55 protein-coding genes and 2 pseudogenes (1 of these 57 only partly in view) are annotated in these 55,118 nt (G+C 64.3%); 37 read left to right on the top strand and 20 right to left on the bottom strand.

Features of this window, described 5'->3' with window-relative positions:
• From ABIA45_RS01530 to ABIA45_RS01500, 7 genes and pseudogenes are all read left to right on the top strand, one after another.
• A pseudogene (locus ABIA45_RS01530) lies at window positions 1-718 on the top strand (gamma-glutamyl-gamma-aminobutyrate hydrolase family protein); its annotated part reaches 200 nt to the left of the window's first position; the annotation flags it as partial.
• A gap of 104 nt (window positions 719-822) precedes the next feature.
• Window positions 823-2,010, top strand: coding sequence for a carboxylate-amine ligase (locus tag ABIA45_RS01525; protein WP_157283884.1), 1,188 nt, complete (start codon window positions 823-825; stop codon window positions 2,008-2,010).
• A 79-nt stretch (window positions 2,011-2,089) separates the two neighbouring features.
• On the top strand, window positions 2,090-2,296 hold the full coding sequence (locus ABIA45_RS01520; protein WP_036007833.1) for a hypothetical protein: 207 nt from the start codon (window positions 2,090-2,092) through the stop codon (window positions 2,294-2,296).
• Between the two features lie 104 nt (window positions 2,297-2,400).
• A complete protein-coding gene (locus ABIA45_RS01515) occupies window positions 2,401-2,967 on the top strand; it encodes a ferritin-like domain-containing protein (RefSeq protein WP_271544171.1) in 567 nt (188 codons plus the stop codon).
• A gap of 163 nt (window positions 2,968-3,130) precedes the next feature.
• On the top strand, window positions 3,131-3,514 hold the full coding sequence (locus tag ABIA45_RS01510) for an Hsp20/alpha crystallin family protein (protein WP_024342525.1): 384 nt from the start codon (window positions 3,131-3,133) through the stop codon (window positions 3,512-3,514).
• A gap of 8 nt (window positions 3,515-3,522) precedes the next feature.
• Window positions 3,523-5,911: pseudogene (gene lon / locus ABIA45_RS01505) on the top strand (endopeptidase La).
• Complete coding sequence (locus ABIA45_RS01500; protein ID WP_271544168.1) at window positions 5,908-6,063, top strand: hypothetical protein; 156 nt, start codon at window positions 5,908-5,910, stop codon at window positions 6,061-6,063. The pseudogene lon and the gene ABIA45_RS01500 overlap by 4 nt, the downstream one beginning before the upstream one ends.
• Before the next feature lie 70 nt (window positions 6,064-6,133).
• Here ABIA45_RS01500 and ABIA45_RS01495 read toward each other — a convergent pair whose 3' ends face one another.
• The 4 genes from ABIA45_RS01495 to ABIA45_RS01480 form a co-directional block, all read right to left on the bottom strand.
• The gene (locus ABIA45_RS01495) at window positions 6,134-6,436 is read right to left on the bottom strand and encodes an HU family DNA-binding protein (protein ID WP_018320691.1); all 303 of its coding nucleotides are present in this window, start codon (window positions 6,434-6,436) and stop codon (window positions 6,134-6,136) included.
• Window positions 6,437-6,927: 491 nt separating this feature from the next.
• Window positions 6,928-8,160, bottom strand: a complete 1,233-nt coding sequence (locus ABIA45_RS01490; protein WP_271544166.1) for an acetyl-CoA C-acetyltransferase — start codon at window positions 8,158-8,160, stop codon at window positions 6,928-6,930.
• A 252-nt stretch (window positions 8,161-8,412) separates the two neighbouring features.
• Entirely contained in the window at window positions 8,413-9,873 is a 1,461-nt protein-coding gene (locus ABIA45_RS01485; RefSeq protein WP_271544164.1) for a GH1 family beta-glucosidase, read from the bottom strand.
• A gap of 75 nt (window positions 9,874-9,948) precedes the next feature.
• On the bottom strand, window positions 9,949-10,902 hold the full coding sequence (locus ABIA45_RS01480; protein WP_404650927.1) for a LysR family transcriptional regulator: 954 nt from the start codon (window positions 10,900-10,902) through the stop codon (window positions 9,949-9,951).
• A 79-nt stretch (window positions 10,903-10,981) separates the two neighbouring features.
• Here ABIA45_RS01480 and ABIA45_RS01475 point away from each other — a divergent pair, with 79 nt between their 5' ends.
• Window positions 10,982-11,557, top strand: a complete 576-nt coding sequence (locus tag ABIA45_RS01475; protein ID WP_271544160.1) for a DUF4440 domain-containing protein — start codon at window positions 10,982-10,984, stop codon at window positions 11,555-11,557.
• Window positions 11,558-11,632: 75 nt separating this feature from the next.
• On the opposite strand, the gene ABIA45_RS01470 is transcribed toward ABIA45_RS01475, so the two are convergent.
• Together ABIA45_RS01470 and ABIA45_RS01465 are read right to left on the bottom strand one after the other, a co-directional pair.
• The gene (locus tag ABIA45_RS01470; protein WP_271544158.1) at window positions 11,633-12,037 is read right to left on the bottom strand and encodes a hypothetical protein; all 405 of its coding nucleotides are present in this window, start codon (window positions 12,035-12,037) and stop codon (window positions 11,633-11,635) included.
• Window positions 12,038-12,098: 61 nt separating this feature from the next.
• Window positions 12,099-12,266 carry a hypothetical protein gene (locus ABIA45_RS01465; RefSeq protein ID WP_271544156.1) on the bottom strand — a complete coding sequence of 56 codons (168 nt, stop codon included), beginning with the start codon at window positions 12,264-12,266 and terminating at the stop codon, window positions 12,099-12,101.
• 384 nt (window positions 12,267-12,650) lie between these two features.
• On the opposite strand from ABIA45_RS01465, the gene ABIA45_RS01460 reads away from it, so the two are divergent.
• The 3 genes from ABIA45_RS01460 to ABIA45_RS01450 are packed head-to-tail and all read left to right on the top strand — an operon-like array spanning window position 12,651 to window position 16,178.
• The gene (locus ABIA45_RS01460) at window positions 12,651-13,604 is read left to right on the top strand and encodes a sugar-binding protein (RefSeq protein WP_404650926.1); all 954 of its coding nucleotides are present in this window, start codon (window positions 12,651-12,653) and stop codon (window positions 13,602-13,604) included.
• A 34-nt stretch (window positions 13,605-13,638) separates the two neighbouring features.
• Window positions 13,639-15,156, top strand: a complete 1,518-nt coding sequence (locus tag ABIA45_RS01455; RefSeq protein WP_271544152.1) for a sugar ABC transporter ATP-binding protein — start codon at window positions 13,639-13,641, stop codon at window positions 15,154-15,156.
• Entirely contained in the window at window positions 15,153-16,178 is a 1,026-nt protein-coding gene (locus ABIA45_RS01450; protein WP_271544150.1) for an ABC transporter permease, read from the top strand. The genes ABIA45_RS01455 and ABIA45_RS01450 overlap by 4 nt, the downstream gene beginning before the upstream one ends.
• Window positions 16,179-16,182: 4 nt before the next feature.
• Here the strand turns inward: ABIA45_RS01450 and ABIA45_RS01445 are convergent, their stop codons facing one another.
• The gene (locus ABIA45_RS01445) at window positions 16,183-18,654 is read right to left on the bottom strand and encodes a TonB-dependent receptor (protein ID WP_271544148.1); all 2,472 of its coding nucleotides are present in this window, start codon (window positions 18,652-18,654) and stop codon (window positions 16,183-16,185) included.
• Window positions 18,655-18,818: 164 nt separating this feature from the next.
• Complete coding sequence (locus ABIA45_RS01440; protein WP_271544146.1) at window positions 18,819-20,171, bottom strand: histidine kinase; 1,353 nt, start codon at window positions 20,169-20,171, stop codon at window positions 18,819-18,821.
• 204 nt (window positions 20,172-20,375) lie between these two features.
• Between ABIA45_RS01440 and ABIA45_RS01435 the strand changes: the two genes are divergently transcribed.
• Window positions 20,376-20,996 carry a response regulator transcription factor gene (locus tag ABIA45_RS01435; RefSeq protein ID WP_036007891.1) on the top strand — a complete coding sequence of 207 codons (621 nt, stop codon included), beginning with the start codon at window positions 20,376-20,378 and terminating at the stop codon, window positions 20,994-20,996.
• A 69-nt stretch (window positions 20,997-21,065) separates the two neighbouring features.
• Window positions 21,066-21,911, top strand: a complete 846-nt coding sequence (gene fghA / locus ABIA45_RS01430) for an S-formylglutathione hydrolase (protein WP_271544144.1) — start codon at window positions 21,066-21,068, stop codon at window positions 21,909-21,911.
• Window positions 21,912-22,081: 170 nt separating this feature from the next.
• Here the strand turns inward: fghA and ABIA45_RS01425 are convergent, their stop codons facing one another.
• Complete coding sequence (locus ABIA45_RS01425; protein ID WP_404650925.1) at window positions 22,082-22,654, bottom strand: DUF3280 domain-containing protein; 573 nt, start codon at window positions 22,652-22,654, stop codon at window positions 22,082-22,084.
• A 60-nt stretch (window positions 22,655-22,714) separates the two neighbouring features.
• On the opposite strand from ABIA45_RS01425, the gene ABIA45_RS01420 reads away from it, so the two are divergent.
• The 6 genes from ABIA45_RS01420 to ABIA45_RS01395 all read left to right on the top strand — a co-directional run bounded on the left by ABIA45_RS01420 (window position 22,715) and on the right by ABIA45_RS01395 (window position 27,763).
• Complete coding sequence (locus ABIA45_RS01420) at window positions 22,715-23,896, top strand: ABC transporter substrate-binding protein (RefSeq protein WP_271544142.1); 1,182 nt, start codon at window positions 22,715-22,717, stop codon at window positions 23,894-23,896.
• Window positions 23,897-24,102: 206 nt separating this feature from the next.
• Entirely contained in the window at window positions 24,103-25,062 is a 960-nt protein-coding gene (locus ABIA45_RS01415; protein ID WP_271544309.1) for a YVTN family beta-propeller repeat protein, read from the top strand.
• Window positions 25,059-25,865 (top strand): ABC transporter ATP-binding protein, encoded by an 807-nt coding sequence (locus tag ABIA45_RS01410; protein WP_271544140.1) that lies wholly within the window; start codon window positions 25,059-25,061, stop codon window positions 25,863-25,865. Before ABIA45_RS01415 ends, ABIA45_RS01410 begins: the two co-directional genes overlap by 4 nt.
• Complete coding sequence (locus ABIA45_RS01405; RefSeq protein WP_157283922.1) at window positions 25,862-26,710, top strand: ABC transporter permease; 849 nt, start codon at window positions 25,862-25,864, stop codon at window positions 26,708-26,710. Before ABIA45_RS01410 ends, ABIA45_RS01405 begins: the two co-directional genes overlap by 4 nt.
• Window positions 26,707-27,321 (top strand): hypothetical protein, encoded by a 615-nt coding sequence (locus ABIA45_RS01400; RefSeq protein WP_271544138.1) that lies wholly within the window; start codon window positions 26,707-26,709, stop codon window positions 27,319-27,321. Before ABIA45_RS01405 ends, ABIA45_RS01400 begins: the two co-directional genes overlap by 4 nt.
• A gap of 136 nt (window positions 27,322-27,457) precedes the next feature.
• Window positions 27,458-27,763, top strand: a complete 306-nt coding sequence (locus ABIA45_RS01395; protein ID WP_157283926.1) for a copper-binding protein — start codon at window positions 27,458-27,460, stop codon at window positions 27,761-27,763.
• A 59-nt stretch (window positions 27,764-27,822) separates the two neighbouring features.
• Here the strand turns inward: ABIA45_RS01395 and ABIA45_RS01390 are convergent, their stop codons facing one another.
• Entirely contained in the window at window positions 27,823-28,380 is a 558-nt protein-coding gene (locus ABIA45_RS01390) for a PQQ-dependent catabolism-associated CXXCW motif protein (RefSeq protein ID WP_271544134.1), read from the bottom strand.
• Window positions 28,377-29,261 carry a substrate-binding domain-containing protein gene (locus ABIA45_RS01385; protein ID WP_198399754.1) on the bottom strand — a complete coding sequence of 295 codons (885 nt, stop codon included), beginning with the start codon at window positions 29,259-29,261 and terminating at the stop codon, window positions 28,377-28,379. The genes ABIA45_RS01390 and ABIA45_RS01385 overlap by 4 nt, the downstream gene beginning before the upstream one ends.
• A gap of 126 nt (window positions 29,262-29,387) precedes the next feature.
• Here ABIA45_RS01385 and ABIA45_RS01380 point away from each other — a divergent pair, with 126 nt between their 5' ends.
• Window positions 29,388-30,311 (top strand): quinoprotein relay system zinc metallohydrolase 2, encoded by a 924-nt coding sequence (locus tag ABIA45_RS01380; protein ID WP_271544132.1) that lies wholly within the window; start codon window positions 29,388-29,390, stop codon window positions 30,309-30,311.
• A 54-nt stretch (window positions 30,312-30,365) separates the two neighbouring features.
• Window positions 30,366-31,184, top strand: a complete 819-nt coding sequence (locus tag ABIA45_RS01375; RefSeq protein ID WP_271544130.1) for a quinoprotein dehydrogenase-associated SoxYZ-like carrier — start codon at window positions 30,366-30,368, stop codon at window positions 31,182-31,184.
• 169 nt (window positions 31,185-31,353) lie between these two features.
• Here the strand turns inward: ABIA45_RS01375 and ABIA45_RS01370 are convergent, their stop codons facing one another.
• A complete protein-coding gene (locus tag ABIA45_RS01370) occupies window positions 31,354-31,713 on the bottom strand; it encodes a hypothetical protein (RefSeq protein WP_036007918.1) in 360 nt (119 codons plus the stop codon).
• Between the two features lie 87 nt (window positions 31,714-31,800).
• On the opposite strand from ABIA45_RS01370, the gene ABIA45_RS01365 reads away from it, so the two are divergent.
• From ABIA45_RS01365 to ABIA45_RS01345, 5 genes are read left to right on the top strand one after another with little or no spacing between them, the layout of a single operon-like run.
• Window positions 31,801-32,775, top strand: coding sequence for an ABC transporter substrate-binding protein (locus tag ABIA45_RS01365; RefSeq protein ID WP_271544307.1), 975 nt, complete (start codon window positions 31,801-31,803; stop codon window positions 32,773-32,775).
• A gap of 1 nt (window position 32,776) precedes the next feature.
• The gene (locus tag ABIA45_RS01360; RefSeq protein WP_172785569.1) at window positions 32,777-33,514 is read left to right on the top strand and encodes an ABC transporter permease; all 738 of its coding nucleotides are present in this window, start codon (window positions 32,777-32,779) and stop codon (window positions 33,512-33,514) included.
• Entirely contained in the window at window positions 33,504-34,232 is a 729-nt protein-coding gene (locus ABIA45_RS01355) for an ABC transporter ATP-binding protein (RefSeq protein WP_271544126.1), read from the top strand. Before ABIA45_RS01360 ends, ABIA45_RS01355 begins: the two co-directional genes overlap by 11 nt.
• Window positions 34,233-34,279: 47 nt before the next feature.
• Complete coding sequence (locus ABIA45_RS01350; RefSeq protein WP_271544124.1) at window positions 34,280-35,089, top strand: pentapeptide repeat-containing protein; 810 nt, start codon at window positions 34,280-34,282, stop codon at window positions 35,087-35,089.
• A 25-nt stretch (window positions 35,090-35,114) separates the two neighbouring features.
• Window positions 35,115-35,462 carry a hypothetical protein gene (locus ABIA45_RS01345; protein WP_271544122.1) on the top strand — a complete coding sequence of 116 codons (348 nt, stop codon included), beginning with the start codon at window positions 35,115-35,117 and terminating at the stop codon, window positions 35,460-35,462.
• A gap of 22 nt (window positions 35,463-35,484) precedes the next feature.
• On the opposite strand, the gene ABIA45_RS01340 is transcribed toward ABIA45_RS01345, so the two are convergent.
• From ABIA45_RS01340 to ABIA45_RS01320, 5 genes are all read right to left on the bottom strand, one after another.
• On the bottom strand, window positions 35,485-35,694 hold the full coding sequence (locus ABIA45_RS01340; RefSeq protein WP_036007926.1) for a hypothetical protein: 210 nt from the start codon (window positions 35,692-35,694) through the stop codon (window positions 35,485-35,487).
• A 218-nt stretch (window positions 35,695-35,912) separates the two neighbouring features.
• Window positions 35,913-36,782, bottom strand: coding sequence for a hypothetical protein (locus tag ABIA45_RS01335; RefSeq protein WP_271544119.1), 870 nt, complete (start codon window positions 36,780-36,782; stop codon window positions 35,913-35,915).
• 228 nt (window positions 36,783-37,010) lie between these two features.
• Window positions 37,011-37,091: a pyrroloquinoline quinone precursor peptide PqqA gene (gene pqqA / locus ABIA45_RS01330; RefSeq protein ID WP_008562446.1), complete on the bottom strand. Its 81-nt coding sequence runs from the start codon at window positions 37,089-37,091 to the stop codon at window positions 37,011-37,013.
• 218 nt (window positions 37,092-37,309) lie between these two features.
• Window positions 37,310-37,639: a hypothetical protein gene (locus ABIA45_RS01325; RefSeq protein ID WP_271544118.1), complete on the bottom strand. Its 330-nt coding sequence runs from the start codon at window positions 37,637-37,639 to the stop codon at window positions 37,310-37,312.
• 142 nt (window positions 37,640-37,781) lie between these two features.
• Window positions 37,782-38,174, bottom strand: coding sequence for a calcium-binding protein (locus ABIA45_RS01320; protein ID WP_404650924.1), 393 nt, complete (start codon window positions 38,172-38,174; stop codon window positions 37,782-37,784).
• A gap of 317 nt (window positions 38,175-38,491) precedes the next feature.
• On the opposite strand from ABIA45_RS01320, the gene ABIA45_RS01315 reads away from it, so the two are divergent.
• From ABIA45_RS01315 to ABIA45_RS01300, 4 genes are all read left to right on the top strand, one after another.
• Entirely contained in the window at window positions 38,492-40,156 is a 1,665-nt protein-coding gene (locus tag ABIA45_RS01315) for a methanol/ethanol family PQQ-dependent dehydrogenase (RefSeq protein ID WP_404650923.1), read from the top strand.
• A gap of 12 nt (window positions 40,157-40,168) precedes the next feature.
• Window positions 40,169-40,522, top strand: coding sequence for a cytochrome c (locus ABIA45_RS01310; protein ID WP_157283950.1), 354 nt, complete (start codon window positions 40,169-40,171; stop codon window positions 40,520-40,522).
• Window positions 40,519-41,448: a substrate-binding periplasmic protein gene (locus tag ABIA45_RS01305; protein ID WP_404650922.1), complete on the top strand. Its 930-nt coding sequence runs from the start codon at window positions 40,519-40,521 to the stop codon at window positions 41,446-41,448. The genes ABIA45_RS01310 and ABIA45_RS01305 overlap by 4 nt, the downstream gene beginning before the upstream one ends.
• Before the next feature lie 331 nt (window positions 41,449-41,779).
• Window positions 41,780-42,769 (top strand): tripartite tricarboxylate transporter substrate binding protein, encoded by a 990-nt coding sequence (locus ABIA45_RS01300; protein ID WP_271544111.1) that lies wholly within the window; start codon window positions 41,780-41,782, stop codon window positions 42,767-42,769.
• A 59-nt stretch (window positions 42,770-42,828) separates the two neighbouring features.
• Here the strand turns inward: ABIA45_RS01300 and ABIA45_RS01295 are convergent, their stop codons facing one another.
• Window positions 42,829-43,797, bottom strand: coding sequence for a helix-turn-helix domain-containing protein (locus tag ABIA45_RS01295; RefSeq protein WP_025037738.1), 969 nt, complete (start codon window positions 43,795-43,797; stop codon window positions 42,829-42,831).
• A gap of 513 nt (window positions 43,798-44,310) precedes the next feature.
• On the opposite strand from ABIA45_RS01295, the gene xoxF5 reads away from it, so the two are divergent.
• From xoxF5 to ABIA45_RS01260, 7 genes are all read left to right on the top strand, one after another.
• The gene (xoxF5, locus tag ABIA45_RS01290; RefSeq protein ID WP_404539253.1) at window positions 44,311-46,116 is read left to right on the top strand and encodes a lanthanide-dependent methanol dehydrogenase XoxF5; all 1,806 of its coding nucleotides are present in this window, start codon (window positions 44,311-44,313) and stop codon (window positions 46,114-46,116) included.
• 116 nt (window positions 46,117-46,232) lie between these two features.
• A complete protein-coding gene (locus tag ABIA45_RS01285; RefSeq protein WP_157284197.1) occupies window positions 46,233-46,724 on the top strand; it encodes a c-type cytochrome, methanol metabolism-related in 492 nt (163 codons plus the stop codon).
• 60 nt (window positions 46,725-46,784) lie between these two features.
• Window positions 46,785-47,894 (top strand): S-(hydroxymethyl)glutathione dehydrogenase/class III alcohol dehydrogenase, encoded by a 1,110-nt coding sequence (locus ABIA45_RS01280; protein WP_027574628.1) that lies wholly within the window; start codon window positions 46,785-46,787, stop codon window positions 47,892-47,894.
• Window positions 47,895-47,925: 31 nt separating this feature from the next.
• Entirely contained in the window at window positions 47,926-48,489 is a 564-nt protein-coding gene (gene gfa, locus ABIA45_RS01275; protein WP_036042003.1) for an S-(hydroxymethyl)glutathione synthase, read from the top strand.
• 648 nt (window positions 48,490-49,137) lie between these two features.
• Window positions 49,138-49,590, top strand: a complete 453-nt coding sequence (locus tag ABIA45_RS01270) for a (2Fe-2S)-binding protein (RefSeq protein ID WP_404650921.1) — start codon at window positions 49,138-49,140, stop codon at window positions 49,588-49,590.
• A gap of 1 nt (window position 49,591) precedes the next feature.
• Window positions 49,592-51,904: a molybdopterin cofactor-binding domain-containing protein gene (locus ABIA45_RS01265; protein ID WP_404650920.1), complete on the top strand. Its 2,313-nt coding sequence runs from the start codon at window positions 49,592-49,594 to the stop codon at window positions 51,902-51,904.
• Between the two features lie 72 nt (window positions 51,905-51,976).
• On the top strand, window positions 51,977-52,234 hold the full coding sequence (locus tag ABIA45_RS01260) for a hypothetical protein (RefSeq protein ID WP_404650919.1): 258 nt from the start codon (window positions 51,977-51,979) through the stop codon (window positions 52,232-52,234).
• Between the two features lie 209 nt (window positions 52,235-52,443).
• Here ABIA45_RS01260 and ABIA45_RS01255 read toward each other — a convergent pair whose 3' ends face one another.
• Both ABIA45_RS01255 and ABIA45_RS01250 read right to left on the bottom strand, forming a co-directional pair.
• Window positions 52,444-54,168 carry a methanol/ethanol family PQQ-dependent dehydrogenase gene (locus ABIA45_RS01255; protein WP_404650918.1) on the bottom strand — a complete coding sequence of 575 codons (1,725 nt, stop codon included), beginning with the start codon at window positions 54,166-54,168 and terminating at the stop codon, window positions 52,444-52,446.
• Between the two features lie 129 nt (window positions 54,169-54,297).
• Window positions 54,298-54,951 carry a ubiquinol-cytochrome c reductase iron-sulfur subunit gene (locus tag ABIA45_RS01250; RefSeq protein WP_404650917.1) on the bottom strand — a complete coding sequence of 218 codons (654 nt, stop codon included), beginning with the start codon at window positions 54,949-54,951 and terminating at the stop codon, window positions 54,298-54,300.
• Window positions 54,952-55,118: the final 167 nt, after the last annotated feature.

The raw sequence follows: 55,118 nt of genomic DNA, 5'->3' as shown, positions 1-55,118 counted from the left end.
GGATGCCGTGGCGTACGGCCTTCAGCAGTGGCGGCGTAGCGCCTCGCGCGGGCAGTGGCAGGGGCGCAGCGGCGCACCGCAGATCGGCATTCTCTCCGATTCCCTGGTCGCGCGCGGCGAACAACTCGCCGCGGTTTCGATGGTCTGCGTCAATGCGATCGGCCTTGTCGCCGGCGCCGTGCCGCGGATTCTGCCCGCGGCGCCGGAAGCCGACATCGATGCCTATCTGGACGGGCTCGACGGCCTCTTCGTCGGCGGCGGACAGACCAACGTCCATCCGTCCCGCTATGGACAAACAGTCGACGAGAAGCGTGACGGCCCGTTCGACGAATTCCGCGACGAGGTCGCGCTGCGCCTGATCCCGCGGGCGCTGGCGCGGGGCATCCCCGCTCTGTTCATCTGCCGCGGCTTCCAGGAGCTGAACGTCGCTTTGGGCGGCACGCTTTCGAAGGAGCCCGACGATTTGCCTGAGGAACAACGCCATGGCACGCCCGACGCGGACAACGAGGATGCCCGCTATCGGCTGCGGCAGAAGGTGGGCTTGCGCAAGGGTGGCGTCCTGCAGCAGATCTGCGGCGCGGATTCGATTCTCGTGAATTCGCTGCACAGCTTCCTGATCGCCGATCTCGCACCGGGCCTCGTCGCGGAGGCCGTCGCCGACGACGGCTCGATCGAGGCCGTCAGCGTCGAGGGCGCCAGCGATTTTGCGCTCGGCACGCTTTTTCATCCCGATTATTGGGCGAGCTCCGACCACGCCTCGGCGCGCATTCTGTCAGCCTTCGGGGACGCGGTTCGCCGCCACGCCAGGGCGCAGCATAGGCTATGCACCGCTACCGCTTCGGCATCGAGGAGGAATACTTCTTGGTCAACCGCCAGTCCGCGGCGCCGCGATCCGAGCTGCCCAAGGCCTACATGGCCGCGGCGCAGAAGCGCCTTGGCGAGCGGCTGACCACCGAGATCCTGCAATCCCAGATCGAGGTGGCGACCCCGCCGCTGACGTCTTCGGTCGATGCGCTGGCCGAGCTCGCGCGTTATCGCGCGGTGCTCACCGAGGTCGGCAAGGACCACGGCGTCGGCATCATCGCGGCCGGCACACACCCGCTGGCGCAGCCGCAGCAGCAGCGCATGACGCGCAAGCGCCGCTACAGCAAGGTCATCAGCGAGCTCGGAATGGTCGGCCTCGGCAACCCGATCAGCGGACTGCACGTCCATGTCGAGGTGCCCGAGCCCGATTTGCGCGTCGAGATCATGCACCGCCTGGTGCCGTTCCTGCCGCTGCTGCTGGCGCTCTCGACCTCCTCGCCGTTCTGGTGCGGCTACCCGACGGGATTGCTGGGCTACCGCAATGCCGCCAACGATGCCCTGCCCCGGACCGGCTTTCCCGAGATGTTTCGGAACCTGTCCGAATACGAGACCTACGTGAAGACCTTGGTCGATGCCGGCATCATCCCCAACGCCACCTATGTCTGGTGGGCGTTGCGGCCCTCGTTGCAGCATCCGACGCTCGAGCTGCGCATCACCGATTGCTGCACGGCGATTGCGGATTCGGTGGCGATCGCGGCGCTGTTCCGCGCGCTGGTCCGCCACGCCGTCCACCATCCCGAGCTGAACGCCACCTATTCGGCCGTGCACCGCGCGCTGGTCGAGGAGAATCGCTGGCGCGCCCAGCGCTACGGAACCGACGGCACCTATATCGACCTGGTCTCGTTCGAGCCGGTCTCATTCAGAAGCTGGCTCGATGCAGTGATCGCCATGGTGGCACCCCACGTCGATCATCTCGGCATCGAAGACGACATCCAGCATCTGAAGTCGATCCCCAAGCGCGGCACATCGGCCCACCTTCAGCTCGAATATTTTCGCGGCTTGCGCAAGTTCGGCCACTCGCCGCGGGAAGCAATCAGCGACGTGACGAAATGGCTGCGGACTTCCACCGAAGCCGGAGACTTCACCGCCCGGGGCGGCGAGCCGAAAGCGCAAGCGGTGCGGCAACCGCTGACCGACCTGGTCTGACGCCGCGGCCGCATGGAACGAGGTTTCGACCGCCGACTTAGCTCAGCGTGATAGCAATGGACAATCGTGGAGACCAATCATGAGCGACAGCGGCATTAGCATGCTCCTGGGCCACGCCTCGGCCCAGATGCTTTGGCTCTGGTTCATCGGCGCGTTCGTGCTCGGCGGGGCGCTCGTTTACGGCGTGATGAAGGCGGGCAACTTGCGCCGCAGCGAGCGGGCGCAGCTCGATCGCAACACCGAGGCACGGCAGCGCCAGGAAGATCCCTACAAGCGCCCGACCTGAGCCTTCGCCGGTTGCAGTTTGGAACTTTCGTTCATGGAGCGGCTTTGATCGCCTGAGGATTGAGGAGGGCGAGGCCTTCCCGTGTTACCTCATGAGGAGGACGTATGGCTAAACGAGCGAAGAAACGCACGACAAAGAAGACCGCGGCGCGCCGGCCGCGTCAGGCGCCGAAGATGCTCAGCGACCTGTTTCTGGAGACGCTGAAGGACATCTATTTCGCCGAGAACAAGATCATCAAGACCCTGCCCAAGATGGCCAAGGCCGCGAATTCCAAGGAGCTTACGGCCGCCTTCAACAAGCATTTGCGTGAGACCCAGGGCCAGGTCAAACGGCTCGACCAGATCTTCAAGATGCTGGGCAAGCCTGCACGCGGCAAGCCGTGCGAGGCCATCAACGGCATTGCCGATGAAGGCGCCGAGATCATGAAGGAGTTCAAGGGCGCGCCGGCGCTCGATGCCGGACTGCTCGCGGCGGCGCAGTCGGTCGAGCATTACGAGATCTCCCGCTACGGCACGCTGCGCACCTGGGCCGAGGAGCTCGGCATGCAGGACGCCGCAAGGCTGCTCCAGGAGACGCTGGACGAGGAAGAGGCGACCGATCGCACGCTGACCGAGCTCGCCACCTCCGTGATCAACCTCGAAGCGGAACAAGAGTACCGCGCCGCAGCCTGACCCGCCCTGCCAATGAACGGAACGTCGCGGCCATGCCGCGGCGTTCGCTTGCCTTGATCGCACGGCGGCGCATAACACGTCAGCGCCACTGCACTGGATTTCCGCACTGGATTTCCCGGGAACTCGCCCCATATGCAGGCTTTCCCACCCCAGAGCCCGCATCATGCAACCCAAAAATCCCCTCGACTGGATGCTGTCCGAAGCCCTGGACTCGCTGACCCGTGCCGATCGGCTGCGTCAGCAGTTCGGCCGCCAGGAAGCCTGCTGGGAGCCGCCGATCGACGTGCTCGAGACCGAGCGTGAGCTCCTGATCCTGGTCGCGCTTCCCGGCGTCAATCCGGACAATGTCGAGACCGTCATCCATGACGGCGTGCTCGTCATCTCGGGTCAGCGCACCCTCCCGCCGGAGCTTCGCAACGCCCGCATCCATCGGCTCGAGCTGCCGCAAGGGCGTTTTGAGCGCCGCATTGCATTGCCCCTGGGCCGCTACGCCATCAGCCGCTTCGTGATGGACGGCTGCGTCGCACTGCGCCTCGCGAAATCCTGAGGTCGATCATGGCCACCGAACAGATGAACAACGAACAAAGCAATAACGACGTGAAGATCCCCGACGACGCGCTGATCATCGTCCCCGTGCGCGAGATGGTGCTGTTTCCCGGCGCGATCGCGCCGATCACGATCGGCCGGGCGAAGTCCATTGCCGCCGCACAGCAGGCGCTGCGCGAGCAGCGGCCGATCGGCATCGTTCTGCAGCGCAGCCCCGAGACCAATGACCCCGGGCCGGACGACCTCTACAGGGTCGCGACCATCGCGAACATCGTGCGCTACATCACCGCGCCCGACGGCACCCATCACATCGTCTGCCAGGGCGTGCGGCGCGCGCGCATCCTCGACTTCCTACCGGGGACGCCGTTCCCGGCCGCGCGTTTCCAGCAGATCCCCGAGCCGGCCACGACCTCGCCCGAGATCGAGGCCCGCGCGCTGAATCTGCAGCGCCAGGCCATCGAGGCGATCGAGCTGCTGCCGCAGGCGCCGCCCGAGCTCGCCGCGATGTTCCAGGGCACCAGCGCGCCCGGCGCGCTGGCGGATCTGGCAACCTCGTTCATGGATATCAAGCCGCAGGACAAGCAGGAGGTGCTGGAGACCATCGACCTCGCTCTTCGCGTGGAGAAAGTGTCGAAGCACCTAGCCGAGCGGCTGGAGGTGCTGCGCATCTCCAACGAAATCGGCCAGAAGACCAAGGCCTCCTTCGACGAGCGGCAGCGCGAGGCGATCCTGCGCGAGCAGATGGCGACGATCCAGCGCCAGCTCGGCGAAGGCGACGGCAAGCAGGCCGAGGTCACCGAGCTGACGGCTGCGATCGCCAAGGCCAACATGCCGCCGGAGGCGGAAGCGCATGCCAAGAAGGAGCTGCGCCGCTACGAGCGCATGCCGGAGGCTGCCGGCGAGGCCGGCATGGTCCGCACCTATCTGGACTGGCTGATCGAGCTGCCCCTGGGCGCTGCCCGCGGAGAAGCCGATCGACATCAAGGAGGCGCGAGCCATCCTGGATGCCGACCATTTCGGCCTGGAGAAGATCAAGAGCCGGATCATCGAATATCTGGCGGTGCGCAAGCTCGCCCCGCAGGGCAAGGCGCCGATCCTGTGCTTCGTCGGCCCGCCCGGCGTCGGCAAGACCTCGCTTGGCCAATCCATCGCGCGCGCGATGGATCGCCCCTTCGTGCGTGTCAGCTTGGGCGGCGTGCATGACGAGGCCGAGATCCGCGGTCACCGCCGCACCTATATCGGCGCGTTGCCCGGCAACATCATCCAGGGCATCAAGAAGGCGGGCGCGAGGAACTGCGTCATGATGCTGGACGAGATCGACAAGATGGGCCGCGGCGTGCAGGGCGATCCGTCGGCGGCCATGCTGGAGGTGCTCGACCCCGAGCAGAACGGGACGTTCCGGGACAATTACCTCGGCGTGCCCTTCGATCTGTCGCGCGTCGTATTCATCGCGACCGCCAACATGCTCGACCAGATCCCGGGTCCGCTGCTGGACCGCATGGAGCTGATCAGCCTCGCCGGCTACACCGAGGACGAGAAGCTGGAGATCGCGCGGCGCTATCTGGTGCGGCGGCAGCTGGAGGCCAACGGCCTCTCGGCCGAGCAGGCCGAGATCGAGCCGGAAGCCTTGAAGCTGATCGTCAAGGGCTACACCCGTGAGGCCGGCGTGCGTAACCTCGAGCGCGAGATCGGCAAGGTGTTTCGCCATGCCGCGGTGCAGGTCGCCGAAGGCACGGCCGCGAAGGTCACGGTGACGGCAAAGGACATCGCCACCGTGCTCGGCCAGCCGCGCTTCGAGGGCGAGATCGCACTGCGCACCAGCGTTCCGGGCGTTGCCACCGGCCTCGCCTGGACGCCGGTCGGCGGTGACATCCTGTTCATCGAAGCCACGCGCGTGCCCGGCAAGGGCGGGCTGATCCTGACCGGCCAGCTCGGCGACGTCATGCGCGAGAGCGTGCAGGCTGCGCTGACGCTGGTGAAGAGCCGGGCCTCTCAGCTCGGCATCGATCCGCAAGCGTTCGAGAAGAGCGACATCCACGTTCACGTTCCCGCGGGCGCAACCCCGAAGGACGGGCCGAGCGCGGGCGTTGCGATGTTCACGGCGCTGACCTCCCTGCTCACCAACCGCACGGTGAGGAGTGACACCGCGATGACCGGCGAGATCTCGCTGCGCGGCCTGGTGCTGCCGGTCGGCGGCATCAAGGAGAAGGTGGTGGCTGCGGCTGCTGCCGGCCTGAAGCGGGTGATGCTGCCGGCGCGTAACAAGCGGGATTACGACGACATCCCGAAGAGCGCGCGGGACACCCTCGAATTCATCTGGCTGGAGCGCGTCGACGAAGCCATCGCCGCGGCGCTCGAGCCGGCTGAAGCCAAGGAAGCGGGCGGAGTGAGGCGATGAAGAAACTGCTGGAAAGAGCGAAGCGATCGCGGAAGACGCAGCGGCTGCGCCAGTTGCTGGATCGCGCGATCGACCGGATTCGCGATGAGCTCGCAGGACCCGAGCCGCGGCTTCAGCCTGTTACGGTCCGGGTGAAGCGCCGCAAGGGTTGAGCCCTCCGTCTCAGGCCCTCGCGGCAACCCCAGACAAAAGGCCCCCTCGTTCGAGGGGGCCTTTGCGTTGTTAGCCCACGGCGTCCTTGGCGGCCTTGACCGGGCGGGCGCGGACGATCTTCCGGGCCGGCTTGGCCTTGAACATCATCTCTTCACCCGTGAACGGGTTGGTGCCCTTGCGCGCCTTGGTCGCGGGCTTCTTGATGACCACGAACTTGGCGAAGCCCGGCACCAGGAACAGGCCGTTCTTCTTGAGCTCCTTGTGGCCGACGTCGGTCAGCGTCTCCATGACGTTCTTGACGTCACGCTTGGAAAGCTCGGTGGCGGTCGCAATCTTTTCGATCAATTGCGATTTGGACATCTGGGTCGGCATCGTGTCTCCTCTGATTCGTTGCCGGTTGCATATTAGACCAACCGTTGAAGGCCTATAGCCTTCTGCACAGTTTTGTCGCGAAATTACGGGCTTTTCTGGCCTGCTGTGACAAAAAACCCTGCTTTTTAGCTACTTCCGGAGCGGAGGAAGCCTCGGGCAGCGGCTTTTGCCTTGTTTCAAAGGCCCGCACGACATCTTGCTAGAACTGATTCGCCGCCTTCGACAAGCGACGACCGGCCCCTTTGTGAAAGGAGGCGCGTGTTTCACCCTGAAAAATAAGGATTGGATCGCGCAGCAGCCGCATTTGCAGATCCTCTCCCTCTCCCCGTTCTTACGGGGGCGCGACGAGCTTTGCTCGCGCTGGGAGGGTCGGGGTGAGGGGCCGCTTCAGCAAAGACGGTGAGAGTTCAGTGCTCGGAGAGTCCCCCTCACCCGGATTGCATCTTCGATGCAATCCGACCTCTCCCCGCAAGCGGGGCGAGGTAAACAAGCTAAACGCGCTCGATGATGATGGCCGGCGCCATGCCGCCGGCGGCGCACATGGTGACGAGACCGCGCTTGAGATCGCGCCGTTCGAGCTCGTCGAGCACGGTGCCGATCAGGATCGAGCCGGTGGCGCCGATGGGATGGCCGAGCGCGATCGAACCGCCGTTGACGTTGACCTTGGCCCGGTCGAGCTTGAGGTCGCGGATATATTTTTCCGCCACCACGGCGAAGGCCTCGTTGATCTCGAACAGGTCGATGTCGTCGATTGTGAGGCCCGCCTTGGCCAGCACCTTGCGCGTTGCCGGCACCGGTGCGTTCAGCATGAGGGTCGGCGAGTCCCCCATGTTGGCCATCGCGACCACGCGGGCCCGGGCTTTAAGGCCATGGGCCTTGGCGTAAGCGGGCGAGGCCAGCAGGATCGCGGCAGCGCCGTCGACGACGCCGGAGGAGTTGCCGGCGTGATGCACGAAGTCGATCTTCAGATCAGGGTACTTTTGCAGGATCAGGCCGCGATAGGTCGTGCCCTTGTCGTCGAGCGCGTAGTCCGCGACGGCGGGAAATGCCGGATTCAGGCTGCTGAGGCCTTCCATCGTGGTCTGCGGCCGCGGGTATTCTTCATGATCCAGCGCCAGACTGCCGTCCTCGTGGTGAACAGGCACGAGGCTCTTCTTGAAGTGGCCGTTCGCGATCGCGTGCGCGGCGCGCTTCTGGCTCTCCAGCCCGAGCGCGTCGACGTCGCTTCGGGTGATGCCCTCCAGCGTCGCGATCGCATCGGCGCAGACGCCCTGATGCGACTGCGGATGCCGTGCCCGCAGACGCAGATTGCCGCTATCCATCATCATCGGACCGCCGCCGCGGCGTCCCTCCATCGACATCATCTCGCAGCCGCCGGCAATGACGAGATCTTCGACACCGGCCATGATGGAGCTTGCCGCCATGTTGACGCTGGTGATGCCGCTTCCGCAAAAACGATCCAGCGTCACTGCGCTGGCACGCACGTCGTAGCCGGCATCGAGCGCCGACATGCGGCCGAGATCGCCGCTTTGCGTTGCCACCTGCGCGCTGCAGCCCCAGACGATGTCGTCGACATCGGCGGTGTCGATGCCGGTGCGGTCAGCGAGCGCGCGCAGCACGGTCGCCCCGAGCTGCTGCGGATGAATGCCCGACAGGGCTCCCTTGCCGGCCTTGCCGATGCCCCGCGGCGTGCGGCAGGCATCAATGATCAGCGCGTCAGGCATTGGCGTCGTCCTCTTGTTTATGCGTGTGTGAGCGTTGTGAATCAGAGGGACTGGCGAGTCAATGCGCGCTGCCTTCTTCCCGCGTGCGGGGAGAGGCCGGATTTTACGCGCAGCGGAAAATCCGGGTGAGGGGGAGCTTCCGCAAACTCAGTAGCAGATGGACTCGCGGAGAGCCCCCTCACCCGGAATTTGCTGTCGCAAATTCTGGCCTCTCCCCGCAGGCGGGGAGAGGCGAAAACACCGAGCCAGCCGCTACGCCCCCGCCGCGTTCTTCGCGATCACGTTGCGGTAGAAGCTGGCGCTGAGCTTTGCCGTGCGGACCTGGGTGTCGAAATTGACGTGGTACAGCCCGAAACGCTTGTTGAGGCCATACACCCACTCGAAATTGTCCATCAGACTCCAGAGGAAATAGCCGCGCACCGGCACGCTTTCGTCGGTGGCGCGCTGGAGCTGGGCGAGATAGTTGCGCAGATACATGATGCGATCGGTGTCGTAGATCTTGCCGTCGGGCGACACCACATCGTCGCCGGAGGTGCCGTTCTCGCTGATATAGATCGCGTCCGTCTTCCAGATCTTCGCCGCCAGCTTCGGCACCCAGTAGATCGTCTCGGGCCCGACGCGCAGCCAGTCCGAATTCATGTGCGGGAACGATTTCGGGATCGGCAGCGGCTTGAAGCCCGCGCCCTGGTCGGAGGCCACGATGTAGTTCTGCGGCGCGTAGATGTTGAGACCGAGAAAATCGACCGGCGAAGAGATGATCTTGAGCTCCGCATCGGTGTATTTCGGCGCGTTGGATCCGGCGTATTTGAGGAAGGCGTCGGTATAGCGGCCCGTCATGATGACGTTGAGATAGCCGGCATTCATCTCGCGCAGCGCGATCTCCGCGGCGCGCACGTTTTCCGGCGTGTCGAACGCAGGCGCGCAGGCATCGATGTTCTCCGCCGGCCCCACCCTGGTGCCGCGGCGGCCATGGGCGCGCACCGCCTGCACTGCGAGCCCGTGCGCCAGCGCGCTGTTGTGCCTGATCTGGTTGACATCGGCTTGCGGCAGCTTCAAGCCCGGCGCGTCGATGCCGACCCCGTAACCGAAATAGACGAAGCGCCCGCTCTCGTTCAACGTGAATACGTTCCTGACGCGGTCGGTGAGGTGCTTTGCGACATAGGCCGCGTAGTCGCCGAAGATCTTGCAGGTCTCGGTCGAACGCCAGCCGCCGAACCGGTCCTCGAGCGATTGGGGCAGATCCCAATGATAAAGGGTCAGCCACGGCTCGATGCCGTTCTTCAGGAGCTCGTCGACGAGACGATTGTAGAAGTCGAGCCCCTTCGGATTGGGCTTGCCGTCGCCCTCCGGAAACAGCCGTGGCCAGGCCACCGAGAAGCGATAGGCCTTGCAGCCGAGTTCCTTGATGAGGGCGATGTCCTCCTTGTAGCGGTGATAGTGCTCGTTGGCGCGGTCGCCGGTGGTGCCGTCCTCGATCTTGCCGGGGATGCGGACGAACTTGTCCCAGATCGAGGCCCCTCGCCCGTCCTCCTCGACCGCGCCCTCGACCTGATAGGACGACGTCGCCGTGCCCCAGAGAAAGCCGGCCGGAAAACCGCCTGCATTGCGCGGCGGCCGCGCCGGCTTGGCTTCGAGGACAAGGGGACTCGCAATCCCGGTTGCGGACAATCCCGCCAGCTTGGCAAACCGGCGGCGCGAGACCCCCTCCGTCATTGATGCTGCTCCACTTCTTTTCGTTTCGGGCCGGCACAATGAACAGTTCCGGGCGATTTGAGAAGCGGGTGGATTCTAGCGTCGACTTGCTCCGATTGAACCGACCAAGACCTGCATCAGCCACTCAATGCCGGCGTCTCTCATCGCCGCCTTGGTTGCGATGGCCCGGATCGTGTCCGGTTTGCGCGCGAAAGGCAGCTCGACGAACACCAAGCCGAAACGGCGCGCGTGGTGCTCCACCAATCGGCGCGGCAAGGCTGCGATCAGGTCAGACCCGGAAAGCTGGGCAAGCGCCATCATGAAATTCGGGACCGTTAACGCGATGCGGCGTTGGAGGCCGCGCTTAGCCAACATGTCGTCGACGAAACCGCGCGGTTCACCACTGAGAGAGACCAGCAAATGTTGCGATTGCGCGAAGGCCGCATGGGTTGGCGCTTTTGACAAGCGATGTCCCTTGCGCATGGCCAGCACAAACTCCTCCTCATAGAGGCTGCGCGCTTCGAACCGCGGTGATACCGAAGGCAGCGGCAACATTGCGACGTCCAGCTCGCGTCTTTCCAGCATGTCGAGGCATTGCTGCCAAGGCTCTCCGGTCGCGCCGTCGCGCGGCGCGGGCATCAGGTGGATCAACCCGATGTCAATGTGCGGCGCGGCAGCTGCGATCGACCGCAACAGCGGACCGGTAGCCGAGACCAGCACCGCATCGGGTGCGCCAATGGTGAACCTGCGGCTGCTCTTTTCGGGGTCGAACGGCGTAGCCGAGCCGAACAGCTGTTCGACGCGCGCGATGATCTCAGCCACCGGCTCCCCTAGCTCCAAGGCCCGTGCCGTTGGAACGACGCCCTTCAGGGTCCGCAGAAACAGCGGATCGTTCAGCAGAAGCCGGAGCCGGCCGAGCGCATGGCTGACCGCCGACGGTGTCAGGCTCAACCGAGCGGCTGCGCGCGCCACATGGCGCTCCTCCAAAACCACACGGAAGAGCACGAGGAGATTGAGGTCGATCCTGGATAAATCAATTTGGTTCAGCATGTTGCTGAAATCATATCGCTGGATTCATTGGGATCAAGGCTTCATGCATGGGGCTCGTCGTTCGATCAGGAGCTGAGAAATGACCAACAAACCGTCCGGGCTGAACAGGTGGCCATGCGAGCAGGAAAAGATATCGCGGCGCTCGATGATGGCCGCTACCGCAGCAATTCCCCTATCCGGTCAGCTTTCGGCCGATGCGGCCGCTGGAAGCGACGCGATAGCGGGCCTCGTCGAACGCGCCCGCGAGAAGAATGCCGCCTTCATGCGTGGCGATGTGGACCGCTGGTCCCAGCTTGTCCGCATCGCGCCCGATTTCACGCTGATGCAGCCCTTTGGCGGGCCTACAAGTCGGGGATTCGACGCTAGTCCCCAGCGTCTGGCTGCCCTCTCCCGATACTTCAGGGAAGGCGAAACCGAACTTGAGGTTTTGCAAACCTATGCATCCGACGCGCTCGTCGCTCTCGTCATGGTCGAGCGCCAGCGCGCCGAGGTGGGCGGGTTGCCGGCTCAAGACTGGTCGCTGCGCGTGACCGAAGTCTACCGCAAGGACGGCACGGATTGGCAACTCGTGCACCGCCATGCGGATCCGCTGGTCCGAAGCATCACCTTGCAACAGGCGGCGATACTCGCCCGGGGATGGCCGGAGGAAAAATGACGAAGCGCCGCAGATGAGCTGGATTCGGAGCCGGCCGGCGGCCAGTCGAGACGACGTGCGATTTCGTCGCGATGATCAGCGCGAGCGCTTCAATTTCGGCAGCTTGTCGGGGTTGAATGCCGGCATCTGCCCTGGTGGTTCAGGTGCGGGCGGCTGTTGTTCCGTGAGGATGAGCGTTCCGTGGAGGATCATGCCCGGCGCCTGAGGTGCCGTCGCGGTGTAGGTCGCGATCTTGCCAGGGCAGCTTCCCTCGATCGTCAACGTCAACTCATCATCGTTGCCGAACACGGTGGCGCGTCCGTCGGTGTGACGCTTCGTCAATACGGTTGCGGTGAAGTGATCTCCATCGATCTGGCAGGTGCCGTGATAGGTCATCAGGCTGTCACGGCCCCAGATCTGGCCGTCTGCGACATGGACGATCCCGGTACCCTGGTCGATCGGCGTCTTGTACCACGCCGCGTAGGTGCCGTCCTTCAGCATGGGAGCAGCCTCCCCTAGTATTCCCACGGCGACAATTGCCATCATTAGCGCCAACAAACGGTTAATGACCGGGCCCGTGCCAATCCGGTCTTTGCTTGCGCAGCTCGGCCTCGAGCTCCTCGATGATGCTGTGAAGCAGACACGCTGCTAGCGGATCGGTCACCTCGCGCTCCAGATGCCGGTACCGCGCAATCTGGAATTCCTGCTCTCTCAACTGGCGCTCTGTCATCAGACTTGCCCTCCGGCGAACCGACGCGGACACGGCCGGAGAGTTTCGTTACAATTTTCAGATCATTTGCGATGGTTTCCAGTCGGTTAAAGCCGCGGCCGGGTTGCGGATTGCCCGAAAAGGCTGCCGCGGCACCGGCTGCACCAGCCTGAGCGCGGCGGTTGACGTCCAGACCATTGCTTCCAATTGCGTGCGCGGCGGGCTTCTGCTAGCTTGAGGTACGTGCCTCATTTCACCTCGCCGGCCGGGTCGGTGACCCGCCTCTGCCGCAACGATGCGGGTAGCGGCTGATTGCCGTGCCGCTGGGGGTGAGGCATGCGCCCAATCCGGGCTCAAGCAGAGTTGGCCATCAAAAAGGGCCGACCGCCTTAGGGGAGGAATGATATGCAGCGTCTCTTGCTTGCAGGTGTGTCTGTTGCCTTCGCGGTTGCAGCGGGTGTCGGCCCGGCCGATGCGGCGGACAAGAAGGTTCTGGCCTTCGTCGTCAATGGCGCGTCCGACTTCTGGAAGATCGCCGAGGCCGGGATGAAGAAGGCGCAGGGCGAACTGCCCAACTACGAGCTCCAGTTCAAATATCCGGAACAGGCTGCGGCCGCCGTGCAGCAGCGCGTGATGGACGACCTCGTCGCCGCCGGTGCCGCCGGCATCATGGTCAGCGCGGTCGATCCGAAGAACCAGACCGAGCATCTCAACAAGGTTGCGTTCCAGACCGTGCTGTTCACCACCGACAGCGACGCGCCGAAATCCAAGCGCGTGGCCTATATCGGCTCCTCCAACACCGACCTCGGCAAAGAGGCAGGAAAGCTGATGGTCAAGGCGCTGCCGAACGGCGGCAAATGCGTCGGCTTCGTCGGCCTGCCCGGCGCCGACAACGCACGCGAGCGCATCGAAGGCGTCAAGGAGACGCTCAAAGGCTCGAAGGTCGAGCTCGTCGACGTTCGCGGCGACGAGATCGACCAGACCCGCGCCAAGCGCAACGTCGAGGACATCCTCGCCGCCATGCCCGATGTAAGCTGCCTCGTCGGCTTCTACTCCTACAACACGCCGCGGATCTACGAGGTGCTCAAGGAGGCCGGCAAGCTCGGCAAGATCAAGATCATCGGCTTCGACGAGGATCCGATCACGCTCGGCGGCGTCAAGGAAGGCAGCATCGTCGGCACGGTGGTGCAGCAGCCGTTCGAATGGGGCTATCAGGGCATGAAGCTGATGGCGAACTACATCGGCGGCAACAAGGGCGGCATTCCGGCCAACGGCATCATCATCGTGCCCGGCAAGGTCATCGAAAAGGTCAATGTCGACGAGTTCATGGCCTCGATGAAGCAGATGCTGAAGAAATAGGAGAGATCCGCGCTGCCCGCCCGCGCAGCCTGCCATGCCAGAACCGTTTCTCGAACTGGTCGACATCAGCAAGAGCTATCCAGGCGTGGTCGCCCTCGACCACGTCGGTCTCCAGGTGTCGCCCGGCGAGGTCGTTGCGCTGATCGGCGAGAACGGCGCCGGCAAGTCGACGCTGATGCGCGTGCTCGGCGGGGTCGTGGAGCCCAGCGGCGGCTTCATTCGTGTCGACGGCGCCGCGCGATCTTCGCTCACCGTGGCAGATGCGATCAAGGCGGGCATCGCCTTCGTCCATCAGGAACTGAACCTGTTCGACAATCTCGATGTCGCCGGCAACGTCTTCATCGGCCGCGAGCCCGTGCACGGCGGACCCTTGCGCCTGATCGACCGCAAACGGATGTATGCCGATGTCGCGCCGCTGCTGGAGCGGCTGGGCTGCGATTTCGCGGCCGATGCGCCGCTCGCCGAACTGTCGCTGGCGCAGCGCCAGCTGGTCGAGATCATGAAGGCGCTTTCGCTCGACGCTCGTCTCGTCATCATGGACGAGCCGACCTCGAGCCTGACGCTCGCCGAGACGGACCGCCTGATGCGCACCGTGGCCGGCCTGAAAGCCCACGGCGTCAGCATCATCTTCATCACGCATCGGCTCAACGAGGTGATGCAGTGCGCCGACCGCGCGGTCGTGCTGCGCGACGGTCGCGTTGTCGGCGCGCTGACGCGTGCGGAGCTCTCTCCGGCGGCGATGATCCGCTTGATGATCGGCCGCGACCTGAAATCGCTCTACGTTCCGCCGGCCGCGCCGCCCGGCGACAGCGTGCTGGAGATCGTCGATGCCGTCACCGACACCTATCCCGGCCGCGCCGTGAGCCTGTCGGTCCGCCGCGGCGAGATCCTCGGACTTGCCGGTCTCGTCGGGTCCGGCCGCACCGAGCTCGCCCGCGCCGTCTTCGGCATCGACCCACTGCGTGGCGGCACGATACGGCTCGACGGCGAGCCGATCCGCATCGCAAGCCCGCGTGCCGCCATCGAGCAAGGCATCTATCTCGTTCCGGAGGACCGCAAGGGCGCCGGCCTGTTGCTCGACGTCTCGATCACCGAAAACATCTCGCTGCCGGATCTGGCGTCCTATATGCGCTTCTGGCTGGTGGATACCGAGCGCGAGAACGAGAACGCGGTGCGTCAGCGGGAGCGCCTCAAGATCCGCGCGCCGGACGTCAAGACCGCCGTCGGCTCGCTGTCGGGAGGCAATCAGCAGAAGGTCGTGCTCGCCAAATGGCTGTCGATGCGGCCGAAGGTCCTGATCGTCGACGAGCCGACGCGCGGAGTCGACGTCGGAGCCAAGCAGGAAATCTACGGCATGCTGCGCCGCCTGACCGATGCCGGGGTGGCGATCCTGATGATCTCCAGCGACATGGAGGAGGTGATCGGGGTCAGCGACCGGCTCGCGGTGATGCATGAAGGCGCGATCTCGGGCTTCCTTGATCGCAGCCAGTTCAGTGAGCACAATGTGCTGCAGCTTGCCGTTGGCCACACAATCACGGCGGAGGGACCTTGAGCAAGAAAGACCTGAGCCTTCTCGTTCTGATTCTGGTGGTCGGGACCGTTGTCGCCCTGATCAATCCGAGATTCCTGTACGTCGGCAATCTCTCGAACACCGCCAACCAGATCGGGTTGTTCGGCATCTTCTCCATCGCCGAAGCCTTCATCATCATCATCGGCGGGATCGAGCTGTCGGTGGGTTCGGTGATCGCACTGCTCGGCGTCCTGTTCATCGACCTGATCGTCAATCACGACGTCAACTGGGTCGTAGCCCTCGCGATGATCGTCGCGGCCGGGCTCGTGATCGGCCTCATTCATGGCACGCTGGTGACCAGGATGCGGATCCAGGCTTTCGTGGTCACGCTGTGCGGCCTCCTGATCTACCGCGGCGCGGCGCGCTATTACACCGAGGACGCGACGGCGGGCTTCGGCTTCGGCGCGAGCTTTCCGATGCTGGAATGGCTGGCCGCCGGCCGCACCAACGTGCTCGGGTTCCCGCTGCCGCACAGCGTGGTTGCGCTCGCCGTGGTGGCGGTGATCGCCTGGGTGGTGCTTCACCGCTCGGTGTTCGGCCGTTATCTCTTTGCCGTCGGCAAGAACGAGGAAGCGGCACGCTATTCCGGCATTCGCACCAACCGCGTGATCATCTCGGCCTATGTCATCTGTGGCGGGCTGACTGCGTTTTCGGCGATCCTGATCGCGATGTACACCCGTTCGATTTCGCCGGCGGTGCACGGCTCGTTCTACGAGCTCTACGCCATTGCCGCCGCCGTGCTCGGCGGCTGCTCCTTGCGCGGCGGCGAAGGCTCGATCATCGGCGTCGTGCTCGGCACCGTGCTGCTCCAGGTGCTGCAGAATCTCGTCAACCTGCTGGGCATTCCGAGCTCGCTCAATTTTGCGGTGATGGGAACGGTGATCCTGGTTGGCGTGCTCGGCGATCAATATCTGGTGCAGCGACGCCACCGCGCGAGTGCGGCCAAAGGCCGGGAGCAGGCGAGCGTCGCTGCGGCACCGCTCGAGCGGGTGAAGGTGGAGTGAAAATCTAGAACGTCACCCTCAACCCCGCATAGAACGCGCGCGGCCGTGCCGGGCTCAGCGAGCGCGGGTCGGTGAAATCCGCGCCGCCATTGGTGAAGTTGGGCAAGGCGTCGCGGTCGAAGAACTGGCCGTAGGTCACGTAACGCTTGTCGAAGATGTTGTCGACGCGGCCGTAGAGCTGGACGTTCTTCGCGACCTGATAGGAGGTGTGGAGATTGAACACCGTGTAGGACGGCAGCTTCGCGAACTGGTTCGACTCGTCGCCGACCAGATACTGGCTGGAGACGAACAGCGCGTTGCCGCCGACCTTCCAGACGTCGGTCACGGCATAGTCGACGCCGACCTTGACGCGGTGGCGCGGGACTGCCGGGATCTGGTTTCCGGGCCTGACCTGGATGGTCTCGGAGATGTCATCGGCAAACGGGCTTTCGGAGCCGAGCTCGAGCGGATCAAGGAAGCGCGCATCGACGAAGGCGTAGCTCGCCTGGAACTGCAGCGTGGGCGACTTGATGTTGACTTCGGCTTCGAGTCCTTGCCGCCGGGTGCGGCCTACGTTCGAAAAATAGCCGAAACCAGTCCGCCCAACGACCGGCACCGCCATGATGTCGTCGTGGTTGGTGGCGCGAAAGCCGCCGATCTTCCATCCCAGCGTGCCGATGTTCAATTCCTTGGTGCCACGAAAACCGGCCTCCAAGGTCTTGGAGACGACCTGCTTCAACGGTGGATCCGAAACCAGGAAGGCTGCGATGAGACAAGGCCTGGCGGGATCGGAGCAGCCGAGTTCGAGCGGCGTCGGCACGCGGTTGGCCTCCGAATAACCAGCATAAGCGGTCAATTCCGGCGTGACCCTGTAGGTGCCGCCGATGATTGGATTGAAACGCGCGAATGTGTGATCGCCGTTGAGCGCGGTCCCGAGCTGATCTTCCAACGTGATCCGCGCCAGGTTGAAGCGGCCGCCGCCCGTGATCGCGAAGGCATCCGTGACGTTGAAAGTATCCATCGCGTAGAGGCCGTTATACTGATTGACGGTCCGCAGCGAGACCGGGCCGGCGACGGGGTCCGCCACAGGAGTCGGTCCCAGGAAAACGCCGCTGCCGCTGACGACGTAGTTCTCTCCCATCGAGCCGATTTCGGAGGAGGCGTTGTAGCGCGTGACGCTGGCGTCATAGGTCGCGCCCACCACGAAGCGGTTGTCATGGCCGAACAACTGGTCGGTGTTGGTGGCCTGCCCCGACACGCCAAAGGTGGTCGAACGGATCGAGCCGCGGTCGATCGCGCCTAGGATCGTTCCCGGCGCAAACGGGTTGGCAAGCTGCACGCCGCCCCCACCGTAGGCGGGTGAGGTGTCGTCGCCAAAGCAGAGCAGCGCCGGATCTGCAGCGCACTCCTCCACGTCGGTCGGGTTGCCGTCGACCACCTTCTGCTCGTACCTGCGCACACGCGCGGTGCCTTCGAGCGTCCAGGTCGGCGTCGCGTCGACCTTGCCGGTCAGGTTGAGATAGCCGACGCGATTGGAGGTGGTTTGCGGCGTGGTGTATGTTGCGCCCCAATATCTGTCGAGCAGCTCGGCCGGGACGGTGGCGCTGGCGCCGAAATCGTTCTTGGCCACGCCCATATTGACGTGGAATTCGCTGTCGCCGGCCCTGTAGCCGACATCGCCGTAGAAGCGCCGCACCGTCGATTGGGAAAAATTACGGAAGCCGTTGTCGCGCAGTCCTTCGAGCGCACCGTAGACGGCATAGTTCTGATCGACCTGCTTGCCCCATTGCGCCGAGCCCTGGATGCGGCCGAACGATCCGCCCATGAGGTCGAGCTCGGCGCCCTGATAGGTGAAGCCGTCCTTCATCTGCAGGTTGATCGCGCCGCCGAGCGCATTGAGGCCGAAGGCGGGGTTGTTGGTCACCAGCGTCACCGATCTGATCGCGGCGGTGGGGATCAGGTCCCAATTGACGGCGTCCGAGAATGCCTCGTTGATGCGGACACCGTTCTGGTACACGGCAAGCCCCTGCGGCGTGCCCGTCACGGGCGAAGCGACGAAGCCGCGGAATTCGACATCCGGCTGGAACGGATTGCCGGTGACTTCGCTGATGTTGATGCCGGCGATGTTGTCGCGCAGCGCGTCCGTGACGTTCAGCGAACCCGTGCGCCTGATCTGGTTGGCATCGACGGCATTGATTGCTGACGGGACCTTATCGACGTCGAGACCTCGGCCGGTGCCCGGCGAGGTCGGAAAGACGTAGAGCCGTGTCCTCGGCGCGGCCGATCCCGGCGCTCCCACGCGCGCAACAGGTCGCGACGGCGCCGCGCGCCGCGCTGCCGAAGGTGGTGCGGTCACTTCGACCGGGGGCAGGTTCTGGACGTTGGTCTCCTCGTCCGGCGCGGCCCCGGCAGGGGTCGCATAGACCAAGCCCGATACCAGCCCGGTCGACACCGAAGCCATCAGCAAAGCACGCCTGAACGAAACAACCCTGCCCATCCCCGCCTTCCCATCCGTGACCACCGGCTGTTTTGATGTTCCGCCGATTGGTCGAGGCGAGTTTATTCGGCCGCAATGGGGACGCCAGCCACAAAAGGTCGGACCCTATCCGCACCCATTTTCCCGACAAAATCGGGAATTTTTCCCGATCGCTTCCGGTACGATCAGGTTGCCGCTGTGGGCACCAGCGCTTCAACCGTCACACCGCCCTCACCGGAGACCACATTGAGCGTGCCGCCGAGCGCCAGGATCCGCTCGCGCATGCCGACGAGGCCGAAGCCGAGCTTCTGCCCCGGCTCCATGCCGCGGCCGTTGTCGCTGACCCGCACCCGGGCGCAGCAGCGGCCGCCGGCCTGCTCGACCGGCTCGATGACGACACTGACCGAGGTCGCGCCGGCGTGGCGGAACACGTTGGTGAGCGCCTCCTGCACGATGCGGTAGATGGTGAGATCGGCGGTCTCGCCGGTTGGGCCCAGCGCCGGCGAGATGGAAGTCTCGATCGCAACGTCGGGACGCGACTCCCGCCACAGCCGCGACAGCGATTCGAGCGCCTGACGCAGGCCGAGCTCGGCAAGGCCCACGGGCCGAAGACGCTCCAGCACGCGGCGATTGAACTGCTGGAGTGCATTGATCTGCTCCAGCATGGCGCTGCCATGTTTTCGCACGGCATCGGCACTCGGCTCGCGCCCGTCCGCCTGCTTCGCCAGCGCGCTCGCATGTGCGCGCAGCGAGAACAGATAGGGCCCGAACTCGTCATGCAATTCGCGCGCGATCTCCTTGCGCTCGATGTCCTGCAGCGACACCGCGCGCTCGGCAAGGCGCCGCTTGTCCTCGACCGCTTCACCAAGCGTCGCGGCAAGATGGTTGAGCCTGGTGCAGATCGCCGCGAGCTCCGGCGCGCCGCCCGGCGCGACACGGGCCTCGTAATGTCCGCTTTCGAGCTTCCCCATGGCGTCCGCCAGCGACTGCAGCGGTGCCAGAGCACGGCCGACCACCTTCATCATCAGGAAGAACAGCGCGAGCGCGATCACCGAGCCGACCTCGAGCTGGGTCACGATACCGTCCCAGATCTCGGCGATCTCGTCGTCGGGATGCGAGGTGATCACGAGCGAGCCGGGTTTGCCGCGGATCGAGACCGGCACGCTGACCGCGGTCTGCTCGGGATGAACCAGGCTGACGAACCAGGCCGGCGGGGCACGCGTGTCGACGTCGGAGCCAAGCCGGCGGGGCGTCAGCGGGTTCCCACCGGAATCGTGCAGCGCGATGCTGACATGCCGCAGGCGGCTGAGATCGCGGGCGATCTGGTTCAGCCTGGCATCAGGATCGGGTGCCTCGTTGAGATCGGCAACGATCATCTCGATGAATTCGCGCGCGAGGCGGATCACGCTCTGGTCCTCGGCCTGGACGCGCGGGCCGGCCTCGGCGATCTGCCGGCCGATATTGACCGCGAGCCCCAGCGCCAGCAGCAGCGCCAGCAAGAGATTGATGCGCCCGCGCAAGGAAAGATTCTGCCACATTGGTCTCGCTCGTGCCTCGCGAAGGGTTTGCCACGCCTGTCCGACGACGTTGACAGAGGCGAACCGCCCGATATCTAATCGGAAGCGTACAGCAATCCCGGCCGGGTTGCATGAGGCGACACGAGACGCGCGTCTTGTCTGGTCAGCCTCGTGCGGCGCAGAACAGGCAAGCTCCAAGGGAACGGGCTGTCGCGGGGAACGCCTATGCGCATTCTGATCGTCGACGATCATCCCATCGTCGCCTCCGGCTGCCGTGCCGTGCTGGCCGACGAAGGCGAGATCGAAATCCTGGAAGCCGCCGACGCCGAGGACGGCGAGTGCGTCTTCATCGTCGAACGTCCCGACCTCTGCATCATCGACATCAATCTGCCGACCGTCTCCGGCTTCGAGCTCGCGCGCCGCATCCTCGAGCGCGCGCCCGAGGCCCGCATCATCATGTTCAGCATGAATGACGACCCCGCCTTCGCCGCGCGTGCGATCGAGTGCGGCGCCAAGGGCTACGTCTCCAAGACCGGCGACCCCGACGACCTCGTCGAGGCGATCCGCGCCGTCGGAAGCGGCGGCACCTATCTTCCGACCGCGATCGCGCGCAGCATCGCCTTCGCCGGACCGACGCTGGCGCAAAACCCGCTCTCGAAGCTGAACGCGCGCGAGATGGAGATTCTGCGGCTGCTCAGCGCCGGCAAGAGCCTGTCCGAAATCGCGTGGCTGGTGCAATCGTCCTACAAGACGGTGGCTAATACTTCGTCCATCATGCGCCAGAAGCTCGGGGTGAAGACCTCGGTGGAGCTGGTGCGGCTGGCGATCGACAGCGGTGTCGCCTGACCTCGCCACCAATTCGGTCACACAAGCGTTGCAATCTTGATGTGGTGAGATGCCACGGAGCTCTTAGGCATGACGATTCAGACTGTCTCGACCAACAAATCCTACGGCGGTGTGCAGGGCGTCTATCGCCATGCCAGCCAGGTGACCGGAACCGACATGGTGTTCTCGGTCTATATCCCACCGCATGCGGAGGGTGCCAGGCTGCCCGTGGTCTGGTATCTCTCCGGCCTCACGTGCACGCATGCCAACGTCACCGAGAAGGGCGAATTCCGCAAGGCCTGCGCCGAGCTTGGCCTGATCTTCGTCGCGCCCGACACCTCACCGCGCGGGCCCGATGTGCCGGGCGATGCCAACAATGCCTACGATTTCGGCCTCGGCGCCGGCTTCTATGTGGACGCCACGCAAGAGCCGTTCGCACGCAATTATCGCATGTGGAGCTACGTCACGGACGAGCTGCCGAAGCTGGTTGCGGAGAGCTTTCCGGTCGATGCCAGGCGGCAATCGGTGATGGGACATTCGATGGGCGGCCACGGCGCGCTGACGGTGGCGCTGCGCAACCCGCACCGCTTTCGCGCAGCCAGCGCCTTTGCCCCGATCGTGGCGCCCTCGCTCGTGCCCTGGGGCATCAAGGCGCTGACCGGCTATCTCGGACCGAACAAGGAGGCCTGGCGCAACCACGACACGGTGGCGCTGATCGAGGACGGTGCCAAGTTCTCCGGCTTCCTCGTCGACGTCGGCGAGGCCGATAATTTCCTGAAGGAGCAGCTGAGGCCCGAGCTGCTCGAAGCCGCCTGCACCAAAGCGGGCATCCCCCTGACGCTGCGTCGCCAGGCGGGCTACGACCACAGCTATTACTTCATCTCGACCTTCATGAGCGATCACCTGCACTGGCATGCGGAGAAGCTGAAGGGGTGATCTTCCTCCCTTGTCTCGTTTTGATGAGGGGTGTCTCTCCGCGACCGCAGTATCGTAGGGTGGGCAAAGCGAAGCGTGCCCACGATTTCTCTCGAAGCATTGATTGATCGTGGGCAGGCGCAAGTGCGCCTTTGCCCACCCTACAATTCCCGAATCGCGGAGAGAAAGATCTACTCCCGCTTGCCGTAATTCGACGCCAGCAGGCGGTTGCGGATGAGATAGCTCATCGTGCGCGACCAGGATTCATCCGTGTTGCCGCGCATGTCGGCGCTGGCGACCGTGATCATGTTGCCGGTCTTCACGTCACGCAGATAGATGTTGAGATTGATGATCAGGTTCGAGACCTTTTGCACGAGGCCGGTGATCTCCAGATCGGCGCCGAGCTGGCCGGCGAGCTTGAGGTCGCAGCCGCCGCAGGCCTGCAGGTTCGCGCGACGGGCGGCCTCCCGTACCGGCGCGATGTCGAGCACCTGGAACTTGCCCGACTCTGCCAGCTCCTTGCGCAGCTGCTCGCTGATGCGCGCGAGCCGCGCCTCTTCCGGCTTGGAGCCGTAGAACTCGCCGGGCAGGCTGGTGTCGACCAGCTCGAAATCGAACACCGCGAGCTTCGGCGGGTCGGCGAGCGCGGCCGAGCCCGTCAACAGCAAAGCTGGAATCGCCAACAATGCTCGCATGATCGTGATGCCCGGCTTCGCGCGCGCGGGGACGAAATGCGGGGTTGCATGGCCTGACAAATTGGTCATGCTTGAAGCAGAGACAATTCTTCACCGGCGGTCAAGCCGGGGAGATCGTCTGGAGGAAACATGATCCGATGGTTGGCCGGCCTGATCGGCTTTGGTCTTGCCGCGACGAGCGCGCTTGCGGCCGATCCCATCACGATCGGCGTCGGCTATCTCGGAATCGCCGGCATTCGATCAACGCTGTCGCTGGCCGAGCAGCCCGCCGAGAACGACGGCCTCGCCGGCGCGCGCCTTGCCATCGAGGACAACAACACCACCGGGAAATTCACCGGCCAGCGCTTCACGCTGGAGGAGCGCCGCATCAGGGAAGGCGAGGACGTGGCGCAGGCTGCGACCGCCCTCGCCGAGAAGAACGGCTTCATCATCGCCGACCTGCCCGCCGATGCGCTCTTGAAGGTCGCGGACGCCTTGCGCGACCGCGGCACGCTGCTGTTCAACGCCGGCGCGGTCGACGAGCGGCTGCGCGAAGCCGATTGCCGTGCCAACGTCATCCACACCGCGCCGACGCGCGCGATGCTGGCGGATGCGCTCGGCCAATATCTGGTGTGGAAGAAATGGTCGCGCTGGCTGCTGGTGGTCGGCTCGCACGACGAGGACAAGCTGTTCGCGGATGCTATCAGGCGCACCGCGGCGCGGTTCGGCGCCAAGATCGTGCAGGAGCGAACCTTCGAGGACAAGGGCGGCGCGCGGCGCACCGACAGCGGCGTCGCGCAGGTCCAGCGCCAGATCCCCGTCTTCACGCAGCAGGCGCCGGCCTATGACGTGCTGGTCGCCGCCGACGAGAGCGAGGTGTTCGGCGCCTATCTGCCCTATCGCACCTGGGATCCGCGCCCAGTCGCCGGCTCGGCCGGCCTCGTGCCGCGCAGCTGGGACGCATCGCAGGATCAGTGGGGCGCGATCCAGATGCAAAACCGCTTCATCAAGCTGAATTCGCGGCGGATGACCGCACGCGACATGCAGGCCTGGACGGCCGTGCGCATGATCGGCGAAGCCACCTCGCGCACCAACTCCGGCGAGGTCAGGAAGGTCACCGATTTCATCAAGGGCCCGGATTTCTCGGTCGCCGCCTTCAAGGGCACGCGGCTGACCTTGCGCGACTGGAACCTGCAGCTGCGTCAGCCGATCCTCCTGGTCGACGGCCGCATGGTGGTGTCGGTGTCGCCGCAGGAGGGCTTCCTGCACCAAGTCTCCGAGCTCGACACGCTCGGCTACGATCGCCCGGAGAGCAAATGCAAGCTGAAGTGAGCAATGGTGAGATGAGATCGAGCCGCCGCGACAATGATGACGGTTCGCCCCCTCCCCCGCGCGCGGGGGAGGGTTGGGGAGAGGGTGTCTCCACGCGCGAGAACCCCCAAGAGGAGAGAGCCCTCTCCCGTATCGCATCTGACGATGCGATACGACCTCCCCCGCAAGCGGGGGAGGTGAAGACCGCCCGCGGACAGACCTTGCGCATGCTGGCGACGGCCGTACCCGTGGCGATCACGCTCGCTGCACCGCCCGCGCATGCGTTCATCGCCTACGTCTCGAACGAGAAGAGCAACACGGTCTCGGTGATCGATACCGACAGCTGGACCGTGACCAAGACCATCAAGGTCGGCCAGCGTCCGCGCGGCATCGACCTTACCCGCGACGGCAAGTTCGTGATGGTCGCGGTCGGCGACGACGACACCATCCAGGTGATCGACGCCAAGACGCAAACCGTGGTGGACAGCCTGCCCTCCGGACCCGACCCCGAGCTGTTCGCGCAGGATGCCGCCGGCAAGATGCTCTATGTCGCCAACGAGAACGACAACACGGTGACGGTGATCGATCTCGAGAAGCGCGCCCGGCTCGGCGACATCCAGGTCGGTGTCGAGCCGGAGGGCATGACCATCAGTCCGGACGGCAAGACGCTGATCAACACCTCAGAAACCACCAACATGGCGCATTTCATCGACACCGCCTCGCGACAGATCGTCGCCAACGTGCTGGTGGACGCGCGGCCGCGCTTTGCCGAGTACAAGCACGATTCGTCGGAAGTCTGGGTGTCCTCGGAGATCGGCGGCACCGTCTCGATCATCGACCCCAAGAAGCACGAGGTGATCGGCAAAATCACGTTCGAGATCCCGGGCCTGCGGAAGGAGGCGATCCAGCCGGTCGGCATCGGCATGACCAGGGACGACAAAACTGCCTTCGTCGCGCTCGGCCCCGCCAACCGCATCGCGGTGGTCGACGTCGCCTCGCGCAAGGTGACGAAATATCTCCTGGTCGGGCAGCGGGTCTGGCACATGGCGTTCACGCCGGACGAGAAATATTTGCTCACCACCAACGGTGTGTCGAACGACGTCTCCGTCATCGACGTCGCCGCGCAGAAGGTGATCAAGACCATTCAGGTCGGCGAGCTGCCCTGGGGCGTCACGATCGCGCCATGACCAGCCCCGCCCCGATCGCCGAAGTGCAGGAGACGCCGAGAGCCGAAGCGGCCACGGTGCCGGCGTTGTCGATCGACGGCGTCAGCCATGCCTATGGTCCGCGGCGCGCATTGACGGACGTGTCCTTCAATGTCCAGCCCGCGAGCTTCACGGCGCTGCTGGGACTTAACGGCGCCGGCAAGAGCACGCTGTTCTCGTTGATCACGCGCCTGTTCGGCATCCAGTCCGGCCGCGTCTCGATCTTCGGCCATGACGTCAGCAAGAGCCCCGGCGAGGCGCTGCGGCTGCTCGGGGTCGTGTTCCAGCCCCGCACGCTCGATCTCGACCTGTCGCTGACGCAGAACCTGCTCTACCACGCGGCGCTGCACGGCATCGGCCGCCGCGAGGCATCGGTGCGCAGCGCCGAGCTGCTCGGCCGCATCGGCCTTGCCGATCGCGCCGCAAGCAAGGTGCGCGATCTCTCCGGCGGACAGATGCGGCGGCTGGAGATCGCCCGCGCGCTGCTGCATCGGCCGCGCCTCTTGCTGCTCGACGAACCGACCGTCGGTCTCGACGTCAAGGCGCGCGCCGACATCATCAGCCACGTGCGCCAGCTCGTGACCGAGCAGGGCATCGGCGTGCTCTGGGCCACACACCTGTTCGACGAGATCATGCCCGGCGACGATCTCGTGGTGCTGCACCAAGGCAAGGTGCTGGCGCAGGGGCCGATGAGCCGCGTCATCGCCGCAACAGGCGCGCAGGACGTCAACACCGCCTTCATGCGCCTGACCGGCGCGCAAACCATGCCGGGAGGCGGCGCATGAGCAGCATTGCAACGCGCGAGGCGCCGCGCGGCTTCTCGTTCGCCGAGTACATGACCTGCCTCAGCGGCATCGTCTGGCGCGAGGGCCTGCGCTTCCTGCATCAGCGCGAGCGCTTCGTCTCGGCGCTGGTGCGGCCTCTGGTGTGGCTGTTCATCTTTGCCGCCGGCTTCCGCCAGGTGCTCGGCATCTCCATCATCCCGCCCTACGAGACCTACATCCTCTACGAGGTCTATATCGCGCCGGGACTGATGGCGATGATCCAGCTCTTCAACGGCATGCAGTCCTCGCTCTCGATGGTCTATGACCGTGAGATGGGCAACATGCGTACGCTCCTGGTAAGCCCGCTGCCGCGGGGGTTCCTGTTGTTCTGCAAGCTGCTCGCGGGCACCGCGGTATCGCTGCTCCAGGTCTATGCGTTCCTGCTGATCGCCTGGCTCTGGGACATCACCCCGCCGCCCCAGGGCTATCTCACCGTGCTGCCGGCGCTGATCCTGTCGGGGCTGATGCTGGGCTCGCTCGGCATGCTGATCTCGTCGGGCATCAAGCAGCTGGAGAACTTCGCCGGTGTCATGAACTTCGTGATCTTCCCGATGTTCTTTGCCTCCTCTGCGCTCTACCCGCTCTGGCGCGTGCAGGAGGGCAGCCCCTATCTCTATTATCTGTGCGAGGCCAATCCGTTCACCCATGCGGTCGAGCTGATCCGCTTCGCGCTGTATGGCCAGATCAACTGGATCTCCCTGGCGGTGGTCGCTGCTTGCACAATCGTCTTCATGATCGGCGCGATCCTGGCCTATGATCCCTCGCGCGGGCTGGCGCGACGCGGGCCTGCGGGAGGCGAAGGATGATTGTTCGGGTTCTGGTCACCTCTGTACTCGTGCTCGCTGTCGCGAGCACGACGGCGCTCGCCGCCGATCCGCGCTATCCGGACTGGCCGTGCACCCAGGCGAAGGTGCCCGAGATCTCGCTGGCGGCCGTGTGGGGCGGTCCGCCGCTCGACGACGTCCAGAACAAATGGAAGGACGACGCCAGGATCAGCGCGCTCGTTGCGAAACTGGCGGCGCGCAAGACGCCGCTGGATGAGGCGGAAAAGCTGGTGAAGGAGTTTCTCGCGGGTTCCGCTGCCGACAAGACCGCGAACGCAAAGCTGCTGTTCGCCGGCCTGTTCGACACGCTCAACGCCCAGCGCTCCCAGGTCATGAACGGACTCGAGCGCGTCAGCCGCAAGCAGCGCGATGCCGCCGAGAAGATCCGCGAGGAGGCAATTCAACTCCAGGCCCTGCAAGGGGCCACACCGCGCGACGAGGCCAAGGTCGCGGCGCTCAGCAACGAGCTGATCTGGAAGACCCGGATCTTCGAGGACCGCCACAAGGTGGTGCGCTTCGTCTGCGAGGTTCCAACCTCGATCGACCAGCGCCTGTTCGCGCTCGGACGCGTGATTCAGCAGGAAATGGAATAGCGTCAGTTACGCTGACCGCTCACGAAAAGTTCCCGCAATCGCCCCGGCAACGTTAACCTTTCGCCGCGCTATGTGCCGGAACCAAATCGATTTATGATTGCTTGTCGACGTGAACTCAAGACGTCGGGAGGCCTCGATGGGAACCACAAGAATCATGTTTGCGGGCGCTGCGGTCCTCAGCATGCTCGCAACCAGCGCCTTTGCTGACGACATGACCGGGATGATCACGCGGATCGATCGGCTCAACGGCACGATCTCGATCCAGCAGACCCAGAAGGGCACAGTCGGCGCCAGCACAGGCAGCGCCGGCGCGCTCCAGGAGTACAAGGCGAAAGATGCCGCGATGCTGGATGCCGTCCATGCCGGCGACAGGGTGAGCTATTCTGCGACCGAGACCAACGGTACGGGCACGTTGACGAAGTTGCAGAAGCAGAGGCCGTAGGTTGGATCTTCACCTCTCCCCGTAAGAACGGGGCGAGGGAGCGCACCTGCGCTTGATCACTATTGCTCCGGCCGCGGCTCCGGCTGCGCATCTTCCGTCGGCAGCTTCGCGCGCTCCCAGCCGTCGGTGCCGTCGGGATACCAGGCGACGTTGGCATAGCCGTAAGCCAATGCGCGCCTGGCGGCGTTCCAGGACATCCAGCAATCCGCGAGGCAATAGATCACCAGCAGCGCGGCCTTGTCGCCGCGTGAGGCGCGCGCGAGGCCGCGCTGAAGATAATCGTCCATGGCGGGCGGCAAGTTGCCGTAGCCGGTGTCCGGCAGCCAGAAGCTGCCCGGAATGTTCTGGCGCGGCGCGTCACGCCATACCGTGCTCACAGGAAGGTTCTTTGGTTTCGGCGCGCGCGGCATGACGTCAACGAAGGTGCCGCTGTTCGCACGCCAGATCGCCTCCGCCTCGCCGGTCGTGAGCACGCGCGCGCCAGCGAGCGTCGCCGGCACCGGCGCGCGATAATTGTCGGTACGATATCCCTCGGGCTCGAACGGCTCCTGCTGCTGCGCCGACGCCGGGGCCATGAGCAAGGCAACGACGAACGCAGCGGCAAGCGGCCGGCTCATGGCGCCTTCTTGGCCGTCTCCGCGCCGAGCGGCCGGTTGTTCTCGTCCAGCAGCGGCACGCCGAAATCGAGCAGGATCTTGTTGATCTCGCCCTGGTTCTCCTGGATCACCCGGTTGAGCTGCCGCTTCCAGTTCTGGTCGGCGGGTCGCACGCCCATGCCGATGCGATAGACCAGCTTGGACCCGGTGGTCTCCTTGACCAGCGGCGTGACGTGCAGCGAGGGGCCGGCTTTCTTCGCATAATAGCCGGCCATCGGTCCCCAGAGCACGCCGGCGTCGATCTTGCCGGCAGTGAGGTCCTCGATCATCGCCTGCGCCGAATTGTCGAAGCGCGTGTCGATCATCAGCTGATAGGGCTTTGCGTCGCCCATCAGGCCTGCCAACGCCATATTGGTCGCCGGCGGCGTGCCGGCGACGATGCCGATATGCTTACCTTTCAGGCGTGCGTCCTCCAGCGTGTCGACGTCCTCGAGCCCGCTGCCAGTTTTGGCAACCAGTGCATAGGTCGTGCGGTAGTAGGGATTGGTGCCCTGCACGAGGTCGTCCCCCTGCGGGTAGCCCATGATGACGTCGCAGCGATGCGCACCCAACGTCATGCGCACGAAGCCGGCGGCCTGCGGGAAGAACACGTAGTCCAGCTTCTTCTGCAGCTTGTCCGCCAGAAACTCGGCGAGCTTGTTCTCGAAGCCCTCGCCCTTCTCATTCGAGAACGGCAGGTTGCGCGGGTCGGCGCAGACGCGCAGCACCTTCGGGTCGACCAGCTCGAATGAGAGATCTCCGGTCTCGTTGGTCTGCCCGATGGCGAGATCGCCATGCGCACATGATGCGATTACGATCCAGAGTGAAAACCACCAGCGACGATGTCGTCCGGCCTGCGTCATCGCGCTTCCTCCTCGTTTTGTTTGAATGTTATCCATGCGACGCATGACGCGCCACGTGTGCCAACTTTTGCCGGCTTTTCTTTGTTGCAGTGCAATGAGGCCAATCCTTTGAACTGAGGCGGAAAAGTGTCTCGCATCGCTCTCGTGATCGCAGCCTTGTCCCTGGTAACAGCCACGCTAGCACGCGCCGGGGCGGCCGAATTGCCTGTGAGCGAAGTCGCGCCGGGAATCTTCGTACACTCCGGGGCCATCGCGCTGATGAGCCGCGAGAATGAAGGCGGCATCGCCAACCTCAGCTTCATCGTGGGAGACGACGCGGTGGCCGTGATCGACACTGGCGGCAGCCAGCGCGAGGGCGAGGCGCTGCTGGCGACGGTACGAGCGCGCACGCAAAAGCCGATCCGCTATGTCATCAACACCCATGGCCATCCCGACCATGTCTTCGGCAATGCTGCTTTCGCGGCGGAGGGAACCAGCTTCGTCGGCCACAGCAAGTTGCCGCAGGCGTTGGCCGCCCGCGGGCCGTTCTATCTCGATAATTTCAGACGCCTCATGGGCCCCGAACTGATTGATCCCGTGAAGATCGTACCGCCTACCCTGCTCGTGATGGACACGCTCACGCTCGATCTGGGCTCGCGCCGCTTGACCCTGCGCGCATGGCCGGCCGGCCACAGCGACAACGATCTGACCGTGTTCGACGAGAGCACCAAAACCCTGCTTGCCGGCGATCTCGTCTTTCTCGGCCACATTCCGGTGATGGACGGCAGCATTCGCGGCTGGCTCGCCACGCTCAAGGAGTTGGAGACGATCCCAGCGCTGCGCGTTGTTCCCGGCCACGGTCCTGTGAGCGGCTGGCCGGCGGCGCTGAGCGATCAACGGCGCTACCTGTCAACGCTGCTGTCCGACGTCCGCGCCTTGAACAAGAAGGGCGCGCCGATCCGCGCCGCGGCGGACAGGGCGGCCGCGGACGAGCGGCCGCACTGGCAGCTGTTCGAGGACTACAACGCCCGCAACGCAACTGCAGCATTCTCGGAAATTGAATGGGAATAGCGGGCGCGCTACGCTGGCAGGAGATCAGCTTCACCTAAACCGAGGAGCATGACCATGACGGCATGCACACGCCGCCTGCCCCTGATCGCCCTGCTCCTCGGCATCGCCTTCGCCGTGCCGGCGCAGGCGGAACAGGCCTACGATCCCTGGCCGGGCCTGGTGCAGGACATCTTCGGCAACAGGCCGATGAACGACGGCGCCGAGGTCATCGGCATCGAGATGCCCTATCGCGCCGAGGATGCCGCCATCGTGCCGGTGACGCTGCGCAGCAAGCTGTCGCCCGGCGACAGCAGACGCATCCGTTCGATCACGCTGGTGATCGACCGCAATCCTGCACCGATGGCCGCGAAGTTCGAGCTCGGCCCGGACGCCAATGTCACGGAAATCTCGACCCGCGTGCGCGTCAACAACTACACCGACGTGCACGCGGTCGCCGAACTCAGCGACGGCCAGCTCTACGTCTCGAAAGTCTATGTGAAGGCCTCCGGCGGCTGCTCGGCGCCGGCTGCAAAGAATATGGAGGAAGCCAAGAACCGGCTCGGCCAGATGCGTTACCGGCAATTCGCCCGTGAGGACGGTCCGGCCAGCCGGTTGCGCGAAGCGCAGATCATGATCGGCCATCCCAACAATTCCGGCCTGCAGATGGACCAGGTCACGCAGCTCTATATCCCCGCCTTCTTCATCAACCAGCTCAGATTGACGCAGGACGACAGCCCCGTGCTGTCGATGGAAGGCGGCATCTCGATCTCGGAAGATCCCAACCTGCGCTTCACCTATGTCTCCAACGGCGCCAAGCGCTTTCGTGCGGAGGCCAAGGATACGGAAGGGCATGTGTTCCGCAATGAATGGGATGTCGAGAAGCCGGGGACGTGAGCGAGGAGCACCCTCCCCTGGAGGGGGAGGGTCGGCTCACATTGAGCGTAGCGAAATGTGGGACGGGGTGGGGTGACGGTCTCTCCTCGCGCTTCGCGCGATCGACCACGGGCGAGCTACGCTCGTCCCGGACCCCTCCAGGGGAGGGTAGGAGACACCGCGGCACAATTCAGAAGCACCTCACCTCGGCTTCCGCCTGGGCGCGCCTCAAGTCATTCACCGCCGAGTTGGCCTGCTCCGAAGTGCGAAACTGCACACCGAGATCGCCGCGCACCTGCGACATGCTGAGCGCGGTCTCGGCGGTCACATAGCGCTCGTAGGGTATGATCGAGGCGACCACGTCGATGGAGCAGGAACATTGCTCGATCGCGGAGCGCGTCTCGCCATTGGCCTTCATGCAGCCATAGACGTATTCCGCGCGCGCGGCGGTGGGATAATCATTGGCCTCTTCGGCCCGTGCCACGCATACGCTCGCAGCGAGCGCCGTCAATGCGGCGACAATCGGTCGTAGCCGTCCGGCCAGATTCATGCGCGTCCTCCCGCTGGTTGCGACCAAGGCTATGCTATGCGTATTGTGCTGAAAAGCACTCTGTCAGAGGAAACGGCTCACAAGGTGATGAGAGTTTTGGCGCGAATTTGGGCGCTCGCAACGGTGCTGGCGCTAGCCGCACCTGCTGGCGCTGCGGACACGATCCGCCTTGCAGTGCAGAAGACCGGAACATTCTCGTGGGAGCTGGCCGCGATCCGCAGCGCCGGCCTCGACAAGGAGGCCGGCTTGGCGCTGGAGGTCACCGAGCTGGCGAGCACCGAAGCCGGCAAGATCGCGATGCGCGCCGGCAGCGCCGACATCATCCTGTCGGACTGGCTGTGGGTGTCACGCGAGCGCACGCTCGGTGCGAAGCTCACCTTCTATCCCTATTCCAGCGCGCTCGGCGCCGTGATGGTGCCGGCCTCATCGCCGATCAAGACGCTCGCCGACCTCAAGGGCCGCAAGCTCGCGGTCGCCGGCGGGGCGATCGACAAGAGCTGGCTGCTGCTGCAGGCGCGGATGAAGCAGGACGGCATCGACCTCAAGTCGGAAGCAACCATCGTCTACGGCGCCCCGCCGCTGATCGCCGCCAAGGCGCTGGACGGGGAGATGGATGCGAGCCTCAACTTCTGGAATTTCTGCGCCCAGCTCGAAGCGAAGGGCTTCAGGCGCCTCGCCGGCATCGAGGACATCTTGCCGAAGCTGGGCGCCAAAGGCGCGGTCGCCGCGGTCGGCTATGTCTTCGATGAGAGCTGGGCCGCGAGCCATAAGGAGGCCGTCGCGCGCTTCATCGCGATGACCCGCAAGGCCAAGGAGTTGCTGGCGACCTCGGATGCGGCCTGGGACAAGGTCGCGCCGCTTACCGGCACGTCCGATCCTGCCCTGCTCAAGGCTTACCGCGACCGCTACCGCGACGGCATTCCGCGCCGGAGCATCGATGACGAGGAAAAGGACGCGCGCGTGCTCTACCGCGTGCTGGCCGAGATCGGCGGCCGCGACCTCGTCGGCCCTGCAGCCGAGCTCGATCCCGGCACCTTCTATCACGCAGTCCCCGGAGACTGAGGTGCTGCGCCTGCTCTCGTTCGCCCTGTTCCTCGCGATCTGGTGGATTGCCGCGCTCCTCGTCGGCGGCGCAAAGCTGCCCTCCCCGCCGGCGGTGCTTCAGGTGATGATCGCGGAAGCATCAAGCGGCGCGCTGTTCCTGCATCTCGGCGCCACGCTGGCACGCGTCGCGCTCGCCTTCACCCTCGCGATGTCGCTCGGCAGTGCCATCGGCTATTTGATGGGCCGGGTGAAGCTCGCCGACCGGCTCGGCGATCCCTGGCTGATCCTGTTGCTCAACCTGCCCGCCTTGGTCGTGATCGTGCTGGCCTATATCTGGGCTGGCCTCACCGAGGCCGCCGCGATCGCGGCGATTGCGATCAACAAGCTGCCGACCGCCATCGTCACATTGCGCGAGGGCACGCGCGCGCTCGACCGTTCGCTCGACGAGATGGCGAGCGTGTTCGCAATGCCGCGCTGGCGCGCCTTCCGCCACGTCGTGCTGCCGCAACTGGCGCCCTATATCGCGGCCTCGGCCCGCTCCGGCCTGTCGCTGGTGTGGAAGATCGTGCTCGTCGCCGAGCTGCTGGGGCGGCCGAACGGCGTCGGCTTCGAGATCGGCGTCGCCTTCCAGCTGTTCGACACGCCGCGGCTGCTGGCCTATTCCCTCACCTTCGCCGCCGTCGTGCTCGTCATCGAAACCTTGCTGGTGCAGCCGTTCGAAGCCCGCGCAAACAGGTGGCGGCCCCGTGCGGCTTGAGGTCGATATCACGGGCAAGACTTTCAGGAGTGCCGCGGGCGGAACGCACGAGGTTCTGGCGCCCGTCAAGTTCGCGCTGCAATCCGGCGAGGTCGGCGTGCTGATCGGCCCCTCCGGCTGCGGCAAGAGCACGATGCTGCGCATCATCCTGGGACTGGACCACGACTTTGCAGGCCGCGTCGCGCGACCGCCGGAGGCGCGGATCGGCATGGTGTTCCAGGAGCCGCGCCTGCTGCCGTGGCGCTCGGTCGAGCAGAATGTACGGCTGGCTGCGCCCGATGTCGCGGATGCCAAGCTCGCCGAGCTCTTCAGGATTTTGGAGCTGGAAGCGCATCGCGACCACTATCCCGGTGAGCTCTCGCTGGGTTTGGCCCGGCGCGTGGCGCTCGCCCGCGCCTTTGCCGTCGAGCCGGATATTCTGGTGCTCGACGAACCGCTGGCATCGCTCGATGACGCTCTCGCCGGACGCCTGCGCGATGAAATTGCAACGCTCGTCGCGAGCCGGCCGGTGATGACGCTTTTGGTGACACACAGCCTGGACGATGCAGTGCGCCTGGGCGACCGGCTGTTCTTCCTGTCGCCGCGACCAGCGCGGATCGTCGCCGAGGTGCCTATCGGCACCCCGCGCGACACACGCGGCGAAGCCGAAATTGCGGCGATCAAGGCCGGCCTCGCGCAACGAACTCAAGGCGACCGCACTGAGCGAGATGCCTCATAGCCGGTCGCCTGGTGGACGTGCTAGATTAGCGGGCGGCGGAGCTGATGATGACACGGACAGTCGCCTTCGCAACGCTTGGTCTTGCAGCGCTTAGCCTCGCACTCGTTGCGATGACGGCGGGCGCGCAGGACATGATGCGTGGCATCGACCTCACCTCCCCCGCGATGGTCTCGGCTGAAATGACGAGGCTGGAGGTCGAGGCCATGTTGGCCAAAGCGAGCCCAAAACAGCCTGCCGATTTCACCGGCAAACGCCTGTCGGGTCTCGATCTCTCGGGGCTGGACCTGTCCAACACGGTTCTCCGCGCCGCGCGGCTCAACAAGACAATACTTCGAGACGCCAGGCTGGACGGTGCGATCCTCGATCAGGCGTGGCTGCTGGATGCGGATCTTACCGGCGCAAGCCTGAAGGGCGCCAATCTGTTCGCCTCGCAAATGGCCCGCGCGCGTCTCGACGGTGCGAACCTGTCAGGAGCGCGGATCGCTGCCGACCTCACCGGCGCAAGCCTGGTCGGCGCCTCGATCGCGGACGCGAATCTCAGCGCCGATATGCGAAACCAGTCGATGGGACTGATGCGCGCGGTACTGAGATCCGCCAAGCTGGAACGGCTGAACGCGCGCAACGCCGATTTGTCGCGCGTTGACCTCGAATTCGCAGTCCTCAGGGGCGCCGATCTGAGCGGCGCATCACTGAAAAACGCCCAACTCGGCGGAGCCGATCTGACCGGCGCCATCGTCATCGACGCCGATTTCGACGGCGCCGATCTCGTCTCGGCGAAGCTGATCGCACCAAATGGCCTTGACCGCGCCAAGAATTTCGACAAGGCAAAGAACCGCGAGCGCCTGATCAGGGAATGACGGCGTCCTTTGGGAGGACTGGCTGATGCGTGGGGTTCTTGCTTTGACCGCGTTGTTGATGCTTGCCGGCGAAGCCGCCGCGCAGACCAAGGGCAAGGGCATAAGGCTCTGGAATCTCACGACGGAGACCATCTCCGGCTTCCAGCTTGCACCCGCGGGCAAGACCGACTGGGGTCCGAACCAGTGCTTGAATGACAAGGACAAGGAGGTCGACCACGACGAGCGGTTGCGCATCACCGGCATCGAGCCCGGCCGCTACGACGCCAGGGTCAGCTACCCCAATGCACGGCAGTGCGTCGTCCGCGATATCGAGATCAAGGCCGACGCGGTGTTCTCGATCGCCGACAAGGATCTGAAGGACTGCACCAAGTAGCGTTCGAACGGATTCTGGCAGCTCACGCCTTGTCGTTCGGGTGCGGATATTCGCAGCGCCACTTCACCGCGTGCCACTTCGGATGCTCACCGACCCATTGCGCGATATAGGGCGGCGCGGCCATCGCGCATTGCCGCGGCGACCCGGAATAGTGGAACACCAGATGCCGCTCCTCGCAGGTCGCAGGCGAGAGCACCGCGCACACAGTCACCACCAGGTCAATCGGGTTCATGCCGGGATCCTCTCGCAAGGGGGCGATGGAGAGATTAGCACATGAAGCTACGCGCGAAGGAGGGGGAAGTTTCATAGCGCCGGAGCCTCGTCATGGCCGGGCTCGGCCATCCACGCCTTGCCTCGTGGAACAAAGAACGTGGATGCCCTGGCCGTCGCCTCGCCGAAGTGGCTTCGGCCGCGCACGCGGGAAAAGCCCGGGCATGACGACTTTCCGCGCTAAAAATTCACGCCGAACACCAATCGTGCCTGATGCCGCTCGAAATTGACGAGGTCGAGATTGCCGCCTGAGCTGGCCGGGCGCCCCCAGGCCTGCATGCTCCAGCTCGCCGTGAGCCGGGAACGCTCGGAGAGCTGGAAATAGGCGGTGGGGCCGACAAACAGGGCCTGGCCTGAGAACTCGCTAAGGCCGATGCCCTCATATTGCCGGAAGTAGCGCATCTCGCCGCCGAGCAGCACATTGGGCCGCACCCGCATCAGGCCGGCAAACGCGGCCCCGATCGTCGAGCTCTTCTCGGAAGCCCCTCCAATCTCGAAGCGCGCCCATTCCGGCTGGTAGATCAGGTTGAGGGCGCCGATGGCGAAGTTCGGAATGAGTTCGCGGTCGAAGGCGAACGTGAATTCCGTGCCGTACATCCGCCCTTTCGCGCCGCTGGTCTCGTCGATGCGGTCGCCGTGGAGCTCGGCCGCAATCGTGAGGCCGAATGGTGCGCGCTCACGGTCGAGCAGGCGATAGCGCAGGTCAAGCGAGATGCCCTGGAAGTTGAACTGGCGGCGGTCGTCGATGTCAGGGACGCCGGTGATGTGGTGCAAGCTGGCGGTGCCGCCGACCTCGACACGAAAATTCGGCAGCGGCACCACCTCGATCTCGACCTCGTGTTCAAGGGCGCGATAAGCGCCCCCGCCTTTGCCGAAGCGCCCCGTCGTCTGGGTCTGGAATTCGCGCTCGCCGACATTGCCGATATCGGTGCCGATCATGAAGCCGAAGATGTGCTCGGTATCAAAACCTGCCTCGGCGCTGCTGCGCGCCGGTGCCAGCACGATCGCGCACACGATCACCGTCCAGAACTTGCAGGCTCTGCCGCCCATCCCGTGCCCCAAAGGCGCGCGCCGCTGTGATGCGGCAGCAGCGCTGACCGGGCGTCAGCGTAACACACTGCCGCAGAGCACGGTCGAGATTTTGCGGGGAAAGAATTGAAGCCCCTCCACGTGCGGCTTCCGCGCGATCCGCAAAGCATGGAGCACGGCGAGGCGCAGATCCGACACTGCCACGGCTCCGACGGCGTTTGCCATCGAAGCCGCGGCAGGTCGTCGGTCTTACTTGCGCGAGGCGCAGGCGTACATGTTGATTTCCATGCCGACCGGCACTTCCACGATCTTCGGAGCTTTCCAAGCCATTCGGGTCTCCCAAGGTATTGAGCGCGACATCGCGCGGCGAAAACCTAGGGCTGCGTCAATTGCAGTTCAAGCCTCGATTCGACTGCCGCCGCGTCTTGTGCCAATTCTTCGCAGCCGCAATTTCTCTCTCGGACAAGGCAAGTTCCCTCCTGGTCAAACATGACCAGCGAGACACTGCCTTGTGCAATGCACCGCGCGTCCGATCGACAACGGTGCCGTCAGCAATCCTTGTCGGCCATTTCGGCATTCGGCTTGGCGCCTGCAGCACGCTGAGCCGCCGTCGGCTCGCTCTGCATTTGGCGCTGCGCATCCTCGGACGACGCCGGCGATTCACCGCTGGCACGGTTCATGGTGCTGGTCGGCGGATGCTGGCTGGTACCGCTCGCCGAACCGGACGTGTGCGATTGCGCGGAGCCCACGGTGACCGGACCAGAACCAGCATCCTTGTCGGTGCTGGCGCTGCCGGTGTTGCAGGGCCCGGCGACCGCAACCCCGGCGCTCAGCGCCAGGATTGCACAGGCAGCAAGAAGGGAACGATTCGTATTCATCTGCATCTCCTTTTCTCCCGCAGCGCAGCCCCGGCGCCGGCAGGACATGCGGAGAAACAGGCCGAGCAGCCCGATGTTCCCGAGCGCGAGACGAGAATGATCGCAAACGTTACGCCCGTCACGCCCGTTCCGGCCGCGGCGCTCACCGGAGCAATCGCACGAGCGCGCGACCGGCGCGCGCGTTCAGCTCCTTCGCATCCAGCGTTCCGTCCTTGTCGGGATTGGCTGCGCTGAAACGCTGCTCGACCACCGACAAATACTCGTCGAGGGTGAGGGTCCCGTCGCGGTCGGGGTCGGCCGCGGCGAGTTCTTTCGCGCTCAACCGTCCACGCAGTTCGCGCGCATCGAGCGTGCCGTCGCGATCGGGATCGAGCTTTGCGAAGGTGGTGGCAGCGGCCTTCTTCACCTCGGCAAGATCGAGCGTGCCGTCATTGTCGGTGTCGAACAACTTGACCGCATTGCCGGAAGCCGACCACGCCGGACCAGCCGAGAGTGCAATCAAAAGTGCAAGGGCAATCGAGCGAGCCGAAATCATCGAGACCTCCTGACATGGAGCCCCGGATCGATGGGGCAGACCGGACATAAACCCGCAAGCGGACCTCGGTTCAAGTCCGGACTTGCAACTTACGCGCGCCACAACCGGTGGAGATGCATCGACCTGCTCCCGATCGCGCTTCGCGCCACGGAATTCTCAGCGTCTCCGCACAAGTTGGAGTTGTCTTTGTCAGGTTTCCGTCAGGTGACCGCCGACGATATCGGCACGTTGCTTACGACTTTCGTATTGACGCGTTTTGGTTTCCGACGGAGTGTTGCAGCCGCAGCGTCAAAAGGCGCGCATTTTGGGAGGAACGGATGAAACGCTTTGCGATGGCCGCGAGCCTCGTCATGCTTGCGTCAACCTGTGCAAATGCACAAACCACCGAGCAGCTGGTCAAGGGTGCGACCGACACCTCGAACGTCCTCAATTATGGAATGGGCTACAATCTCCAGCGCTTCTCCACGCTGAAGCAGATCAACAAGGATACGGTCAAGAATCTCGTCCCGATCTGGAATTACAGCTTCAATGACGATCGGAGCGAGGAATCGCAGCCCATCGTCTATCAGGGCGTCATCTACGTCACCTCGCACAATGCCACGATGGCGGTCGATGCCAAGACCGGCAAGCAGATCTGGAAGAGCAAGATCGAATATCCGGCGGAGACGCCGCGAATCGTCTGCTGCGGCATCATCAACCGCGGCGTCGCGATTCACGAGGGCAAGCTGTTCCGTACGACCCTCGATGCCCACGTGATTGCCATCGACGCCAAGAACGGCAAGGAGCTGTGGCGGCAAAAAGCAGCCGACATCAAGGAAGGCTATTCGATGACGGTGGCCCCGCTCGTTGCCGACGGCGTCGTCATCACCGGCATCTCCGGCGCCGAATTCGGCACAAGAGGCTTCATCGACGGCTGGGATCCGGCAACGGGCAAGCATCTCTGGCGGACCCACTCGATCCCCTCGCCGGACGAGCCCGGCGGCGACACCTGGAAGGGCGACACCTGGAAGCTCGGCGGCGGCTCGACCTGGATCACCGGCTCTTATGACCCCGAGCTGAACACGGTGTATTGGGGCACCGGTAATCCCGGCCCGTTCAACTCGGCAGTTCGCCCCGGCGACAATCTCTACACCTGCTCCGTCCTGGCGCTGGATCCCAAGACCGGCAAGATCAAGTGGCATTACCAGTTCTCGCCGAACAATCCGTTCGACTACGACGCCGTGGCCGAGATGGTGCTCGCCGACATGACGATCGAGGGCAAGCCGACCAAGGCGCTGCTGAATGCCAACCGCAACGGCTTCTTCTACGTGCTCGACCGCACCAACGGCAAGCTGCTCGCGGCCAATCCTTACGTGAAGGTCAACTGGGCAACCGGCATCGACATGAAGACCGGACGTCCAATCGAGACCGACATCTCGAAGGACGCACGCGAGGGCAAGAAAGTCACCGTCTATCCCTCGATCCTTGGCGGCAAGAACTGGGAGCCGATGTCGTTCAATCCGCAGACCGGCCTCGCCTATGCCAACACGCTCGCCTTCGGCGGCAGGTACAAGACCGAGCCCGTCACCTACAAGCAGGGCGAATGGTATCTCGGCATGGATCTGACCGACCTCTGGGAATACGGCGACGGGCCGCGCGGTCATCTCAAGGCCATCGACCCCATGACCGGCAAATCGAAATGGGAGGCGCCGAGCGACATTCCGCGCTTCTCGGGCGTGCTGTCGACGGCCGGAGGCGTCGTGTTCTCAGGCGCGCTGACCGGCGAGTTCGAGGCCTTCGACGCCGACACCGGCAAGAAGCTCTGGCAGTTCCAGACCGGCTCCGGCATCGAGGGACAGCCGGTGACCTGGCAGCAGGACGGCGTGCAGTATGTCGCCGTGACGAGCGGCTATGGCGGCGTCTACTCGCTGTTCTCCGGCGACGAGCGGCTTGCCAACGTGCCGCCCGGCGGCTCGCTGTGGGTCTTTGCGGTCAAACAGTAAAACACGGGTACGATGCTGAAAGTGATCCCTCACAAGACGGCGGCGATGATCGCCGCCGTCGCGGTGCTGTCGGTCGCGCATGCGGCGACCGTCCGCGCCGATGACACCACCGGCAATTCCATGCAGGCGCAGATCGACCATGGCAAGTCGACCTACGCCTCGAAATGCTCGCACTGCCACGGCCCCAATCTGATGAATTCCGGCACCGTCACGCCGGATCTGCGTGCCATTCCCGACGACAAGACGCGCTTCGTCACCACGGTGAAGAACGGCAAGAACAACAAGATGCCACCCTGGGCCGACATTCTCAGCGACGACGAGATCGGAAACCTCTGGGCGTTCGTCTCCAGCCGGAGGAAGCCATGAGGGGCCGGCGCGTTGCCTGGAGCGTTGCGGCCATTCTGTCCGCGATGGTGTCGGTCGCTCTCGCAGCCGACGATCCTCTGAAGGTCTGTCTCGACGAGGACCGGCCGCCGCTCTCGGTGCATCGCCGCGACAAGCCGGATGCCGGCTTCGACGTGCTGCTGGCGCAGGCAATCGCCGAGCGGATGGGACGCCCGCTGAAGATCCAGTGGTTCGAGAGCAGGCTGGATGAGGATTCGAGCCCGCAGCTCGAGGCCAACGCGTTGCTCTCGGACGGGCGCTGCTCGCTGGTCGGCGGCTACGCGCTGACGCAGGATTCGCTTGTCGCACCCGGGATGAAGACGGCGCGCTTGCCGGGTTTCGCCGGCGCCACGCGCGACGATCGGCGGCGCCGCGTCCCGCTCGGCGTGCTCGCGCCGAGCCAGCCCTACATCTATTCGCCGATGACGGTGGTGCTGGGGCCAAAGGCCCGCGGGCGCAAGGTCGGCGACATCGGCGATCTCGCCGGCCTTCGTCTCGCCATCGAAAGCGGATCGCTCGGCGACGCCATCCTGATGACCTTCGACAAGGGACGCCTGATCGACAACATCACCCATCTCGTCCCCGGCCGCGACGATCTCCTCGGCGGACTCGAGCGCGGCGACCATGACGCGACGCTGATCGATCTTGCCCGCTTCGACGCCCATCGCGCCGCGCACCCGGACACGGCGATCACGGCGTCCGGCTACTATTATCCGATCGGAGCCAATCGCGGCTATGTCGGGCTCGCCAGCGATGGCGCGCTGATCGCGGCCGTCAACAAGGCGCTGACGGAGCTCACGGCTTCGGGCAAGATCGCCGAATTCGGCAAGCAGGCCGGCCTCACCTATCTGCCGCCGCGCGAGCCCGCGATCCTCGGCGATGTCTGGACCAAGATCATCCAGCGGTGAGGCACCGTCATTCCGGGGCGCCCGCAGGGCGAGCCCGGAATCCATTTATCAGCAGCGCATGCGGGGCGATGGATTCCGGGCCTGCGTGCTGCGCACGCATCCCGAAATGACGGAGGATGTGGCTAGCGGCGTCTCCCTTCGTATACTGGAGGCATTTCATTCGTCCATCGGTGCCCCGTGAATTCCCCGGCCATCGCCAGCAATCTGCGCGTCCGGGTGATCACCGAATAGGCACCGCGCAGACCAATCGAATGCGCCAATCTGTCTCGCCTGCGACCGATGGCAGCGACAGCCGGATGCAGTAGGTTCGGCAAAAATCAGGGAGAGAATCATGTCCGCCAAGCTCGATCGCCGCCACTTCATCGCCGCCGGGACCAGTGCACTGGCGATGCCGCTCGTCGCGCGCGGCGCATCGGCACAGGGCAGCTGGCCGGCGCGGCAGATTCGCATGATCTGCAGCTATCCCGCCGGCGGCCAGACCGACCTGCTCGCGCGCGCCTATGGCGAGTTCATCTCCAAGCAGGTCGGCAAGACCGTCGTCATCGAGAACAAGCCCGGCGCCTCCGGCGCGATCGGGACGGCGGAAGTCGCCCGCGCCGAGCCCGACGGCCACACCATCCTGTGCTCGATCTCGACCACCTACATCATGAACCGTGTGGTGATGAAAAATCCCGGCTACGACATGGACAAGGATTTGACGCTCGTCAGCGTCATTCCCGGCGCGGGCCTGTTGCTGGTCGCGAACCCGAAAACAGGGGTTAAGACGCTGGAGGATTTCGTCGCCTTCGCGCGCAAGAGCGGCAAGGTGAACTTCGGCACCTACAGCGCGGGCTCGGCCCCGCACATGACTGTCAACGAGCTCAACAAGCAGTACGGCCTCAACATCGAGCCGGTGCATTATCGCGGCGAGGCGCCGATGTGGACGGGAATGCTGGAAGGCACCCTCGATGCCGCGATGGGCAGCTACACGGCCGCGCAGTCGGTCCTGCAAAGCGACCGCGGCACGGTGTTCGCCGTGCATTCGAAGAAGGTCGATGCGATCCCCGCGATCAAGACCCTTCCCGAGCAGGGCGCGACGTCGAAATTCTTCACCGTGAGCGGATTCACCGGCTGGGCCGTGCCCAAGGCGACGCCGCAAGCCGTCGTCGACCGCCTGGCCGAGCTCTGCGTCGCCGCCAACACCGATCCGAAAGTGAAGGAGGTTCTCTCGACTTTCGTGCTCGAGCCCGCGATCGGCTTCAAGGAAACCAATGCGCTGTACCAGCGCGAGCTGCCGATCTGGATCGAGAGCGCGAAGTCGTTGGGCCTCGAGCCGGCCTGATCAGAAAGTTGGGCACATCACGAGGAGGGCCTCGCCGGCCGCTTTTGGAAAAACCGTGTCTAATGCTCGCCCGAGCTCGCAGCGCCCTGCTGTGCCTTGTGGATCGAGGACGGCACCACGCCGAAGTATTTCCGGAACACCCGGCTGAAATGCGATGAGCTGGAGAACCCCCAGGAGAAGGCAACGTCGGTGATAGTCTTGCCGGCGTGGGCCTCGAGCTCCTGGCGGCAGTTCTGCAGCCGCGCCTGCCAGATGTAGTCACTCACCGTGGTGCCGCGCTCCGAGAACAGCATGTGCAGATAGCGCTTGGAGCAACCGAGCTCGGCCGAGATCTGGTCGATGCACAGATCCGGGTCGCGCAAGTGCTCCCGGATGAAGAACTGCGCGCGCACATACATCGCTTCGGGCCCGACACGATCGAACATCGTGTCGGCTTCGCGCAGCGGCAGCAGCAACAGGTCGATCAGTGAATCCGCGACGCCGACCGCGCTGTTGGCGGACAGCTTTGCCGCCTCGTCGAAGGTGGCGTGGACGAAATCGTGGGCGATCCGCCCGGTCCCCGTCTTCGCCGTCAATTTGCACGCCGGCATCCGCTGCGACGGGAATCCGCGGTCGCGCAGCAGCGCCTTCGGCACGATCACCACGTCATGTCGGGTAAAGGCGGGGCTGATGATCGAATGCGGACAGGAGACGTCATAGGCAATGATGTCGCCCGGATTGATCTCGATGTGACGGCCTTCTTGTTCGAAATAAGACACGCCGTAGGTCTGGAAGTGGATTTTTATGTACGGGTGTTCATTGGCCTTGGCGCGCGCCAGCGTGTGCGCGATGCGATGCTGGCTGACCTCGATCTGGCAGAGCTTCAGGCGCGAGACCGTGGTGTAATCGATGCGACCTTCGAGCGAGGAAGCCTCCAGCGGATCGACGTCGAAATGCCCGCACAGGCTCGTGAGCCCGTCGATCCAGCTCTGGATCTGCCGCTTCGGCGTCATTCCGGTCGTCGAGAGCGTGTGAATGGTGTCGGACATTAATCCAGCCACTGATTTGATCCGGAGATTCGGCGCGAATCGCAACCAGCGCTGCCGGAGCCCTCAGCCGTGATTGCGTGACGTTTACCTCGCATTTGAGCGGTCTCTTGCAACGAGCGCCATCGTTCCATTGCCACTCTTGAAACTTAATCCTCCGCCTTAGTTGCAGCGCCGTCAAGGGGAACCTGAGCGCCGAGGCGGCCTCGAGGGCGCACCGAAGCCGCTGAATTCGCTACTGCAAAATCAAAATCTTCACCTCCGTGCGCTGTCGAGCAAACCGCCTTCGCTCTTGGGCAAGTTTCCCGATGGCGAAGCCGTTAGGGATTGCGGCAGGAACAACAAGAACGGGCCGCTCCTGCACGTGGACCCGTGGCTCTCATCAGGAGGAGGAAACAGCACAGCATCGTTTCTGGTCCCCATCGTGACCGCCCTGCACGAGCAGACGCCGGACGAGAAGCCCGGCGATTGAGCAACGCTTCGGAAATAATAAACGAGACCAACGGAGGAATAACTATGCGCAAGGTGCTTCTGGCGACCTGTCTTGGTTCGGCGGCGGCTCTCGCCGTCGGCAGCGCTTCAGCAAATGACGAGCTGATCAAGATGTCGCAAAACCCGAAAGACTGGGTGATGCCGGCGGGCGACTACGCCAATACCCGCTATTCGAAGCTAAACCAGATCAACGCACAGAATGTCGGGAAGCTCCAAGTTGCCTGGACCTTCTCGACCGGCGTGCTGCGTGGCCACGAGGGCGGCCCGCTGATCATCGGCAACATGATGTACGTCCACACGCCGTTCCCTAACAAGGTCTACGCCATTGACCTTTCGCAAGAGAACAAGATCGTTTGGAAATACGAGCCGAAGCAGGATCCCAACGTCATCCCCGTGATGTGCTGCGACACCGTCAACCGCGGCCTGTCCTATGGCGACGGCAAGATCATCCTGCATCAGGCCGACACCAACCTCGTGGCGCTCGATGCAAAGACCGGTCAGGTGGCCTGGTCGGCCACCAATGGCAACCCGGCAAAGGGCGAGACCGGTACTTCGGCGGCCCTGGTCGTCAAGGACAAGGTCCTCGTCGGCATATCCGGCGGGGAGTTCGGCGTGCAGTGCCATGTCACGGCATACGACCTCAAATCCGGCAAGCAGGTCTGGCGCGCCTATTCCACAGGTCCGGACGATCAGATTAAGGTCGATCCGGTGAAGACGACGTCGCTCGGCAAGCCGGTCGGCCCGGACTCTTCGCTGAAGTCCTGGCAGGGCGATCAGTGGAAAATCGGCGGCGGCTGCACCTGGGGCTGGCTCTCCTACGATCCCGCTCTGAACCTTGTCTATTACGGGTCGGGCAATCCCTCGACCTGGAACCCGAAGCAGCGTCCCGGCGACAACAAATGGTCGATGGCGATCTTCGCCCGCGATGCCGACACGGGCATGGCGAAGTGGGTCTACCAGATGACGCCCCATGACGAATGGGATTATGACGGCGTCAACGAAATGATCCTCAGCGACCAGCAGATCAACGGTCAGAACCGCAAGCTGCTGACGCACTTCGACCGCAACGGCCTCGCCTACACCATGGATCGCGACACCGGCGAACTGCTGGTTGCCGAGAAGTACGATCCCAAAGTGAACTGGACCAGCGGCGTCGACATGGACAAGAACTCGCCGACCTATGGCCGTCCGAAGGTCGTCGCCCAATATTCCACCGAGCACGGCGGAGAGGACAAGAACACCAAGGGCATCTGCCCGGCCGCGCTCGGCACGAAGGACCAGCAGCCGGCGGCCTACTCGCCGGACACGCAGCTGTTCTACGTTCCGACCAACCACGTCTGCATGGACTACGAACCGTTCAAGGTGAGCTACACCGCAGGCCAGCCCTATGTGGGGGCGACGCTTTCGATGTACCCGCCCCAGGGTGAAAGCCACATGGGCAACTTCATCGCCTGGGACAACAAGACCGGCAAAATCGTCTGGTCGAACAAGGAGCAGTTCTCGGTCTGGTCGGGTGCGCTCGCAACGGCAGGCGGCGTGGTGTTCTACGGCACGCTCGAAGGCTACCTGAAGGCGGTCGATGCCAAGTCCGGCAAGGAGCTCTACAAGTTCAAGACTCCGTCCGGCATCATCGGCAACGTCACCACCTATGAGAACAACGGCAAACAGTACATTGCCGTGCTCTCCGGCGTGGGCGGCTGGGCCGGCATTGGTCTCGCGGCAGGCCTGACTGATCCGACCGCAGGCCTCGGCGCCGTCGGCGGCTACGCGGCCCTCAGCAACTACACGGCACTCGGCGGTACGCTGACCGTGTTCTCGCTGCCGAACTAGGCCTCGCTTAGCATAGCTCCGGCGCGTGGATCGTTCCACGCGCCGGCTCGTCTCCACCGAATGCCGGCCGAGGAACAAATCTCTTGCGTAAAATCTGCTCTGTCATTGCTGTGATGATGATCTTCGTTGTATCCGGAGGAATCGCGGTCGCAGAGGGTCCGGGCGACCCGACCGCTGTGAAGAAGGAAGACGACGGAAAGTGGCTCGATAAGGACGGAAACCCGACCTACAAGATCTCGGCCGACGGCACCGTGGACTGGTTCACCTATTCCGGATACCGCCGCTATCACTCGGATTGTCACGTGTGTCACGGTCCCGACGGCATGGGATCGACCTACGCGCCCGCGCTCAGGGATTCCGTCAAGTCGATGAGTTACGGCGACTTCCTCGGCGTGGTCGCCTCCGGCCGCAAGAGCATCTCGACCGCGCAGGAGAACGTCATGCCGGCCTTCGGCGATAACCCGAACGTCGCCTGCTACATGGACGATCTCTACGTCTATCTCCGCGCGCGCTCCACCGACGCCTTGGGCCGGCAGCGTCCTGCGAAAAAGGAGGAGAAGACGGAGGCCTATACCCAGGCTGAAGACGCCTGCATGGGCAAGAAATGAACGTTACGAGGGCTGCCAGGACTACTTCTTGGCGTCTGATGAGAATTTGAGGAGCTACCGATGAAGACACGTGCCGCCGTTGCTTTCGAAGCCAAGAAGCCGCTCGAGATCGTCGAGGTCGATCTGGAAGGCCCGAAGGCCGGCGAAGTCCTGGTCGAGATCAAGGCGACGGGTATCTGCCATACCGACGCCTACACGCTCGACGGCTTCGACAGCGAGGGAATCTTCCCGTCGATCCTGGGACATGAGGGAGCCGGCATCATCCGCGAGATCGGCCCGGGCGTGACCTCGGTGAAGCCGGGCGATCACGTCATCCCACTCTACACGCCGGAATGCCGGCAGTGCAAAAGCTGCCTCAGCCAGAAGACCAATCTCTGCACCGCGATCCGCGCGACGCAAGGCAAGGGCGTGATGCCCGACGGCACCAGCCGTTTCTCCTACAAGGGCAAGCCGATCTACCACTACATGGGCTGCTCGACCTTCTCGAACTTTACCGTGTTGCCCGAGATCGCGGTCGCCAAGATCCGCGAGGACGCGCCGTTCGACAAGAGCTGCTACATCGGCTGCGGCGTCACCACCGGCGTCGGCGCCGTCGTCAACACCGCCAAGGTGACGCCGGGCTCCAACGTGGTCGTGTTCGGCCTCGGCGGCATCGGCCTCAACGTCATCCAGGGCGCCAAGATGGCCGGCGCCGACAAGATCATCGGCGTCGACATCAACGATTCCAAGGAGGAATGGGGTCGCAGGTTCGGCATGACCGACTTCGTCAACCCGAAGAAGATCACCGGCGACATCGTTCAGCACCTCGTCGGCCTCACCGACGGCGGCGCCGACTACACCTTCGATTGCACCGGCAACACCACCGTGATGCGCCAGGCACTGGAGGCCTGCCATCGCGGCTGGGGCACCTCGATCATCATCGGCGTCGCGGAGGCCGGCAAGGAGATCGCCACCCGCCCGTTCCAGCTCGTCACCGGCCGCAACTGGCGCGGCACGGCCTTCGGCGGCGCGCGCGGGCGCACCGACGTGCCGAAGATCGTCGACTGGTACATGAACGGAAAGATCCAGATCGATCCGATGATCACCCACGTGCTCAAGCTCGAGGAGATCAACAAGGGCTTTGACCTCATGCACGAGGGCAAATCCATTCGTTCAGTCGTCGTGTTCTAGCTCGAAAACGTCACACCAAGGAGGATCGACCATGACTGTTGCACTCCATCCCTCGATCGACAACGGCATCAAGCAAGGCAGCGGCAGCTTCGCCGGCGGCACGCTGGCCTGCAAATGCAGCGACCATCCGGTGAAGGTCGGCATCAAGGGCGACGTCGCCCACAATCACGCCTGCGGCTGCACCAAGTGCTGGAAGCCGCAGGGCGCGACCTTCTCCGTCGTCGCCGTCGTGCCGCGCCAGAACGTCACCGTGCTCGAGAACGGCGACAAGCTCCAGATCGTCGACCCCTCCGCGGTGATCCAGCGTTACGCCTGCAAGGCCTGCGGCACGCACATGTACGGCAGGATCGAGAACAAGAACCATCCGTTCTACGGACTCGACTTCATCCATCCCGAACTGTTCCAGGAGCAGGGCTCGCAGGCGCCGCAATTCGCCGCCTTCGTTTCCTCCGTGATCGAATCGGGTGTGAAGCCCGAGCAGATGGCCGGCATCCGTTCGCGGCTGAAGGAGATCGGCCTCGAGCCCTATGACTGCCTGTCCCCGGCCCTGATGGACGCGATCGCGACCCATGTCGCGAAGGCCAAAGCCGCTTAGGAAGACTGCCTGGGACGCCCGCCTGAACTGGCCGGCCGCCGGATCTTGGCTACACCATCTGCAGCTCGCTGGCGTTCGTTGCCGCCAGCGAGCCTCACGGTCCCCGCTGCCGGGACCACCGCGGCGCGATGCCGCCGCTTCTGCACCACGCGTGGGTGAGGACCATCGGCTCCTCAGTCTTGGTCTCTGAATGACTGCGCAGGACCGTCCGCTTCCTGCTTGAAGTTCGCGGTGCTCTGCGTTCTCCCTCCCTCGACTGAGGCCTACTGCTTCGTCCGTTCGGTGCAGCCGGCGGACGAAGCTTTTTTCGTTGCGCCCATTTGATGCGCAACGTGGCGGATGACGCGCCCTGCTTTTGACAAACCGTCGATGCAATCTTTTCCCGGTGAGAACACTCGGCTGTGAACGCCAGGTCGGCGCGATCTCTGCTAGGGTCGCGCCGTCACGATGCCGCACGACGTACAATCAATTAAGAAGAAAACGGGAGGTATCGAGCACATCCAGACTTCGCTACCTGCGTTCCTGCCTCCCTCCGGGATTTGCCCGCGCGGGACTACGGCGGGATGTGGCGAGACGACGCACGAGCGGTCGCCGACCGGCGTCGGCGGACTTTGAATTTGGCATGCTTATGAAGAGCGAGGCACGATCATGATCAAGGTGAAGATCAACGGCCAGGAACAGAGCTGGGACGGTGACCCGGATCTCCCGCTACTCTGGTTCCTGCGTGACGAGGCCGGTCTCACCGGCACCAAATACGGCTGCGGCCAGGCCCTGTGCGGCTCCTGCACGGTCATCGTCGACAAGCAAGCGGTGCGCGCCTGCATCACGTCCGTCAACGACGTCGCCGGACGCGAGGTCACCACGATCGAAGGGCTGCATCCGAACGGCGATCACCCGGTGCAGAAGGCGTGGCGCCAGCTCAACGTGCCCCAATGCGGCTTCTGCCAGACCGGCCAGATCATGCAGGCCGCGGCGCTTCTGATGGACAATCCAAAGCCGTCGCACGATCAGATCCGCGAGGCGATGTCCGGCAACATCTGCCGTTGCGGCTGCTACCAGCGCATCGAGAATGCCGTCCATCTCGCATCGACGGGAGTGTGACATGAACTTCATCGACAATCCCCGCAAGCTTCGCGGCTTCGAAAAGCACATCAAGGTCGAGAAGGTGTCGCGTCGCAGCATCCTGAAGGGGCTCGGCGTCACCGGCGGCTTCGTGCTCGCCGCCCCCGTGATGTCGCGCCAGGCGCTCGCCTATGAGACCGGCGCCGGCAAAATGCCGCATGGCGTCGTCGTCGATCCGCGCGTGTTCGTTTCCGTGGGCGCGGATGGCATCGTCACCATCGTCGGGCATCGTTCGGAAATGGGCACCGGCGTGCGCACGAGCCTGCCGCTGATCGTGGCGGAGGAGATGGAGGCCGACTGGTCCAGAGTCAAGGTGCAACAAGCCCATGGCGACGAGGTCAAGTTCGGCAACCAGGACACTGACGGCTCGCGCAGCACGCGGCATTATCTGATCCCGATGCGCCAGATCGGCGCCTCCGCCCGCACGATGCTGGAGCAGGCCGCGGCCAAGCGCTGGGGCGTGCCGGCAACCGAGGTCAAGGCGGTCAACCACGAGGTCGTGCACAGCGCCAGCGGCCGCAAGCTCGGCTTCGGCGAGCTCGCTGCCGACGCCGCCAAGGAATCGGTGCCCAGCATCGAGGGCCTCAAGCTGAAGGACCCCAAGAACTTCCGATATCTCGGCAAGGGTCAGATCGGCATCGTCGATCTCCACGACATCACCACCGGCAAGGCGCAATACGGCGCCGACGTGCGGCTGCCCGGCATGAAATATGCCGTGATCGCCCGTCCGCCGGTGACCGGCGGCAAGCTGGTCAAGTTCGAGCCAGCGGAGGCGCTGAAGGTCCCCGGTGTCGAGAAGGTGATGCAGGTGCGCGGCTGGCCGTGGCCCTCGAAATTCCAGCCGCTCGGCGGCGTCGCAGTGATCGCGCGCAACACGGGCGCGGCGATCAAGGGGCGCGACGCGCTGAAGCTGACCTGGGACGACGGTCCGAACGGCAAATACGACTCCGTCGCCTACCGCAAGGAGCTCGAGGAGGCCTCGCGCAAGCCGGGGCTCGTGCTGCGCAAGGAGGGCGATGCGGACGCTGCCCTGAAGAGCGCCGACAAGGTGATCGTCGGCGAATATTACCTTCCGCATCTCGCCCATGTCGCCATGGAGACGCCGGTGGCGGTCGCGGACGTCAAGGGCGACAGGGCCGAGATCTGGGCGCCGGTGCAGAGCCCCGGCGGCACCCGCGAGGACGTCGCCAAGACGCTCGGCATTCCCGAGGCCAACGTCACGGTCAACGTGACGCTGCTCGGCGGCGGGTTCGGACGCAAGTCGAAATGCGACTTTGCGCTCGAAGCCGCGCTGCTCTCGAAGGAGCTCGGCGCGCCGGTGAAGGTGCAATGGACGCGGGAGGACGACATCCACAACGGCTTCGTGCACACCGTCTCGGTCGAGCGCATCGAGGCCGGCCTCGACAAGAGCGGCAAGGTGATCGCCTGGCGCCACCGCAGCGTGGCTCCCAGCATCGCCTCGACCTTTGCCGCCGGCACGGTGCATCAGGCGCCGTTCGAGATCGGCATGGGTCTGGTCGATATGCCATTCGAGATCGCGAACATCTCGTGTGAGAACCCGGAAGCCGCGGCGTTCACGCGCATCGGCTGGTTCCGCGCGGTCTCGAACATTCCGCGCGCCTTCGCCGTCCAGTCGATGGTCGGCGAGATCGCGCAGGCAACCGGGCGCGACCAGAAAGACATGCTGCTCGAGCTGATCGGCCCGCCTCGCATCGTCAAGCCCAACGTGAAGGACCTCTGGAACTACGGCGAGCCCCAGGACAGCTACCCGATCGACACCGCACGCCTGCGCAAAGTGGTCGAGCTGGTCGCCGAGAAGGGGGAATGGGGACGAAAGGTGCCGAAGGGCCACGGTCTCGGCATCGCCGTGCACCGCAGCTTCGTCAGCTACATCGCGACCGTCGTCGAGGTCGCCGTCGACGACAAGGGCAAGCTGACGGTGCCGCGGGTCGACACCGCGATCGATTGCGGCACCTATGTCAACCCCGAGCGCATCGCTTCGCAGATTGAGGGCGCGGCAATCATGGGGCTCAGTCTCGCCAAATACGGCGAGATCACCTTCAAGGACGGCAAGGTCCAACAGAAGAATTTTGACGACTTCCAGGTCGTCAGGATGGACGACTCGCCTGTGGTGACCAACGTCTACATCGTACCGCCCGGACCCGACACGCCGCCGAGCGGCGTCGGCGAGCCCGGCGTTCCTCCGTTCGCGCCAGCCCTGATCAACGCGATCTTCGCAGCGACGGGAAAACGCATCCGCGCACTTCCGATCGGCAAGCAATTGGAGGCGTGAGACGGAACCGAAGTGCGAGGCGGAACACAAGCCGCCTCGCGCCGTTTCCATCGATCTGACAGGAGCAGATCGATGACCAACATCTCAAGGGCGCTCACAGTCTCGCTGTCGGGCGCCTTTCTTTTGACCGCCGCGGGCGCATTCGCCCAGAGCAACACGACGCCGCCGGCCACTGCGACGCGCCCCACCGGCCCCGACCAGACTTCGCTGCCCAACGCCAACGCCCCACCCGCCTCCACCACCCAGACCACCGGGCAGCACAATCCGGATCCGAAGATTCGCGAGATGAATCAGAAGGAGAAGGACAAGGTCGAGCGCGAGGGAAAGTAGTCCTCGCACCACATGCCGTCATGGCCGGGCTTGTCCCGGCCATCCACGGCTTACCGCGGCACGAAGACGTGGATGCCCGGGACAAGCCCGGGCATGACGACGAGTGCATGGCGCGCTCGGCGCTCATCGCAAACAAATGCGGCGGACGTTGCCATCCGCCGCATTCGCCACCCCCCAACTGCTCCGCTTCTTTCGATCCGCCCGCGGAGCTATTTCTTGAGCGCGAAGACCCAGACGACGCCGCCCTGCGGCACGTTGGCTTCAATGCCGATATTGTTGGTCACGAGTGCATCCTGGATGCGCTGCGCGTCGACACCCCAGCCCGACTGGATCGCGATGTACTGCGTGCCATCGATCTCATATGACACCGGCATGCCGACGATGCCGGAGTTGGTCTTCTGCTCCCACAACAATTCGCCCGTCTTGGCGTGGAAGGCGCGGAAATAGCGGTCGTTGGTCCCGCCGACGAAGACCAGATCGCCCGCGGTCGCCGTGACCGATCCGAACAGGTGCGACTTGGGGAAGTTGTGCTGCCATAGCTTCTTGCCGGTTGCGGGATCCCAGGCCTGGAGCTCGCCAAAGTGATCCGCGCCCGGCTTTGTCTTCAGGCCGATGTCCTCCGGCTTGGTGCCGAGCCAGAGCTCGCCCGGCTTGAGCGGCACTTTCTCGCCGGTGAAGCCGCCGCAGAAATTCTCGTTGGCAGGCACGTAGACGAGGCCGGTCCTCTGGCTGTAGGCCGCCGACGGCCAATCCTTGCCGCCCCAGAGCGAGGGACAGAACTCGACGCGCTTGCCGATCACCGGCTTGTGCGCAGGATCCACGATCGGCTTGCCGGTCTCGTCGATACCCTTCCAGACGTCGGTGAAGACGAACGGCCATCCGGCGACATAATTGATCTTGGTCGGAGTCCGCTCGAGCACCCAGAAGATCGCATCGCGTCCCGGATGGACCAGGCTCTTGATGGTACGACCGTTGCGTTGCAGATCGATCAGCATCGGCGCATCGACCTCGTCCCAATCCCAGGAATCGTTCTGGTGGTACTGGAAATAAGTCTTGATCTTGCCGGTGCCGGGATCGAGCGCGAGCACCGATGCAGTATAGAGATTGTCGCCGGGATGCGAGTCGCCGGGCCATGGCGCGGCATTGCCGACACCCCAATAGATCGTCTTGGTCTCTTTGTCGTAATTGCCGGTCATCCAGGCCGATCCACCGCCGTTCTTCCAGTCGTCGCCTTGCCAGGTTTCGTGGCCGGGCTCGCCTTCACCGGGGATGGTGTAGGTCCGCCACAGCTCCTTACCGTCCTTGGCATCATAAGCCACGATATAGCCACGTACGCCGAACTCGCCGCCGGAGCCGCCGACAATGACCTTACCGTCGACGATCAAGGGCATCAGGGTGAGGTACTGGCCCTTCCTGTAGTCCTGCACCTTGGTGTCCCACAGCACCTTGCCGGTCTTGGCATCGAGCGCGACCACGTGGTCGTCCGTGGTGGCGAGGTAGAGCTTGTCCTCCCACAGACCGACGCCGCGGTTGGTCGGATGCAGCTGGAATAGATCGTCAGGAAGCTGCCGCTTGTAGCGCCAGTATTCGTCGCCGGTCTTCGCATTCAGCGCGATCACCTGGCCCATTGGGGTCGTCACGAACATCACGCCATTGTTGACGATCGGCGGGGCCTGATGGCCTTCGACCACGCCAGTGGAAAAAGTCCAAACCGGTGTGAGGTTCTTCACGTTGGAGGTGTTGATCTGGTCGAGCGGGCTATAGCCGTGCCCGTCATAGGTGCGCCGGTAGAGCATCCAGTTGTGGGGCTCGGGGTTTTCCAGCCGCTGCGCGGTGACCGGAGAATAACTCTCGATCGGACCCGATAGGGCGGCGGTTGAGGCAAGACACGTGAAGGCGACCAAGCCGGACAGTAACCATTGCTTCCTGATCATGGAAGTTTCCATGGACGTTCCCCTTTTCATCCGCTTGAATTCTTGTTGTGAATTCTTGTCGTTGGTCCCGTCGCCCGCCCTTCGGCGGTGGCGGCTAGTCGTGAGGCGGGCCCAGCCCGCAACCGTCCATCATCCTGGCTGTGTGCCACCTACCTTTCCCATGAAATTGCCAGCGACGCTGAGCGAACCGTCAGCGAGCGCCAGCGGCAGCGCTGCAAGCCGCCGCGGCGCCGGCCCGAACACGACCTGCGCGCCCGCGCGGGGATCGAATTCGGAGTTGTGGCACATGCACTTGAAAACCTCCTTGTCGCCGACATCGCTCTTCACCCAGGCGGTGACGGGACAGCCCGCATGCGAGCAGATCGCCGAATAGGCGATGATGCCGTCGACGGCGCGCGCGCGGGTCTTCTCGTCGAGGTCGGCGGGATCGAGCTTGATGATCAGGATTTCGTTGAGCCGCGAGGCGCTGCGCACCACCCATGTGGTGGGGTCCTTCGGCCAGGCATGGATCGGCGGTCCACCGACCTTGAGATCAGCCGCAGTGATGAGCTTTCCCTCCTGGTCACCTTCGGAGAAGACGAGCAGATCGCCTTTCTGCGGCCGCTCATCCGAGCCGGGCGGATCCTCACCTGCGCGGGCCCTGGTTGAACAGCCGAGACACGCCGTCGTCGCCATCGCACCAAGCAGCAGGGATCGCCGTGTCTGTTCGGTGCCCGCTTCGACGTCGGGTTCCGTAGCATGTTCGGAAGATGATGAATGGGTATCGAACGATGCGCGTGCCATGCCCGCTAGCAGGCGCTGGAACTCTGCCGAAAACAAGGCGAAGACTTGGCGCCGCAGTGCATCAATATGGCTTTGCTCGCGTTGATTGCGTAGGAGTAAATGCGTTCAAGCGCGTTTTCGCGATTTCTGCATCGCGTTGCGCGAATGGCATGATGATTTCGCAGATC

Source organism: Bradyrhizobium sp. USDA 336 (genome assembly GCF_044908355.1).
GTDB lineage: Bacteria > Pseudomonadota > Alphaproteobacteria > Rhizobiales > Xanthobacteraceae > Bradyrhizobium > Bradyrhizobium yuanmingense.
This window is presented reverse-complemented; position numbering and strand designations above follow the sequence as displayed.

Excerpts from the sequence above, each read along its gene's own strand:
- fghA (WP_271544144.1), top strand. The coding sequence starts at position 21,066 with ATGACGATTCAGACTGTCTCGACCAACAAATCCTACGGCGGTGTGCAG.
- ABIA45_RS01370 (WP_036007918.1), bottom strand. The coding sequence starts at position 31,713 with ATGAATCTGGCCGGACGGCTACGACCGATTGTCGCCGCATTGACGGCG.
- ABIA45_RS01515 (WP_271544171.1), top strand. The coding sequence starts at position 2,401 with ATGGCTAAACGAGCGAAGAAACGCACGACAAAGAAGACCGCGGCGCGC.
- ABIA45_RS01280 (WP_027574628.1), top strand. The coding sequence starts at position 46,785 with ATGAAGACACGTGCCGCCGTTGCTTTCGAAGCCAAGAAGCCGCTCGAG.
- ABIA45_RS01420 (WP_271544142.1), top strand. The coding sequence starts at position 22,715 with ATGATCCGATGGTTGGCCGGCCTGATCGGCTTTGGTCTTGCCGCGACG.
- ABIA45_RS01415 (WP_271544309.1), top strand. The coding sequence starts at position 24,103 with ATGCTGGCGACGGCCGTACCCGTGGCGATCACGCTCGCTGCACCGCCC.
- ABIA45_RS01315 (WP_404650923.1), top strand. The coding sequence starts at position 38,492 with ATGAAACGCTTTGCGATGGCCGCGAGCCTCGTCATGCTTGCGTCAACC.
- ABIA45_RS01340 (WP_036007926.1), bottom strand. The coding sequence starts at position 35,694 with ATGAACCCGATTGACCTGGTGGTGACTGTGTGCGCGGTGCTCTCGCCT.
- ABIA45_RS01395 (WP_157283926.1), top strand. The coding sequence starts at position 27,458 with ATGGGAACCACAAGAATCATGTTTGCGGGCGCTGCGGTCCTCAGCATG.
- ABIA45_RS01435 (WP_036007891.1), top strand. The coding sequence starts at position 20,376 with ATGCGCATTCTGATCGTCGACGATCATCCCATCGTCGCCTCCGGCTGC.
- ABIA45_RS01335 (WP_271544119.1), bottom strand. The coding sequence starts at position 36,782 with ATGGGCGGCAGAGCCTGCAAGTTCTGGACGGTGATCGTGTGCGCGATC.
- ABIA45_RS01520 (WP_036007833.1), top strand. The coding sequence starts at position 2,090 with ATGAGCGACAGCGGCATTAGCATGCTCCTGGGCCACGCCTCGGCCCAG.
- ABIA45_RS01345 (WP_271544122.1), top strand. The coding sequence starts at position 35,115 with ATGCGTGGGGTTCTTGCTTTGACCGCGTTGTTGATGCTTGCCGGCGAA.
- ABIA45_RS01425 (WP_404650925.1), bottom strand. The coding sequence starts at position 22,654 with ATGACCAATTTGTCAGGCCATGCAACCCCGCATTTCGTCCCCGCGCGC.
- ABIA45_RS01375 (WP_271544130.1), top strand. The coding sequence starts at position 30,366 with ATGACGGCATGCACACGCCGCCTGCCCCTGATCGCCCTGCTCCTCGGC.
- ABIA45_RS01480 (WP_404650927.1), bottom strand. The coding sequence starts at position 10,902 with ATGCTGAACCAAATTGATTTATCCAGGATCGACCTCAATCTCCTCGTG.
- ABIA45_RS01465 (WP_271544156.1), bottom strand. The coding sequence starts at position 12,266 with ATGACAGAGCGCCAGTTGAGAGAGCAGGAATTCCAGATTGCGCGGTAC.
- ABIA45_RS01495 (WP_018320691.1), bottom strand. The coding sequence starts at position 6,436 with ATGCCGACCCAGATGTCCAAATCGCAATTGATCGAAAAGATTGCGACC.
- gfa (WP_036042003.1), top strand. The coding sequence starts at position 47,926 with ATGACTGTTGCACTCCATCCCTCGATCGACAACGGCATCAAGCAAGGC.
- ABIA45_RS01255 (WP_404650918.1), bottom strand. The coding sequence starts at position 54,168 with ATGATCAGGAAGCAATGGTTACTGTCCGGCTTGGTCGCCTTCACGTGT.
- ABIA45_RS01285 (WP_157284197.1), top strand. The coding sequence starts at position 46,233 with ATGATCTTCGTTGTATCCGGAGGAATCGCGGTCGCAGAGGGTCCGGGC.
- ABIA45_RS01295 (WP_025037738.1), bottom strand. The coding sequence starts at position 43,797 with ATGTCCGACACCATTCACACGCTCTCGACGACCGGAATGACGCCGAAG.
- ABIA45_RS01270 (WP_404650921.1), top strand. The coding sequence starts at position 49,138 with ATGATCAAGGTGAAGATCAACGGCCAGGAACAGAGCTGGGACGGTGAC.
- ABIA45_RS01405 (WP_157283922.1), top strand. The coding sequence starts at position 25,862 with ATGAGCAGCATTGCAACGCGCGAGGCGCCGCGCGGCTTCTCGTTCGCC.
- pqqA (WP_008562446.1), bottom strand. The coding sequence starts at position 37,091 with ATGGCTTGGAAAGCTCCGAAGATCGTGGAAGTGCCGGTCGGCATGGAA.
- ABIA45_RS01445 (WP_271544148.1), bottom strand. The coding sequence starts at position 18,654 with ATGGGCAGGGTTGTTTCGTTCAGGCGTGCTTTGCTGATGGCTTCGGTG.
- xoxF5 (WP_404539253.1), top strand. The coding sequence starts at position 44,311 with ATGCGCAAGGTGCTTCTGGCGACCTGTCTTGGTTCGGCGGCGGCTCTC.
- ABIA45_RS01400 (WP_271544138.1), top strand. The coding sequence starts at position 26,707 with ATGATTGTTCGGGTTCTGGTCACCTCTGTACTCGTGCTCGCTGTCGCG.
- ABIA45_RS01490 (WP_271544166.1), bottom strand. The coding sequence starts at position 8,160 with ATGCCTGACGCGCTGATCATTGATGCCTGCCGCACGCCGCGGGGCATC.
- ABIA45_RS01300 (WP_271544111.1), top strand. The coding sequence starts at position 41,780 with ATGTCCGCCAAGCTCGATCGCCGCCACTTCATCGCCGCCGGGACCAGT.
- ABIA45_RS01390 (WP_271544134.1), bottom strand. The coding sequence starts at position 28,380 with ATGAGCCGGCCGCTTGCCGCTGCGTTCGTCGTTGCCTTGCTCATGGCC.
- ABIA45_RS01365 (WP_271544307.1), top strand. The coding sequence starts at position 31,801 with ATGAGAGTTTTGGCGCGAATTTGGGCGCTCGCAACGGTGCTGGCGCTA.
- ABIA45_RS01440 (WP_271544146.1), bottom strand. The coding sequence starts at position 20,171 with ATGTGGCAGAATCTTTCCTTGCGCGGGCGCATCAATCTCTTGCTGGCG.
- ABIA45_RS01265 (WP_404650920.1), top strand. The coding sequence starts at position 49,592 with ATGAACTTCATCGACAATCCCCGCAAGCTTCGCGGCTTCGAAAAGCAC.
- ABIA45_RS01325 (WP_271544118.1), bottom strand. The coding sequence starts at position 37,639 with ATGAATACGAATCGTTCCCTTCTTGCTGCCTGTGCAATCCTGGCGCTG.
- ABIA45_RS01250 (WP_404650917.1), bottom strand. The coding sequence starts at position 54,951 with ATGGCACGCGCATCGTTCGATACCCATTCATCATCTTCCGAACATGCT.
- ABIA45_RS01510 (WP_024342525.1), top strand. The coding sequence starts at position 3,131 with ATGCAACCCAAAAATCCCCTCGACTGGATGCTGTCCGAAGCCCTGGAC.
- ABIA45_RS01260 (WP_404650919.1), top strand. The coding sequence starts at position 51,977 with ATGACCAACATCTCAAGGGCGCTCACAGTCTCGCTGTCGGGCGCCTTT.
- ABIA45_RS01525 (WP_157283884.1), top strand. The coding sequence starts at position 823 with ATGCACCGCTACCGCTTCGGCATCGAGGAGGAATACTTCTTGGTCAAC.
- ABIA45_RS01485 (WP_271544164.1), bottom strand. The coding sequence starts at position 9,873 with ATGACGGAGGGGGTCTCGCGCCGCCGGTTTGCCAAGCTGGCGGGATTG.
- ABIA45_RS01320 (WP_404650924.1), bottom strand. The coding sequence starts at position 38,174 with ATGATTTCGGCTCGCTCGATTGCCCTTGCACTTTTGATTGCACTCTCG.
- ABIA45_RS01350 (WP_271544124.1), top strand. The coding sequence starts at position 34,280 with ATGACACGGACAGTCGCCTTCGCAACGCTTGGTCTTGCAGCGCTTAGC.
- ABIA45_RS01305 (WP_404650922.1), top strand. The coding sequence starts at position 40,519 with ATGAGGGGCCGGCGCGTTGCCTGGAGCGTTGCGGCCATTCTGTCCGCG.
- ABIA45_RS01310 (WP_157283950.1), top strand. The coding sequence starts at position 40,169 with ATGCTGAAAGTGATCCCTCACAAGACGGCGGCGATGATCGCCGCCGTC.
- ABIA45_RS01475 (WP_271544160.1), top strand. The coding sequence starts at position 10,982 with ATGACCAACAAACCGTCCGGGCTGAACAGGTGGCCATGCGAGCAGGAA.
- ABIA45_RS01385 (WP_198399754.1), bottom strand. The coding sequence starts at position 29,261 with ATGACGCAGGCCGGACGACATCGTCGCTGGTGGTTTTCACTCTGGATC.
- ABIA45_RS01470 (WP_271544158.1), bottom strand. The coding sequence starts at position 12,037 with ATGCTGAAGGACGGCACCTACGCGGCGTGGTACAAGACGCCGATCGAC.
- ABIA45_RS01455 (WP_271544152.1), top strand. The coding sequence starts at position 13,639 with ATGCCAGAACCGTTTCTCGAACTGGTCGACATCAGCAAGAGCTATCCA.
- ABIA45_RS01460 (WP_404650926.1), top strand. The coding sequence starts at position 12,651 with ATGCAGCGTCTCTTGCTTGCAGGTGTGTCTGTTGCCTTCGCGGTTGCA.
- ABIA45_RS01410 (WP_271544140.1), top strand. The coding sequence starts at position 25,059 with ATGACCAGCCCCGCCCCGATCGCCGAAGTGCAGGAGACGCCGAGAGCC.
- ABIA45_RS01500 (WP_271544168.1), top strand. The coding sequence starts at position 5,908 with ATGAAGAAACTGCTGGAAAGAGCGAAGCGATCGCGGAAGACGCAGCGG.